This is a genomic window from Flavobacterium sp. BFFFF1 (genome assembly GCF_002256285.1).
GTDB lineage: Bacteria > Bacteroidota > Bacteroidia > Flavobacteriales > Flavobacteriaceae > Flavobacterium.
This window is the reverse complement of record NZ_NKJE01000007.1, coordinates 57,672-115,143: the sequence shown is the minus strand read 5'-3', so window position 1 is coordinate 115,143 and position 57,472 is coordinate 57,672. Positions and strand designations below refer to the sequence as shown.

The following is a 57,472-nucleotide window of genomic DNA, read 5'->3' as shown; positions in this document are numbered from 1 at the left end:
TTGTCAACAGGAAGAATAAAATTCAGTGCGGAGAAAATGCCTTTCTTCATTTCTCCCGTATATCCGGTACCGCCAATTAATGCAATCTTCTTTGTGAAATCCAGTATGGCGAAGTTATGTTGTCTTGTGCCATCTACAGCAGGATCTGCCATAAAGCCCGGCGCGCAGATGACGTGCCAGTCTGGAGTAAAGTTTTCAAGTTCGGAAGCTTCCGGCCTTAAGAACATGTTGTAGCAGAATAAATTTGACCATGCCGTTTCAGTAACCACGCGTACATTTAGCCTGTAGTTCTCATCGGCACACACGTAGCTGTCACGGACAAAAACTTCTTTTCCGGACAGATAAGCGGTTACCTTGTTATATAATTTATCGAAATTTTCTGAAGAAAAAGGAATGTTCACTTTCCCCCACCAAACCTGGTCTTTCGTAATGCTGTCTTCAACGATAAAGCGGTCCTGAGGAGATCTTCCGGTAAACTCGCCGGTATTGACTGCTAAGGCTCCTGTTGAGGCTTCACGGCCCTGCCCGGACTGTATCGTAATATCGTGTAATTCATCCGGAGTGAGCTGATATTGGACGTTCGCATTGTGTATGTTTAAATTGTCAAGCGAAATCGATTTCGTAACCAAAGCGTTATTTGCCATAAATTTTAAAGTTGAGTTGTAATTTTAAAAGAGCAAAAGTAAAAAATTTAAAATTACAACGTTGTAGTAAATTCAAAATTTATGATTTTTTGCGGATTATTTCAATAAATAACCAAAACCAACCCATGATTAACAGTAATCCTCCAAAAGGGGTGAGTATTCCAACCAGCCGAACCTGGATGTCAGCAACCGACAGCAGGGAAATGGTATATAATGATCCTGAAAACAGGACAATGCCCCAAAGAACCAAATTATAAACGATTTTTTTCGATCGCTCTGATACCAAATCAAATTTGCCCAGAAATAAGAGAAACAACGCGTTATACATCTGATAGCGTACACCCGTTTCGAATGCAGCCAGCAAATCTACTGTCAGGACTTTCTTCAACGCGTGCGCCCCGAACGCCCCGAAAACAATTGCTAAAAAACCAAGTAAGGCGCCGGTGGCTGTTATCTTTTTATCCATGACTAAAATTTTCCATAAAAGTAAGCTGCATTGGTTTACGAAAAAACAACACGGCATACTTTTTTATAAATATAACAAATAGCTACATTTGCGCCATAATTTGAACAAATGAGAAATATTCTGATCATAGGCGCGGGACGCTCCGCCTCATCGCTGATACAATACCTGCTCGCCAAATCCGCCTCGGAAAACCTGCACCTGACGATCGGTGATTTGTCAGTTGAGCTGGCCCAGCGTAAAACAAATAACCATCCGAACGCTACGGCGATCTCGTTTGATATTTTCGATGAAGCGCAGCGCAAATCCGAAATACAGAAAGCCGATGTGGTCATTTCCATGCTTCCCGCACACCTTCATTTTGAAGTGGCAAAGGACTGCGTAACGTTCAAAAAACATATGGTCACCGCCTCCTATATCAGCGATGCGATGCAAAGCCTTGACGCTGCCGCCAAAGAAAACGGCCTCATTTTCATGAATGAAATTGGACTTGATCCCGGGATAGACCACATGAGCGCGATGAAGGTAATCGATGAAATCCGCGACAAAGGCGGAAAGATGATTTTGTTCGAGTCGTTTTGTGGCGGGCTCGTAGCACCGGAGTCTGATGACAATCTTTGGAATTATAAATTCACCTGGGCACCGCGAAACGTGGTCCTTGCAGGACAAGGCGGTGCGGCAAAATTCATCCAGGAAGGGACTTACAAATACATACCGTACCACAAATTATTCCGTCGAACCGAATTCCTTGAAGTAGAAGGCTACGGCCGTTTCGAAGGCTATGCGAACCGCGATTCGCTGAAATACCGCAGCATCTACGGACTCGACGATATCCTGACACTGTATCGTGGCACCATCCGACGTGTGGGTTATTCGCGTGCCTGGAATATGTTCGTGCAGCTCGGCATGACCGATGATACGTATATGATTGATAATTCTGAAACGATCAGCTACCGTGAGTTCATCAACCTGTTTCTGCCATATCATCCAACGGATTCAGTAGAGATCAAAACACGCATGCAGCTTGGCATTGAGCAGGATGACATTATGTGGGACAAATTGCTTGAACTGGACATCTTTAACCCGAACAAGATTGTGGGGCTTCAACACGCAACGCCTGCTCAGATCCTGGAAAAGATCCTGAACGATAGCTGGACACTAAAACCGGATGACAAAGACATGATTGTGATGTACCATAAATTCGGGTATGAACTGAACGGCGAGCAAAAGCAGATCGACTCCAAAATGGTTTGTATCGGCGATGATCAGACGTACACTGCAATGGCAAAAACCGTCGGGCTTCCGGTTGCTATGGCGACATTGCAGATCCTGAATGGAAATATTACAACGCCGGGTGTTCAACTGCCGATTCGCAAGGAAGTGTATGAGCCTATCTTAACGGAACTCGAAGAATACGGCGTGGTGTTTAATGAAAAGCATGTGCCTTATTTCGGGTACAATCCGGATAAACTGAGTTAGCACCAAAATTAGGATGCAATAAAAGAAACCGCCTTTTTGGGGCGGTTTTTTATTTTTTAGTCCGATGCTTAGTTGCAATAAGGCACTTCAAATCTTCCGTTGATGTGGTTGTCATAAAATAAAGCAGGCGCCAAAACCCTCCCTACAACCGTGTCACCTACAGAAATAATCTCTACCGTTATCTGTCCTGCGGCACTCACAAAATCATCAGATTCCAAATCTTTAAAGAGAATAGAAGTATTCGTTGTATGTGTACCTATGGCGCGCGGAGCAAAGATGATCACCGGATATTCGAATGTCTCAGGCTCCAAACCACAACCTACTGAGGTCGCTGTGAGATAAATGTAAACACCCTCAACGCCATTAGAAAGTATGTTACTTGCTTTTCCGCCATCGGGATTCACAGTAAATGTTCTGCCGAAAACCGTTCCCGTTACAGGATTATTTGAAAGTGTCTCTTCCTCAGTGGTGTCTTCGTCAGAAACACAGGAAAAATTCAGGAGTAATAACATAGCCGAAATCCCGTACAACAATTTTTTCATTCTTTTTCTTCTTAATTTTTCTTCTGAAAATATTTTCAGGCGGCAAATATAATATTTTTTTAACGTGCTGTACATCAAATGAGTATTTACTTCCTGTAGCATTTAAGACTTTCATTTTAAAATTAAAATCTTATTTTTGATTTCAAATTCATTACCATGAAAATAAATTCGTTACAAATCGAAATAGACGGAATCGATAAGGAAATCCTGCGCGAACTGATGGCCGATGCGCGCAAGCCCATACTTCAGATCGCCAATAAAATCGGAATCTCCGGCGCGGCAATCCATCAGCGTTTAAGGAAACTCGAACAATCGGGCGTAATCTCCGGGTCGAAATTTACGGTAAGTAACAAGGTACTCGGCTACAGCACGATGGCATTTGTCGGGATTTATCTGGACAAGGCCGCCCGCAATCCGGAAGCAGTAAAGGAACTTCGTAAAATCCCTGAAGTACTGGAATGCCATTATACCACAGGAAACTGGTCAATCCTTATAAAAATTATTTGTCGTGACAACGAGCATTTGATGAATTTACTAAACACTAAAATCCAGGCCATTGAAGGGGTGTCGAGGACAGAAACGTTTATTTCGCTGGACCAGCAGATAGAACGGCAGATTCAGCTGTAACATAAAAACAAAAGAATCCGCGACTTTCGAAGCGGATTTCTTTGTTTATACAAAGCCAATATCAATTGGCCTGGAACGCTAAAGCAAATTCCTTTGCAAAATCTTCCAGCTTTACTTTTCCCTGCGGTTTTTCATTCCTTTCGAGATAGTCCGTCTGGAGCAGGCCTTCGCGGAATGATTTTCCCATCTGCGTGAATCCTTCGGCAAACGTTTCATGCAGTCCCGCCTGTTTTGCACCTTCAAGAGCCTGTTCGTCGGTAAAGTTAACCCATGGCAGGTCAGGTTTGCCAATCGCGTTGCCTATTACTGCAGCTACTTCTGCGAAAGTGCGGATATCACTCGAAATGTACTTCACATTTTGTCCTTTGAAATCGAGGTCCAGGAGTACTTTTGCGGCCACATCGGCGATGTCGGCAGGGTGCGTTAGGATGATTTCAGCACTGCTGTCGCCCATGTTAGAGCCAATGATTCCTGCATGCTTGATCATGTCAGTGGTGGTGTAAAGATTCGTGTAGAAATAAGATGGGCGTAACGCCACTACATTCAGTCCGCCAATGGCTTCGAGTTTTCTTTCAAGATTACCAACTTCGTCGATTGGACCTGCGCTGTGTCCCACATGAGCACCGATGCTGCTGAGTTGTACAATATTGTTAATGCCGCTCGTTTTTACTGCTCTGAGAAAGGCGTCGGCGACCTCTCTTTGATAAGCAGGCCAATCCGTTACTGTGAAATTGGGTGGGACCATCAGGTAGACGGCGTCGGCACCGGTAAAGACGTGCGCCAGAAATTCGGCGTCCAATACGCTGCCGATCGCTGCTGTAGCACCTAGGTTTTCGATGTCGGATTGACGGTCTGCATTGCTGCTGATGATGGTTACGTCATGCCCGGCGGCGACTAATTGTTGTGCTAATGGCTTGCTGATGTTCCCGATGGAACCGGTCAAAATGTATTTCATGATGTTTATTTTTAAATATGATTTGTCAAAGGTATTTTTATACTTACTTTTGTACAAGTACCTACCAAAAAGTATGTGATGAGAAATATAAAGGAAGCCTCGACAAATAATGAAAACCGGAAAGCCATTATGGGTGTCTGTCCGGTGAGTTTTGCGTTGGATAAAGTGGGTGGAAGGTGGAAACCATTGATTTTATGGAACCTGCGGGATGGGCGATTGCGCTATAGCGAATTGCGTAAAGCGATTCCGCCGATCTCGGAGAAGATGCTTATACAACACCTGAAGCAGTTGGAAGCGGACAACCTCGTACAGCGTGTTGTGGTGGAGGTGATGCCGCCGCATGTCGAGTATTCGTTATCAGAATCCGGTGCGGAGTTGTTGCCGGCGCTGACGGTGCTCGCGGATTGGGGACTGAGGAATAGTGGGCAGTCGCAGTAGGCAGTCGCAGTCTAAGCAGGCTGCTTTGCCTTTGGAGACAGTTTAAAATAAAAAATCCGCGACTTACGAAGCGGATTTTGTTTTTATGGAGGCCAGCCTTACCTTCTGTTGCCTGTGTAAATCGAGATATAGTACAACAATGTCGCAATCGAGCCGACGGCAGCAACTACATACGTGCGTGCAGCCCATTTCAATGCATCTTTGGCACCATCGTGTTCCTGGCGGGTGAGCATTTGCTTGTTCTCAAGCCAGGCGAGTGCACGGTTGCTCGCGTCGTATTCTACTGGCAGCGTGATGACTGTGAATAAAGTTGTCAGTGCAAACGCCACAATTCCAACCAATAGTAATTCCGGAAACGTGCGGATCATCAGGATACCGGCAATCAGCACCCATTGGATCATGCCGGAGGCGACGCTCACCACCGGAACGAGTTTTGATCGCAATTGCAGCATTGAATAGGCGGTGGCGTGTTGTACGGCATGGCCGCATTCGTGCGCGGCAACGGCTGCGGAAGCGGCATTCCGCTGGTTATAGACCGCTTCACTCAGGTTGACGGTTTTGTCAGCTGGGTTGTAGTGGTCCGTGAGGCGGCCTTCGGTTGAGATAACCTTTACGTCATAAATGCCATGGTCTGCAAGCATTTGCTCGGCGATTTCGCGGCCAGACATATTGTTCTGCAGGTGCAGTTTGGAATAATGTTCGAATTTTCGCTTCAGCGTATTGCTGACCAACCAGCTGACGCCCATGATAAGGATCGCTAAAATTAGATATCCGGGTCCCATAGTTTTTAAGTTTAATTTGTTTTTTGCTGTAAATGCAAAATACAAGCCAGACTTAGATTATGTCAGTTTGGCAGGATTTGGGCGTGCCGGCTCCGCAAGCTACGCCGTCGGGCTCTCCGCGGTGCACGGCACCTTGCTGCGATCCCTCACGCGGCATCAGGTAAATTGATGCTGATCCTCCGAACTTCCTATCTCCCGAACTACCCTACTATATTGATGATTTTTCCCGGCACGATAATCACCTTGTTCGGTGTTCGCCCTTCGAGCTGTTTGTGGGTGCGTTCGTCGTTCATTACGATTTCCTCAATTTGTTCCTTTGATAAATCCAGCGGCAATTCGATCGTAAAGCGTGTTTTTCCGTTGAAGGATACCGGGTATTCCTTGCTGCTTTCCACGAGATGCTCGGGATTAAAGATCGGGAACGGGACGGTTGAGATGCTGCCGTCGTGGCCGAGGCGTTTCCACAGCTCCTCGGCGATATGCGGCGCATATGGCGAAATGATGATCGCCAACGGCTCGAGGATGACGCGTTCGTGGCAGTTCATCGAGCTAAGTTCGTTCACGCAGATCATGAATTGGCTCACGGAGGTATTGAATGAGAAATTCTCGATATCGTCCTGGACTTTTTTGATCGTTTTGTGTAATGTTTTCAACGCTTCTTTTGAGGCAGGATTTGCGTTTACGACCAATCCTTTGTCATCGAAATACAATCTCCACAATTTCTTCAGGAAACCGAATACACCGGTAATACCCGCAGTGTTCCACGGTTTTGATTGCTCTAAAGGTCCGAGGAACATTTCGTAGAGGCGGAGTGTATCGGCGCCGTATTCGTGGCAGATATCATCCGGATTTACTACATTATACCATCTTTTTGACATTTTTTCGACTTCCCTTCCCACAACAAACTTTCCATTTTCAAGAATAAACTCGGCATCACTAAATTGTGGTTGCCAGTCTCTTAGAACGTCTGTACTTATTTCATCTGAAGAATTTACCATATTAACATCTATATGCAATCCTTCCGTTTCATATTCGTTTTTGAGATTTTTGGAAACATATTTGTTGGTTCCTGAAATTCGGTAAATAATGGCACTCATCCCCAATATCATCCCCTGATTGATCAACTTCTTAAACGGCTCCTCCTGCGTCACGAAGCCACGGTCCTTTAAGAACTTGTTCCAGAAACGGGAATACAATAAGTGCCCGGTCGCGTGCTCGCTCCCGCCGATGTATAAATCGACATTCTGCCAGTAGGCTTCGTCTTCCTTGGAAACAAATTCGTTGTTGTTGTGCGCGTCCATATAGCGCAGCCAGTACCAGGAAGATCCTGCCCAGCCCGGCATCGTATTCAATTCTAAAGGGAAGACGGTTTCGTGGTCAATCAGCTGATTGCTGACGACTGAATGCTGAATGCTATCCCATGCCCATTCTTTTGAGTTTCCTAAAGGCGGTTGCCCGTCTTCAGTGGGTAAATATTTCTCAACTTCAGGAAGTCTGATGGGTAGGTGTTTCGCGTCAATCATCTGTGGCATGCCGTTTACGTAATACACTGGGAACGGCTCGCCCCAATATCTCTGGCGGGAAAATACGGCATCGCGCAGGCGGTAATTCGTTTTGCCTTTGCCCTGTCCGATCTCTTCCAGTGCTTCAATCGCCTTTTTGGTGGCTTCCTTGTAATTCAGGCCATCGAGGAAATCGGAGTTCGCGATTTTCACATTGTCTTTGGAGCCGTAGGCCTCTTCGGAGATATCGACATTGTCAAAAATATTCTTGATGTCAATACCGAAGTGTTTTGCAAACGCATAATCGCGCTCATCTCCACACGGTACCGCCATCACCGCGCCGGTTCCGTATCCTGCGAGCACATAGTCTCCGATCCAGACCGGGATGGGTTCTTTCGTAAACGGATGTTCCGCATAGGCACCGGTAAACACACCTGAAATCGTCTTGACATCAGCCATACGCTCGCGTTCTGAACGGCGTGCGGTGGCTTCTACATACGCCTCCACAGCGGCTTTTTGGTCCGGTGTGGTAATTTTAGGGACGAGTTCGTGTTCCGGGGCGAGGGTCATAAAAGTGACACCGAAGATGGTGTCGGGGCGCGTGGTAAAAACCTCTATTTTATAATCGTTTGTTTCATCGCCGGAAAGGATATAGTCTAGATTGTCTCTTTCGGATTCCGAATCCTTGAGCTTAAAAGTGACCAATGCCCCAACCGATTTCCCGATCCAGTTGCGTTGGCTTTCCTTCAACGCTTCGGTCCAGTCGATCTGGTCCAATCCCTGCAATAATCGTTCGGCATAAGCCGAAATGCGCATGCTCCATTGGGTCATCTTTTTGCGTATGACGGGATGGCCGCCGCGCTCGGACACACCGTTTACGATTTCGTCGTTTGCGAGGACGGTTCCTAATGCCGGGCACCAGTTTACTTCGGTTTCGGCGAGATAGGTTAATCTGTATCGGAGCAGGATTTGTTGCTGGGTAGCATCTGCGGAAGCGTTCCAGTCCTCGGCAGTAAAAGGCGTAATGTTGTCATCGCAGACGGCGTTTACCTTTGCATTGCCGTTCATTTCGAATTCCTGGATCAGCGTGCATATGCTTTCTGCTTTGTCGGTGTCTTTGTTGTACCAGGACTGAAACAACTGGATGAAGATCCATTGCGTCCATTTGTAATATTCAGGGGAGGAAGTACGCACCTCACGGCTCCAGTCGAACGAGAAGCCGATTTTATCGAGCTGTTCGCGGTAGCGTGCAATGTTCTCTTTCGTGGTTTTCTCGGGATGCTGTCCGGTCTGGATCGCGTATTGCTCTGCGGGAAGGCCGAAACTGTCGTAGCCCTGAGGGTGCAGTACGTTAAATCCTTTGTGGCGTTTGTATCTGGCATAAATATCGGATGCAATGTACCCAAGCGGATGCCCTACGTGGAGTCCGGCCCCGGAAGGATAAGGAAACATGTCGAGTACGTAATATTTGGGTTTATCGGACTTATTGTCGGCGGCGAAGGTTTGGTTTTCAGCCCAATATTGCTGCCAGTATTTTTCGATTTCGGTAGGGTTGTACTTCATTAGGAGTTTACAGTTTACGGTTTACAGTTGACAGTATGGAAGCACGTTTTAAATACCGTTTTGACACAACATGAGGCGCTGTAAACTGTAAACCGTATACCGTAAGCTGTCAACTAAAATCGGGCAAATTTACGCTTATTGTACGAAAGTCAAAACTTTGCGCGTTATAAACTGCGGTTAAAGAAATTCTTTATATTTTTACCGCATAATTAACCCACCTATGAGTTCGTCTTACGAAAAGTTTAAAAAGCGCAGGCTGATTACTTCTTATTTTTCCGTTGTACTGAGCATCTTTTTGGTGCTGTTCCTGTTGGGGATATTGGGTTTGTTTTTCCTAAATTCTAAAAAGCTTTCCGATAATTTCAAAGAAGAAATCCCGATGACGGTTTTCTTTAAGAATGGGGCCAATGACAGCGTAATGAAAGCTTTTGCGCAGGAGTTGAAAACGGCCAGGTTTGTCAAGAACAGCGTTTTTGTGCCGAAAGAAGAGGCAGCGAAACGCGAATCGGAAGATATGGGAGAGGATTTTATGGCGTTTATAGGCGAGAATCCATTTGAGAATTCGTTTGACATTCATTTAAACTCGGCATACATACGCAACGACAGCATCAAGAAAATAGAAGACCGGCTGAAGAAGAATGAGATGATTTCGACGGTTAATTATGATAAGGTACTCGTAAGCCTGGTCAATGACAATATTGAAGCAGCGAGTATGTGGATTTTATACGCAAGTATTTTTCTGTTGATTGTGGCGGTTTTGCTGATCAACAGTTCGATCCGCCTTTCGATTTATTCGAACCGTTTTATCATTAAAACGATGCAGATGGTTGGCGCAACCAAGTCGTTCATCCGCAAGCCTTTCATCTGGCGCAGCGTTTTGCTGGGTGGTATTGCGGCTGTGCTTGCTGTGGCAGCATTGGTGGCCTCACTGTTTGTGATAGACGAGAATTACCCGAAACTTAACATTGTCCAGGACCAGCTCATGACCGGGCTTGTGCTGCTTGGCGTCATTGTCTTAGGGATTTTCATTACGTGGTTCAGCACGTTTTTCGCAACACAGCGCTTCCTGAATTTGCGCACGGACGATTTGTATTAAAGTTCAGAAAAGATTTTAGATAATAGCATTGAGATAAAAATCAGATGAAAGATAACAAGGACAGAAAAGAACAAAGCCCACAAGGCGATTTCCTTTTCGATAAGGTAAATTACAAAATACTGCTGATTGGGATTGGCGTAATTGCGCTGGGATTCATCCTGATGAGCGGCGGCGGAAGCGACGATCCAAATGTTTTCAGTGAAGCAATTTTCGACTTTAGGAGGATCCGCCTGGCGCCGACGACCGTATTGATTGGGTTCGGCATCACGATTTATGCGATTCTTAAATCACCGAAGCCGGTAGACAAGTAGCCTCAAAAACAAACCAATAATACCCATCTTTTATGGATTATATTCAGGCCGTATTCCTGGCAGTCATTGAAGGGATCACCGAGTTCCTTCCGGTTTCGTCCACGGGGCACATGGTCATCTTTTCCTCTTTTATGGGTATCGAAAAAGATGAGTTCACCAAATTATTCGAAATTGTCATCCAGTTGGCCGCCATCCTTTCGGTGGTTGTCATTTACTGGCGTAAATTCTTTGACTTCAAGAGGCTGGGGTTTTATGTGAAGCTGATGATTGCGGTAATCCCCGCATTGGTCATTGGCGGACTTTTTAAAAAACATATCGAGAAAATGATGGAAACGCCCGTCGTGATTGCGATGATGCTGGTGATTGGCGGCGTGTTGCTGCTGTTTGTAGACAAGTGGTTCACGAATCCAAAAATTACAGACGAGACACAAATCACCAACAAAAAGGCGCTTACGATTGGGTTTTACCAGACGCTGGCCATCGTTTTTCCCGGAATGAGCCGCAGTGCCTCGACCATCATCGGTGGGATGGAGCAAAAACTGGACCGCAAGACTGCCGCGGAATTTTCATTTTTTCTCGCTGTACCTACGATGCTCGCTGCGACGGTAAAAAGTATTTTTGATGTTTATAAACATTCCCCCGAAGTACTGAACACCGGCAATATGGGGATTCTTGCAGTTGGAAATATTGTGGCCTTCATCGTTTCCTATGCATCCATTAAATTCCTGATCAGCTACCTGACCAAAAACGGATTCCGGATTTTTGGGTATTACAGGATCCTGATCGGCCTGATCATCCTTTCGATTTACTTTTTCGCACCAACCAACAAATAATGACTGCTGAAGATTTTCAGAATGGCCAGGTGCTGCTGATCGATAAGCCGTTGCATTGGTCATCGTTCCAGGCCGTGAATAAAATGAAATGGGCTTTAAAGAGCAAACTGGGACTTAAGAAAATTAAGATTGGTCACGCAGGGACACTTGACCCTCTGGCGACCGGATTGCTGATCGTCTGCACAGGAAAATTTACCAAAAGAATCAGCGAACTGCAGGGACAGGCTAAAGAATATACTGGTACTTTTTATATTGGTGCCACCACGCCGTCTTACGATCTTGAGACCGAAATTGATGCTACTTTTCCCATATCGCATATTGATGACGCATTGGTGGCTGAGACGACGACGCAGTTTATGGGTGAAATCGACCAAAAGCCGCCCGTTTTTTCTGCTATAAAAAAGGATGGAAAACGGCTTTATGAGCATGCGCGTGCCGGGGAAACAGTAGAAATTGCGTTCCGAAAAACCACGATCCACGAGTTTGAAATCACACGTATGGCACTGCCGGAAATTGATTTCAGGGTGGTGTGCAGTAAAGGCACCTACATTCGGTCTTTGGCTTACGATTTTGGCAAAGCACTTGGATCAGGAGCTCATTTGATCGCCTTACGACGCACTAAAATCGGGGATTACCACGTTAATGATGCCACACAAATAGCAGACTTTGAAAACACTTTCCAACTTTAGACTTTTTGCATGTATCGCATTTCTCCTGTCGGCTTCCTGCGGGTTAAGTGCGCAGGATATGGAGCCGGTGAAGCGGCAAACCAGAAATTATTTTGAGGTTGAATTGGCGGCACCGCTAAAGCAGAATGAAGCATTTGGTGACAATGATGACGAGAATTTTCTCCGTGCGAGCGGCGCTTACCTCCGCGCTGGTTTTGGGAGAAGGGTCACCGATTGGATGTTGTTGGGCCTTCATACAGGAATAGAATGGAAATCGGATCCCGGCCTGGTATCGGCACCTGTTTTTGGGAATGTTAAAGTTGCGCCGCGGGTGTCGCAGGACGATGAGTTGCGGCCTTTTGCCTCATTTGGATATGGAAAGGTTTTTGTGCTGAACCAAAACCGCTTTTCAGGGGATTTCCTGCGGGGCAACCTGGGACTTGATGTGGCCGTTCTCGATGATGAGGAAGGACATCAGAAAGGCATGTTTTCGGTTTTTATCGAGATCTCATACTATCATTTTAAACCTGTAGATTTTGAAAGCCTGTCCACGTTTAATATCGGTTTAGGCTACACGTTCTTATAGGTTTTCCATAAGCGCAGCGAGTTCCTGCTGAATCGCATTTCCTTTGTCTTTTGTGTACCACAATTGCAGTGCCGTCTTTCCGGCATCATCAAAGACACCATGTAATTTTTTATAGTGGGTAACCAGGTCTATGGCAGGTTCCGGCCGTGGCCCCCAGAGTGCTTTAACTTCAAAGGCTTCGTCGAGCACAATCAGTTTAGGGATGGATCTGGACCCGTTGGTCAGAAATAAGTCCATCAAACCCGCATTGTCGTCGCGGAGTACAATTTTCAGGTCGATATTTTCGGAAAATGACACCAGTTTATGCATCACCGGCAACGCTTGGGCCGCATCACCACACCAACCTTCTGAGAGCACCAGCCAGGTGTGTTTTTTATGGAGCGATTGAAAAACTGCTGCCTGCGCGTCGCCGATGACAATGGTTTTGTCGAGCCGGTTCATCCGGGCTTCGTTCATTTTGCTGTAATGTGTAAGGTCTTCTGATTGCTTGTGGCCAGTCGATTTTCCGTCTGCCAGAAGATTAGAAACATACGCCCGGTATTCGCCATAACTGAAGGCGTTTGAAAAACTGTGTTCAAAGATATCTTTCATGCGTCAAAATTAATTTTTTTTTGGAGCATATTCCGGCTGTGCGCGACTATCTTTTATTTTTTAAGAAAGAAATAAAAGGATAAGCGCCTCTCCCGAAGCTTCGGGATGGGCTGGCGTTTTGCAGTCTTTTGGAAATCCTGTAGCCTGTTGAAATTTCCAAATCCCCAAATTTCCAAATCATAAGAATATGTCTATATTTGCACAACTCAACGAAATACTACATGAAATAAGCCCTGCTGCCCAGGCGGCATTGAACAAGCGGAGCCACTTCTATGTGTGTTTTAAAACATATTCAACGAATGAAATTTAAAAGAATCCTTCTGAAATTAAGCGGTGAAGCCTTAATGGGAGAGCGTCAGTACGGCATAGATCCGGCAAGATTAGCGGAATACGCCGAAGACATCAAAACCATCCACGATGCGGGCGTCGAGATCGCAATTGTTATCGGAGGGGGCAATATTTTCAGGGGTGTAGCCGGTGCCAGCAACGGTATGGACCGCGTGCAGGGCGATTATATGGGAATGCTGGCCACTGTTATCAACGGTATGGCTTTACAAGGCGCGCTGGAAGACAAAGGCATGCTGACCCGTTTGCAGACGGCGTTAAAGATTGAAGCAATCGCAGAGCCGTATATCAAAAGAAGGGCGGTACGCCATCTTGAAAAAGGCAGAATCGTAATCTTTGGAGCCGGTACCGGAAATCCGTATTTTACGACTGATACTGCTGCCGTTTTACGCGGTGTTGAAATCCACGCCGATGTCATCCTTAAAGGCACGCGTGTCGATGGGATTTATACCGCAGACCCTGAAAAGAATCCGGATGCGACAAAGTTTGATTACATCTCGTTTGAAGACGTGTTGAAAAAAGGGCTGAATGTGATGGATACGACGGCATTCACGTTAAGCCAGGAAAATAAACTTCCCATTGTTGTGTTTGACATGAACACAAGAGGCAATCTTTTAAAGATTTGCCAGGGCGAAAACATTGGAACAGAAGTAAACGTATAACATCAGATAATAAAAACGCTGAAAATCTAAAGAAATGAACGAAGAGATTGACTTTATTTTAGACAGTACTAAGGAATCCATGTCGGGTTCTATTGCGCACCTTGAAAAGGAATTCCTGAACATCCGTGCAGGGAAGGCCAGTCCTGCCATGCTTGGCGGTGTATTTGTTGACTATTATGGCTCTGCAACGCCATTGTCCCAGGTTGCCAACGTCAATGTGCCTGACGCAAGGACCATTACGATCCAACCATGGGAACGCAATATGCTGCAACCGATTGAAAAGGCGATTATGGTGGCAAATATCGGTTTTAACCCAATGAATAATGGGGATTTGATCATTATTTCTGTACCGCCGTTGACGGAAGAACGCCGCCGCGATTTGGTGAAACAAGCTAAAGTGGAAGCAGAGGATGCTAAAATCAGCATCAGGAATGCCAGAAAGGACGCCAATACCGATATTAAAAAACTTGAAAAGGAAGGTACTTCGGAGGACGTTTGCAAAACAGCGGAAGAAGAAGTCCAAAACCTGACGAATGCCTACATCAAAAAGGTAGACGAGCACCTCGCCACAAAAGAGGCTGAAATCATGAAAGTCTAAAATCATAAAAAATTGATAAAATCCGCTCCGTTTAAATACGGGGCGGATTTTTTATTTGGTAGAATCGTAACTTGCACTACTTTCAATTCTATAAGATGAGGACAGCCGCCTGGCTCTTGTTGTTTTTTTCGCTCTGTTCTTCGGCGCAGCATCACGTGAACGGCGTGGTAAAGGACGCAGTTACGGGCGAGCCTTTACCTTTTGCCACGGTTGTCGATGGTTACGGGACGAATCAGATTGCAGATATTGATGGAAAGTTCAGTTTTGACAGTGCGATGACCGTTGAAGCATTGACCGTCTCTTACATCGGTTACCAAAAAAAGGAGTTGAAGGTAAAAAACTCAAAATTCATCACAATCCTGCTGACCCCCGAAGTAAAAAACCTTGAAACTGTTGTCCTTCCAAAGAAAGAGGATCCAGCATATGAAATTATCCGGAAGGCCATCTCGTTAAAAAAGCAAAATGACCCTCAAAGAAAATTGCAGACTTTTCAATTTAAAGCGTACAACAAGCTGATTGTTACAGCGAATCCCGATTCGATTGACGGCAGCATTGATTCTGTCTTTATAAAAAAAAGTGATGGTTCACAGGTTGCAAAGGCCGATTCATCGGCGTTCCGTTTCAAGAAATTAATCAGTTCGCAGCATCTTTTTCAGATGGAGAAAGTGTCTGATTTTCAATTTAAGGAACGAAAACTTAAGGAGACGGTGCGCGGGATCAGAATGTCAGGATTTGACAAACCAATATATGAAGTGGTTTCGTTTAATCTACAGTCATTTTCTGTTTATGACAGCAAGTATGAACTTTTTGAAACCAAATACAGCAGTCCGATTTCCAACGATGCTTTTTCAGATTATTATTATCATTTGCTGGATACAGTGCAAGTAGGCGGGCGCGAAACCTATGTCGTTTATTTTTTTCCGAAACGGAAATACCGCAAAACAGGATTGCAGGGCCTGCTTTATATCGACACGCAGCACTATGCCGTCGCCAAAGCCGTCATGCGACTGAAGACCGTGCTTGACGTTACGGCGACACATTCGTTTGAGTATATTCCGGAGCAGGGCATCTGGTTTCCTACAGAGAAAGAATTCAAGATTGTTAAAGGCAAAAACGATGAGGATATCAAAATCCTCGGGGAGACCTTTAAATTTGATGCCGACGATAAAAACCCCCGCCCCAAGAAGCAATCTTCAGATTTTACCTACCTGCTCTCCAGGTCCTGGTATTTTAATCGGGAATACAACCAGCCATTGATTATCAGGAAATCGTCTATTGCGATGGAAGTGAAAGATGACGCCATTCGCAGGGATGAGTCCTTTTGGAACACGTTCCGCAAAGACAGCCTTGATTCACGAAGCAGAAAAACATATGTCGGCCTGGATAGCCTTGCTAAAAAGGAGCAAGTCGAGAAGAAGCTCAGGATTGGCCGGAAGTTGATCAATGGGTATATTCCAATTGGTCCGGTCGACCTGGATTTGCGCTATTTGCTTAGCTACAATAACTATGAGGGTTTTCGTCTGGGTGCGGGAGGGATTACAAACGAGCGTTTTTCTGAAAAATACCGTATTGAGGGTTATACTGCTTATGGAACAAAAGACGGTAACTTTAAATACAATCTGGGCGGTGCGGTACGGGTCGGGAAGTTCTCGAATTCATGGATTGGCGGTGGATATACCGATGATCTCAGGGAGATTGCAAGTACCTCATTTGCCATTGACAAGCGTGTTTTCAAATTGTATGACCCACGCCCCATCAACTTAAGTACTTTTTATACGCACCAGACCTGGCGCGGATTTATTGAAACCAAAATCATCCCGAAAACGGAAAGCATCTGGCAATTGTCAAGAAGTGTAGTGGAACCGAAGTTTGATTACGTATATCGCGTCGATGGCAAGGATTACGCGGCGTATAATATGACCACTGCGATGGTTTCGCTGCAGTGGAATCCCTTTAGCGATTATATGCAGACACCCACAGGTAGAATCGAGATCGAAAAACGCTATCCAAAGTTTACGTTTCAGTTTACCAAATCGCTGCCTGGAGTTTTAGACAATGATTTTAATTTCGGGAAAATCGATTTCCGGACAGAATACCAGAAAAAGTACCTTTCCGGGCAAAAGACCGCGGTTTTTGTCGAAGCCGGTTATGCATTTGGCGACATCCCATTGACACATTTGTATAACACCTCTCCGAACAGCCTTACCAAGGATAAAGTGCTCCAGCGGCTAACATTGGCGGGTAAAAACAGCTTCGAGACGATGTATTTTAATGAGTTTTTCTCCAGCCAATATGTTTTTTTTCAGCTGAAACACGGATTCAAGCGCGTGATGTTGTTTAAAAAGGTAAAGCCCTCATTGGTACTGGTATCCCGAATGGCCTGGGGAAATCTGGAACGTCCGGAGCAGCATCTCGGAATTGCTTATAAAACGCTTGACAGGGGATATTTTGAATCAGGGATCGAGCTGAATCAAATATTTAAAGGTTTTGGACTGTCCGGATTTTATCGTTATGGTCCCAACCAGTTGCCACGATTTGAAGACAACATTTCTATAAAACTCAGTTTTATTCTGGATTTAGGGATTTAGTGGGTCGATACGATTTTCAATCCGACGATCGATGCGATCAACGTGGTGATGAAGAAGATGCGCCAGAATTCTGCGGGTTCCCGGAATAGCAAAATCCCCACCAAAACAGTCCCAACGGCGCCAATTCCAGTCCAAACTGCATACGCCGTTCCAATGGGCAATGACTGAGATGCCTTGTATAAGAGCAGCATACTGATAGCGAGGCACGCCAGGAAGCCTACAAGCCATGCATGGGAGGTCATTCCGGTTGTTTCTTTAGCTTTGCCTAAGCAGGTAGCAAAACCTACCTCAAACAGGCCGCCTATGATCAGTAAAATCCAAGCCATGGCTACGGTTTAATGATTAACACAGAAGGAATGTTACTCAGCCACGTACTTTGGGAGTTTACCAGTTTCTTCCAGCTTTCTAGGCTGATGATCATGATGTCCTGTTTTTCGAGAAAGTCTTTTTTCATGACACGATCTTCCTGCATCGAAACAAAGTTTGGCTTTCCTTTCTCGATTTCATCGATTTTACCGTAGATTTCCTTGTTGTCGCGGATGGCATTGTTCGGATCCATCAACGTGATTTTTGTATCGTTGTTTACGATAAGCCGTTGGGCATAATCGAGAAGGAATGCATCTTCCGCTGTGAAGATCGGCATGAAGGCGCTTTGGAGCTTTTCAAGATTTTTGTCTACCAAGACCCCAACCGGCATCTTGCTTTTCGCAATGATCTGCCTCGTACGTTCATCAAATGGCGAATTCTCAAAAAGGCCTTCTTTTCCTGTAAATTTATCCAAAAGCCGGTCAGGGTTGATGATTCGGGTTGTGTACCCCAATACTTTTCCCAACAGCGTGCCTTCAAAAATAGAATGACCGAGGCCGACGAGCAACAGATCGTATTCGCCTTGGTTTGCAATTTCTACAATGTCGCTGTCGATGTCATTCGACGCTTTGAATAGTGTAAGTATCTTTTGTCCGAGTTCGTTAGATTCATGGATTATGGGTGCAAAGCTTTTCTTTTCCTGTTCCTCAAGATTGAAAGTGTGCAGCTCGTTGCTGAGCGTCAGATGCATCGCGGTCACGATAGTATCATCGCCGGTTTTCCTGACGAAACTGTTTGCAAGACGAAGCAATGCTTTGCCGCGTTCTGAATTCCCAAAAGAGATCAGTACTTTGTATTTCGAGTCTGACTTGACTTCTTCGGGAATAATCTCGTCTTTGGTTTTAAAGATGTAGTTGATCAGATCCAGGGCGGGACCCGTCATGAATGTGGTAACCAGGGCCATGATGACGAGCATTGCAAAAATCCGGTCGTCCAGCACCCCAAGGTCCTTGCCTATATTAAGCACAATGAGTTCCATCAACCCGCGGGTGTTCATCAACGCCCCGATGGTAAGGCTGTCGCGCCAGCTCTGGCCTACAAACTTTGCAGCAATAGCACTTCCAAGAAACTTTCCGGCTACCGCCACTACGATAATGATGCCGGTAATTTTCCACATTTCCGGGCTGTCAATCAGGCCGATTTTTGTCCGTAATCCGGTAAAAACGAAAAACAGCGGAAGCAGGACAATCACTGACAAATCTTCTACCTTGTCAATGATAATGCTCCTGAACTTTGTGTTATCAGGCATGATGGCACCCGCCATGAAAGCGCCAAAAAGCGCGTGGATTCCGATAATTTCCGTTGTGTAAGCCGAAATAATGAGCGTCAGGAAAAAAATCGCAACCACCGGTTTGCTGAGGCTTTGGCGTGAATTTTTCAGCTCGCCAACTTTCGCTAAAAATGGCCTGACGACATTCAGCATCAGGAATACATAAGCGATAGCAAGGCCAATGACGTACAGTGAACTCACAATCGAACCAGCTTTTACAATGGCAATAACGGTAGCAAGGATACACCAGGCGGTGATGTCATCGGCTGCGGCACAGGTAATGACAATAGTGCCGAGCTTTGTCCGATGGATACCGCGTTCCTGTACAATACGCGCCAGCACCGGAAATGCAGTGATGCTCATTGAAATCCCAATAAATAAGGCAAACGAAAGGAACTCTACGCCCGGAGGGGCAAATTGTTTGTAGATGAAATACCCAAGGCCGGTACCCAGTGCAAATGGGAAGATGATGCTGGCATGGCTGATGACTACCGCATCGTTAGCCTTATTTTTTAAAGCCTTAAGGTCAAGTTCCATACCGATTACGAACATGAAGAAAATCAATCCGAGCTGGCTGAATAGTTTCAGGTTGCCCAATGACTCTGCAGGGAAAAGTGTATTCGAAAATTCAGGGAAATACAAACCGAGCAATGACGGCCCCAGCACGATTCCCGCCACCATTTCACCGACGACAGACTGTTGCCCGATTTTCCGGAAAAACCAGCCAAATACGCGCGCCACTAAAATGATCGAAAGGATTTGCAACAACAATATCGCCAAAGATTCCTGCAGGTTGTGGGTCATCGAACCCAGAAATTCATTCCATTGGCCCTTTCCCGTTTTCACAACAATACTGCGTCCGGCTTCAAGCTGTTTGCCTTGTGTAATAATCCAATAGATGAGCGCGGAAAAACCGGAAATGGTAAAGATGTAAAAAAGTGAGTTTTTCAAATTCCTCATAGTCTGGTTGGGTTTGGGCAGTAGAAAATTTAATTGCTTTCGGCTCAGCGTTGCCGCATTGAGTTCCGCAAATATGCGAAACCAAATATATAAATTATATCCGTTTTTGTGTATTTAATGCAAATTTAAAATCCGGCGATATTGTGAGGTAATTTTTCGCTTTTTACAAATGGAATTTATTGGTTTTATGTACCTTTGCAACCATTTTTAAGGCTATGAAAAAGCGAATTAATCCGGGATTTTGGGAGGCCGTTGCCCGCGTTATATTAAAGAACAGGAATTTTATTCTCGGCATTATTGCCGTGATTACTATTTTTCTGGGATGGCAGTGTAAAAATCTTGCGATGACTTATACGGAGGCAAATCTGCTTCCAAAGAAACATATTGTGAATCAACAGTATGCCGATTTTCTGAATAAGTTTGGAGAGGAAGGAAACCTCGTGGTTATTGGGGTTAAAGACAAAACTTTTTTTACGCCAAACGCCTATTCGGCGTGGAACGAGCTGATGAATAGCCTTAAAAAAAGCGCCGATGTGGAATTGGTGGTGTCTTTAAATGACTTAAAAAAGCTTCACAAGGACACCGTCGCGGCAAAATTTGAAATGGTACCGTTGATTGACCAAAAGCGTACCGCCGATCCCGCTTACCTTGCGGAAATCAGGGATGAGCTGTTCAACCGACTGCCGTTTTACGAAGGCTTGTTGTTTAACAAGCAATCCGGCAGCATACGGTCGGCAATTTACCTGAAGAAAAGCATTGTCAATACTGCGGAACGGAAAACCTTCATCATCGACAGCCTCCTTCCGAAAATAGAGCGGTTTGAAACGGCCACAAAAATAGACCTGCGTGTTTCCGGAATGCCTTATATCCGTACGATTAACGCTGAAAACATGAAGGGTGAAATCGGGCTGTTTATCGGCGCTGCTTTGCTGACCGTTTCATTGATATTTTTCTTTTTCTTCCGGTCTTTCCGCGCGACATTCATCTCAATCTGTATTTTGCTTTTCGGCGTCATCTGGTCATTTGGGACATTGGGACTGTTTCATTATAAAATCACCATCCTGACCGCCATTGTACCGCCGCTGATTATCGTTATCGGCATCACGAACTGCATCTTCCTAATCAACAAATACCAGCAGGAAATCAAGATTCATAATAATCAGGCGAAGGCCCTGCAACGGGTGATTTCTAAAATCGGTGTGTCTACGTTGATGACGAATATGACCACCGCGATTGGTTTTGCGACGTTCATGATTACCGGGAACGATTTGCTTTTTGAATTTGGACTCGTGACTTCAATTAATGTAATTTCTGTGTATTTGCTGACGTTGATGGTGGTTCCGATTATGTACAGCTTCATGTCGGTGCCTAAGGAAAAGCACTTGTACCACCTCAGTAAAAATTATATTTCGTCGCTGCTGGATTGGGTGGAACGGGTCGTACGCACAAAACGTACCGTGATTTACAGCATTTATGGATTGCTTTTGGTTTTTAGTGTTATCGGGGTATCGCAGATGAAAGTGTCAGGAAGCTTGATTGGCGAAATGCCGAAATCAGCTTCGTTTTTCAAAGATATTTTGTTTTTTGAAAAGGAATTTAACGGCGTAATGCCGCTGGAGATTATGATTCATCAGAAAAGAGGCAAAGCAGTGAACCCAAAGACGCTGGAGAAAGTGGAAGAATTACAGCAGACCATTGCCGGGATTCCCGAACTTTCCAAGCCGGTTTCCGTGGTAAATTTTGCCAAATACCTGAACCAGACTTATTACAACGGAAATCCTGACTATTACCAATTGCCGAATAGAAATGAACAGGCGTTTGTACTAACGTATGCGAAAAGCATGATGAAAGGCAAAGGGAAAGGCGACAACCTAATGAAAAGTTATGTGGATTCGACGGCACATTACATTCGGATAACGACTTTTATGAAAGATATAGGTACCGATAAGATGGCGCTGATAGAGAAAAAATTGCAAAAGAAGGTCGCTGAGGTTTTCCCAAAAGATAACTTTGAAGTGACATTGACCGGAAAGGCGTTGGTATTCCAGAAAGGAACGGCTTACCTGGTCGAAAACCTGATTGAATCGCTGATTTTTGCAATCATTACCATTGCGTTGCTGATGGCGTATTTGTTCCGTTCTGTGAAAATGGTTTTCGCTTCGGTGATTACGAATGTCTTGCCGTTGTGCATCACGTCGGGATTGATGGGCTATTTCGGGATTCCGTTAAAGCCGTCGACAATTTTGGTATTCAGTATTGCATTTGGGATTTCGGTGGATAATGCGATCCAGTTTATGGCGAAGTACAGGCATGATTTGATGCAAAATAACGGCAGGATCAAGAAATCGGTGTTTAGTGCCATCCGCGAAACGGGGATCAGTACGTTTTATACTTCGGTGGTATTGATTTTTGGGTTTGCGATTTTTACGCTGTCGAGCTTCAGTGGAACGATTGCGTTGGGTGGATTAATTTCGGTCACTTTGTTGTTCGCGATGTTTGCCAATTTACTGGTGCTACCGGCGTTGGTGCTGACGTTTGAGAAGAAACGTGCCAAAAAGGAAGTGGATTAAATTGTGTCGGAACCCTAGCCCGGATGGTAGCGGAAATCCTTTTTTGTTTTGTCAAAGTGCCCTTTGACTGCGCTCAGGGTGACAAAAACAAAAAGATTGCAGCGGACAGCGGGATCATGCTCCTCAAAAAAATAAAAATTTATATTTGCGCTTCGATTGAATTAAAATACGACGAAAATGAAACACACTAAGATTAAGGAATTGCTGGCGGCAACGCAGCCGATGAAAGATATTAACGCGAAAGGATGGGTGCGGACATTCAGGAATAACCAGTTTATTGCTTTGAATGACGGCTCGACGATCCATAATATCCAGTGTGTGGTCGATTTTGAAAACACACCGGAATCAGAGCTGAAACGCATCACAACAGGTGCTGCGGTTTCTGTGATTGGGGATTTGGTAGAAAGCCAGGGCGCGGGACAGAAATTTGAGATCCAGGCGCGTGCGTTTGAAATTTTAGGGGATTCGGATGCGGAGAAATTCCCGATGCAGCCGAAGAAGCACTCATTGGAGTTCTTGCGTGAAAATGCGCATTTGCGGGTACGGACGAATGCTTTTGGTGCCATTATGCGTGTACGTTCAGTATTGTCTTATGCAGTACATAAATATTTTCAGGACAAAGGATTTGTTTATGTAAACACGCCAATTATTACGGGTGCCGATGCAGAAGGCGCGGGCGAGATGTTCCAGGTAACATCTTTGCCATTGGATAATCCGCCGAGAAACGATGACAAGACCATCAATTATAATGAAGATTTTTTTGGAAAACACACCAACCTAACGGTTTCAGGACAGTTGGAAGGGGAAACTTTTGCGATGGCTTTGGGACAGATTTATACATTTGGACCAACATTCAGGGCTGAAAATTCAAATACCTCGCGTCACCTTGCGGAATTCTGGATGATAGAGCCGGAAGTGGCATTTAACGATCTGAATGACAACATGGACCTGGCGGAAGACTTTATACAATATGTCGTGAAGTACGCTGTTGAGCATTGTCAGGACGATTTGAAATTCCTTGAAGGCAGGCTGCTGGAAGAAGAAAAATCAAAGCCACAGGCAGAGCGCAGTGAAATGGCTTTGCTGGAAAAACTGGATTTTGTGCTGAACCACAGTTTCAAGCGCGTTTCCTATACGGAAGCGATTGACATATTAAAAGATTCCACGCCGAATAAAAAGAAAAAATTCCAGTTCCTGATTGAAGAATGGGGCGCTGATTTGCAGAGTGAGCACGAACGTTTTCTTGTCGAGAAACACTTCAAGTGTCCGGTAATTTTATACGATTACCCTGCGAATATCAAGGCATTTTACATGCGCTTAAATGAAGATGGTAAGACGGTACGTGCCATGGACATCCTTTTTCCCGGAATCGGCGAAATTGTCGGGGGTTCACAGCGGGAAGAGCGCTATGACGTTCTCGTTGAAAAAATGCGCACGCTGGGCATTGACGAAGAAGAATTATGGTGGTATCTTGATACCAGGAGGTTCGGGAGTGCCGTGCACTCTGGTTTCGGCTTAGGGTTTGAAAGGTTGGTGCTTTTCGTAACCGGGATGACAAATATACGTGATGTGATTCCTTTCCCGAGAACGCCGCAGAACGCAGAGTTTTAAAATAAAATATTTGTACTGAATTCCAGATTTCATCCCATTTAGTGGTGGAATTTGGAATTTGTTTTTTGTATTTTTTGTAAATTTGAACGTCACGAAAGTCAAATGAATATATGATTAAGCAGTTCCTGAATCTCAAACTTTCCCAGAAATTATCACCGCAGCAAATTCAGGTGATGAAGCTGATTCAATTGCCAACCCAGGCTTTTGAGCAACGCCTGTTGGAGGAACTCAATGACAATCCCGCACTCGAATCCGGAAAGGAAGAGCCTGAAATCCCCGCAGACGAATATGAAGCAGACGAATACGAGGATTTTGATGATAGCGAGACAGACACCATGCAGGAAGACATCAACATTGATGAATACCTGAATGATGATACCCCGGATTATAAGACACAAGCCAATAATTACAGCGATGACGATGAAGAGCGCGAGTCGCCTTTAGCCGAACCGATCAGTTTTCACCAGGATCTCATCAACCAGCTGAATACTTTTATCTTAAATGATGAAGAGCGCGAGATTGCCGAGTTTCTTGTAGGCAGTATTGACGACACCGGATACATTCGCAGAAGCATCCCCGACATGGTCGATGACATGGCTTTTACGCAGGGGATTTACACCGATGAAAAAACCGTGGAGCGCATCCTGCACATTATCCACCAACTGGAACCGGCAGGTGTGGGGGCGAGGGATTTGCAGGAATGCCTGTTATTGCAGCTGAAACAGAAGACACCAATGCAGGACGTCGCTCTGGCAATTGACATCTTAGAACAGCAATTTGACGCATTCAGCCATAAATACTATGATAAGCTGATGCAGAAATTTGGTGTTTCATCGGCCGATTTAAAAAATGCGATTCATGTCATTGAAAAGCTGAATCCGAAACCAGGCGGCTCTTACACTGCTGGGAATCGGGTGACGGAAAATATTGTTCCTGATTTTGCGATCAGGATTTTGGATGGTGAATTGCAGCTGACTTTAAACGGACGAAATGCACCGTCATTGCACGTTTCGAAAGATTACCAGGAAATGATGCAGACCTATAAGGATTCACGTGATAAATCAAGTTCCCAACGCGACGCAGTGCAGTTTATCAAGCATAAACTTGATTCGGCGAAATGGTTTATCGATGCCATCCGCCAAAGACAGGAGACTTTATTGGTAACGATGAATGCCATTATGCATTACCAGCAGGAATATTTCCTGGAAGGTGACGAAGCGAAACTCAAACCGATGATTTTAAAAGATATCGCTGATTTGGTAGGATTGGATATTTCAACGATTTCTAGGGTGGCAAACAGCAAATATGTAGAGACGCCTTATGGGACAAAATTGATTAAGGAGTTTTTCTCAGAAGGGTTTACGAACGATCAGGGCGAAGAAGTGTCGACGATTGAAATCCGGAAAGTACTGCGGGAGATTATTGAGGAAGAAGACAAGGATAAACCATTAAACGACGACCAGCTGGCAGATATTCTCAAAGAAAAAGGATTTCCTATCGCAAGGCGAACCATAGCAAAATACCGCGAGCAATTGGACATCCCTGTAGCGCGGATGCGCAGGAAAATATAGTTATGGGAAAAACGATAAACATCTTCTCGTATCTTTTTCATCCGTTGTTTGTCTCGATCTATGCGGTATTGGTATTTTTCTTTTTCGGCAACAGCTATTTTACTTACACGGAAATCTACCTCATTATTATCCAGATCGTCATTATCACGATTTTTATCCCAATCACGTTTTATTATCTGTTGCTGTCTATAGGTAAGGTCGATTCGATCATGCTTGCCGATAAAGCACAGCGAAAGTTGCCTTTATTGATTCATGCCGTGTTGCTTTTTATATTGATCCATAAAAGCATCACTTTCGAAAGCTGCCCGCAGCTGTATTTCTTCTTTTTTGGGAGCCTGATCAGCACTTTATTGGCGTTGATCATGGTGTTCGCAGGATATAAAGTCAGCCTGCACATGATTGGAATTACCGCATTGACGGTATTTACGATGGCGCTCAGTCTTCATTTTCAAATCCGACTGATGATTCCGATTCTGGTGTTGGTATTGTGCAACGGATTTGTGGCGTCATCTCGGTTGCAGATGAAAGCACATACGATGTGGGAGTTGGTCCTGGGGACGGCAATTGGCGTGTTGCCACAGCTTGGATTGCTTTACTTGTGGTTATAATATATAAAACATCAGGCCGAAATTCAGGGTTTTCGTATCGATTTTTTCACCGTTCACTGCTGCCGATTTAAAAAGCGGTGTCAATCCGTAATAGGCATGAAAATTCCATGTGTTAAACCCCAATGCTACATAGGGACCAAACTGGAATTGGTTAAAATCACTGTTACTCGAAACCACAATCGTTTGATCACCTACAAATTTGGTTTTGTCCAGCAGCAAATACCGGATCTTGAAGCCCGTGTAAACACGGTAAAACTTGTGGCTTTCGAAAGTCGAATTGCGCCAGCGGAACTCAATTGGAAGTTCCAGAAACAACTGCTCAAGTTTGTTTTTTGAATAACCGACATTCTCCAGAATCTCATAGTTGTAGTCCCCATTGTTCTCGGTAACGCGTAAGTTATTGTGGTATTTATTATAAGAAACTCCTAGGCCGGCAGCAATCGCGTACGTCCGTTTTTTATTGATTGGCATATCACGCAGAAAACCCAGGCTAAGACCAGTGGAGAATCCATTTAATGAAAATTTTGCCGGCTTATGCTGCAACAGGTTATAGGTTACAGAAAAATAAAACTGGTCTTCCCTGTAAAGACTATCCACCTTTGTGAAAAATGTAGTATCCCGTACCATTACTGGCGGTATTTCCTGCGAAAAAGCAGAAGCCGCAACAAGAAGAACCAAGATTTTTAAAAGGCGCATGCGTGAAATTTGATGCCCCTAAATTACTAAAAATTCTGTTATGGATCGTGCCCAATTTTGTCGGTTCAAGTTCCTGCTTTAGGCTTTGAAACCGCAGGTCTCCTGAGCCGAAGTTCTTTGTCAAAACAAGTCATGACCTACAATCTAAGCACATCGATTGAAGCCTGTAAGAAAATATCCATATCTTCGGAGCGAATTTTTTAAGGATTTGAATTTCAACGACATTTATAACGAACACCACCGCAGGGTGTATAACTTCTGCCTGAATTACCTCCAAAGTCTCGAAGATGCTGAAGAAGTGACACAGGATGTCTTTGTGCGTGTACACCTAAAAATCGATACGTTCAATAACCAGTCACAATTGTCAACGTGGATTTACCGCATTTGTGTAAATTGTTGCATTGATTTTGTCAAAGCAAAAAAACGTAAAAAGCGTTTTGGTTTCCTGACGTCTCTGTTTTATGACGACAGCAACGAAATCAAACATCATATTGGCGACTTCAACCATCCTGGCGTTGTTTTGGAACAGAAAGAGGCGGTAGCGGCTTTGTTTCTGAAGATTGAGGGATTGCCTGCAAACCAAAAGACTGCATTGTTATTAAGTAAAATAGAACAGAAATCTCAAAAGGAAATTGCAGAGATTATGGCAGTTTCTGAAAAGGCAGTGGAGTCGTTGTTGTTTCGCGCAAAGGACAACCTGCAAAAAAAAATGAAGCAATCCGAATGAAAAAGCCATCTACATCGTCAAATAGAGAAAGTAACATACAAATGGATGAGTTATTTAAGCCGCTTGAATCGATTCAACAGGTAAACGCGCCTTACTTTCTTAGGGACAAAATAAATGCGCGTATTGCCGCTACTGTAGGTGAAAATGTTTCGGTAAAAGCAGCTTCTTTCGCTTTTGCGGCACTTACAGTCCTTTGTTTACTCACGTTTTACACCAGTCAAACTGCGGTAGATGCCGCCAGTAACAATACGGGAATTGACCTGATGCCCAACAACAATATTTACGGACAGCCATGAAAAGAACAACAATTGTAACGATTTTTTGTGTGACGTTGGTTGCGCTGAACTTGTTTTTGATAATCTCTGGGTTGATGCACAAAGAAGGCCGTCGGCAAAGGCCGGAAGCGAAACGGGATATCATCATCAGGGAATTGCATCTGGATCAAAAACAGATTTCCCGCTATGATGAAATGATCGACTGGCACCGAAGCGAAATCCGACGTACAGATGAAAGGATAATGGATCTGAAAAGGCAGCTTTATCTGTCGCTGGATCAAGTGACCCCAAATCAAAAATCAAACGATTCCATAATGAATCTGATAGGTAAGGTGCAGGTTGAAGTGGAGCAGATTCATTACGATCATTTTCGGGATATCAAAAGGTTGTGCAGAAAAGACCAGCTCCCGGCCTATTCCCGGATGGCCGCACACATTGCTGATATTTTTTCAGGCCCGAAACCTCCACAGCGTTAGATTTAATGAGAATAGAAATCAATCTTTGATTTTTTCTTTTGTGCTGTGGCGGCATGCCCAGTCAAGCAAAACAACAAGATGTTGTAAAAACTCTTCTCCTTTTTGGGTAATGGTGTATTCTACTTTGGGCGGAATTTGGGGATATATTTTGCGGTCAACCAACCCAAATGCTTCCAGGTCGCGCACCGTTACAGTCAGCATTTTTTGGGATATGCCGTCAATTAGATTTTTTAGTTCATTGAAGCGCAGCGTCTTTTCCGCGCCCAACGCCATCATCACAAAAATTGACCATTTATCGCCCACTTTATGAAGTACATCCTTTACGGGGCATAAAGTAATACTGCAGTCCCGTGGGTTTGTCATCATTTCTTTAATTTTTTTTTGGGTGTCAACCTTAGACGGGACGCTAATTGTTTCCATTTGGTAACTGGGTTTCCGGCAGGTGCCTTCTTGTGGGTAATTTTTTTTATGCAGTAATTTGCAGTACACAAAAGTAACTAAAAAACTTTTATTAACCGTAAGGGTTTTAATCTTTTGAAATTTGTATAACCAATTTATCCATTTAAAATGAAAAAAGTAATTCTGATTACCGGAACAAACAGTGGTTTCGGATGGCTCCACACCCACACATTATCTGAAGCGGGTTTTACCGTATATGCTACCATGCGCGATGTCGCGGGAAAAAATAAAGACAAAGCCGTTGAATTGTCAAAACTGAAAAACGTCCGAGTGGTCGAGGTTGACCTGGGCAGCGAAAATTCAGTCAATGCCGTGGTCGGCCAGATCATCGCCGAGCAAGGGCAGCTCGATGTGCTAATTAACAACGCAGGCAACTTTATGGGAGGTATTGCAGAGACATTCAACCAGAAAGACATTGACACCCTTTTTGACATCCATTTCAATGCCACCTGGCGTACGATTAAGGCGGTGTTGCCGCAAATGCGCAAACAACAACAAGGCCTTATTGTGAATACCTCAAGTGTACTCGGCAGATTTTCTGCACCTTTTATGACATTCTATAATGCTGCGAAATTTGCGGTCGAAGGCCTCAGCGAAGGGTTGCACTATGAAGTACGTCCGCTCGGAGTGGATGTGGCCATCGTACAGCCTGGTGCTTTTCCGACAGAGATATTCGGAAAGTCCACATACGGATCTGACAGTGAGATTGCAGTACAATACGGGAAATTGGCGGATTTCCCTGAACAGATCGGCGCAGGAATGGGCCAATTGTTTGAAAACCTGCAGCCCAATCCACAGGATGTTGCCGACGCGGTCTTACACCTTATCAATACACCGAGTGGAAAACGCCCTTTGCGAACCGTAGTTGACGTGGCCACCGGCCAATTTGCTGCGGATGCCAATGCGCAGGTTTTTGAAGGGTATAAGAATTTTGTAAGTGCATTTGGACTTCAGGAATTATTAAACTAATCCGATTTGTGGCTTGCTGCCCTAAGCTGATTGTAACATAAATAGGAAATTCCATAAATGATTGCAACACTGCCGCTTTACCTTTATCCTGCTGCCGAAACGAAGATGACGGGTAGTCAGGCCGCTAATGTGGCTGTAAGGAGATGTGTGCTTTCCACCCGTTCGTGCACATTATTCAATCCACGTCGGCGCTTTATGCGCATCGATCAGCAACACGGCGGATCGGCAGTGAAAATTTCAAAAGCCCCATAAGGGGCTTTTTTTCATAGTAAACAATTTGCTTTAGATTGCGTACACGAGCACGCCATAAATTTTAAAGTGGTATTTTTTGCTTATCTTAAGGGAAACTTAAGTTGTCAACCAAAATATGTATTAATTTTGACCGTTGGTTGTATATTACACACTAAAAACATTGCTATGAAGCTAGTTATCTCTTTCCTCTTAATCGCATTGCTTCCAATCCAGTGGGAGCCGGATTTTGAAAATGCGAAAAAAACTGCAAAGGAAAAACACCAACTTATTTTATTGAATTTTTCGGGCTCTGACTGGTGCGGACCCTGTATCATGATGCGGAAGGAATACCTTGAAAGTGACGCTTTCACGAAAGTGGCAGATGGTAATCTTGTACTCGTCAATGCAGATTTCCCGAGGAAAAAAAAGAATATTCCCGCTCCGGACGTGGTGAAACGAAACGAAGCATTGGCTGAAAAGTACAATAAAAAAGGAATTTTTCCATTGACCTTGCTGCTGAATGCAGACGGTAAAGTCTTAAAAACCTGGGAAGGCAAACCGGAAGCAAGCCTGGAGACATGGACTTCAGAAATAAAATCCATTTGCGAATCGAATAAATAAGCATGCAAAAGTTTTCCGAATCATTAAAGTTGATGGGAAACAACTTCACCCTGACAGTTGTTGCTAAGGATGAGCCTGTTGCAAAATCGGGAATAAATCTCGCAATAGCAGAAATCAGGCGGATTGAGCAACTGTTGACGACCTTCAGGGATGATAGCCAGACGGCACTGATTAATGAAAATGCCGGATTAAGGCCCGTCATTGTCGACGATGAAGTTTTTGGGTTGATCGAACGCAGTATAGCGATTTCGGGAATTACCCAGGGTGCTTTCGACATTACGTATGGCAGCATCGACAAGAGCCTTTGGAATTTTGATAAGACGATGGACAAACTACCATCGCCTGAAGAAGCCCAAAAAATGGTACACCTGATTGATTATCGCAATATTATTCTGGACAAGGAAAACAGCACGGTGTTTCTAAAGGAAAAAGGCATGCGCATTGGTTTTGGGGGAATTGGGAAAGGCTACGGTGCCGAGATGGCAAAAGACAAACTCAGGCGTGCCGGCTTTCAAAGCGGTATCATCAACGCCAGCGGCGATTTGACCGCCTGGGGTGCTCAGCCTGACGGAAGTCCGTGGGGAATTGGAATTGCAAATCCCGAGCATCCTGAAAAGCCGTTTTCCTATTTGTCGATTTCTGAAAAAGCAGTCGCTACTTCAGGGAATTATGAGAAATACGTAATGATTGGGGGCAGGAAATATTCGCATACGATTGATCCAAAAACAGGATTGCCAATCACCGGAATCAAAAGTGTGACCGTCATAGCAGGAAATGCGGAATTTGCAGACGCCATGGCTACACCGATTGCAGTTATGGGAATCCACGCAGGATTGTATATGATTGACCAGATTCCAGGGATTGAATGCATTGTAATTGATGACAACAACAAAATTTATACTTCAAAAAATATAAAACTCACATGAAAACAAAAATGTTCTTAGCCCTGGCTGGGCTAGTATCCTGCCTGACTTCGTGCGAATCAGTGAAAGAATACCAGAAATCTAAAATTAATGATTCAGAAATGACCCTTTCCAATCGCAAAGTCGAAAAAACCGAGCTTAGTTTCCAGTCCTATCGCGAAGGAGCTTCGGGTGCCAATTCAGGGAAAAGCGGCGGAGGCTGTGGTTGCAATTAATTTCCTTAAAAGATGAAAAAGACAATCATTACAGGTTTCGCATTATTGGCGATCATGCGGATGTCCGCACAAACGACTCCAACAGACTCGACCGCGTATAAAAGCTCCAAATTGAAAATTGAAGAAGTGAACCTCGTTTCCAGTTATTATAAGCAGGATGGAAACAATGCTGCGGTCACCGGAGGTATCGGCTCTGAAGAACTCACCGACATTTCCAATACCATCGATGTCAAGATGATACGATATGGAAAAAACGGCAACAAGCAGACGTTTGACGTGGAAGTAGGGGTAGACCACTATACCTCGGCATCGTCAGACCGCATCGACCTGCAGGCCAATTCTTCCGCATCTTCTTCAGACAACCGCTTCTATCCTTCCTTAACCTATTCTCAGGAAAATGAGGAGAAAGGCACCACGTTTGGCGCTGGCGTGTCTTCTTCCACCGAATTCGATTACCAGTCTTTTGGAGGGAATGTTTTTTACTCAAAGAAAACCAAAGACCGTAACGGCGAATTTACCGCCAAAGCCCAGGCATACCTTGACCAACTGAAACTGATTACGCCAACTGAATTGCGTGTTGGGGGTGCTGGCAACAGGAATTATGGCACTGATTCCCGAAATACCTTTGCGCTCTCGATGAACTACTCTCAAATCATTAACCGCAATTTCCAGGTGATGTTCATGGCTGATGTGATTACACAGCAGGGATACCTTGGCCTGCCATTTCACCGGGTGTATTTCCAGGACGGCAGCGTCCACCAAGAGGCATTGCCTGATACAAGGCTTAAGATTCCCGTTGCTGTGCGAGGCAGCTATTTTCTTGGGGATAACGTGATCGTACGGGCGTACTACAGGTACTATTCCGACGATTGGAACCTGACGGCCCATACCGCCGAATTGGAAATCCCTGTAAAATTATCGCAGTCGTTCTCCCTGAGCCCATTTTACAGGTATTACACACAGAAAGGCACGAAGTATTTCAAAGCTTATGGCGAACATACTGCGTCCGAGGAATTTTACACGAGCAACTACGACTTGTCGACGTTTAACAGCAACTTCATTGGAATGGGCCTGAAGTATACCCCGCCAAAAGGTTTGCTGGGATTGAAACACTTCAACACAATTGAGTTCCGTTACGGACATTATGATAGAACAACCAACATGGTGTCTGATATCTTCAGTATTAACATCAAGTACAAGTAAAGCGGTTTAATCGTTTGGTAAAAAAAAGTTGCTCAGAGATGGGCAACTTTTTTTTGTGGAATTTCGCGATTGTAAAAGTATCCTGATCATCTGCCGGGCTTGCCAATAGGCGTCATAAATGTTCGACAAGGCAGTTTGATTTCCCAAATAAGTCTTAATTAATGAGGCATTGTAAACTAGCCGACATTTTAGTGCCAGGAACCCCATTAGTTTTGTCGGAAATAACAATAAAAAGGGGCCGGGAGCATCCCTGGCGGCAACACAAAATGAAATTCCAAAATAAGATGAAAAAACTAATGGTTTTATTGGTCATGTTAAGTGCCAGTGCCTTCGCACAAAAAAGCAAAACACAACCGGCATCCAACCTCGAAACGATAACCCTTGGCGGAGGATGTTATTGGTGTGTCGAAGCGGTTTATGAGAACCTGGAAGGGGTCAAATCTGTCGTGTCGGGTTTCTCCGGGGGCAATGTGTCCAATCCGGACTACGAAACCGTTTCGTCGGGCAGTACCGGCGCGGCCGAATCGGTCCAGATTACTTACGACAAGACCGTTGTAAGCCTTGACGAGATTTTTAAGGTATTCTTTACGGTGCACGACCCCACGACCTTAAACCGCCAGGGCGCCGATGCAGGAACCCAGTACCGCTCGGTCATATTTTACAAAAATGAAGCGCAGAAGAATGCAGCGCAAAACATTATCGCCGCGCTTACAAAGGCAAAGGTTTACAGCAGCCCGATAGTGACCACATTAGAGCCTTTCGTAAAGTTTTATAAAGCGGAAGCGTATCATCAGGATTATTACAAAAACAATAAAAACCAGCCGTATTGCAAAATGGTAATCCAGCCGAAAATCGAAAAATTCGAAAAATTATTCAAGGACCGGCTAAAGAAAAAAAATAGTAATTAATTAAAATCAAAACCATGAAAAACACTTTTTTAGTACTGTTGATGGTCGTGTCAGCGGCCATCACAAATGCCCAGAAATCAGAAGTATTTAAAGGCAAATCCGGTGCGATAAACGGCTATGATGCTGTCGCGTATTTCACTGATAACAAAGCCGTAAAAGGCAACCCAAAACTGGTATACCGTTGGAAAGATGCCGACTGGACTTTTGCAAATGAGGCAAACAGGAAGCTGTTTCAGGAAAATCCGGAAAAGTACGCTCCTCAATATGGCGGTTATTGCGCCTATGGGGCCTCGGAAGGACACAAAGCGCCTACAGATCCGGAGGCGTTTACGCTTGTAGACGGGAAATTATACCTGAATTACAACCAGCAGGTCATGGCGATGTGGAGAACAGAAGAACAGGCGTTGATCCGGAAAGCGGATGCCAATTGGGAAGCCATCAAAGCAGCGAAAGAATAAGAAGGGGTTTGTAGGCTGTGTTATTCCATAGTGGCGGTATTTAATCTTGGCGCCACCCTACAGGTCCGGATGTACACTGTATCTTTTGCTCCGTTGCGCGCCGCAAAAGGATACCGCTCCCCCCGAAGCCTCGGGGCCTGGCGCAGTCCCGTCCACAATGGGTGGTGACCATCTTTTTTGCGTCCGCCATAGCGCTGTTCCGAAAATTTGCGCTCCGAAGACCTTCATTTTCAGTCAAAAGGCCCGAATTGGCGTTCCGAAGCAGCTGCGTGCCCTTCCGAAGCAAGGGATTTTAATGCCGTAGACTCCGATTTTGATTCCGCAGCCATCAATTGGCATGCGGAAACATCGCCTTCTTTGTCTGTAGCCTTAAAATGGCAGGCGGAAGACCTTTCCTGGCGTACGGAAGCATTGTTCAGGGCATTATTTTGGCGTCGGAGTTCCTTGTTGCAGGTTCTTCCCGGAATATGCCGGTTTATGACAGGCGCGAATTTCGGTCGCATGAAAGGGATGGTGGTGTTCAGGAAAAAATGAGACGCTGGAAACGGAAGGATCATCGGGATTATCGATAGCGATTAACAATCCTATTGTCAGCGATAGTACCTATTATGAAGCAAATCCCCCAGAGTTTCAATTTCGTCGCGTCGCGCCAGTAACTTAAGCCACGCTGGCGGGATCTCATCAATCGGATTTGCTAAAGCAGTCAGACCTCCGTCTATTAATATAAAAAAATTAAATTGAAATGAAATGAGCCCGATATATTTATCGAGCTCATTATTTATCAGAACTTTAGTAGAAGATTGTCTAAACCCTTGCATCTAGGCAGCTTTGGACAGCGCTACATCATATTCTGAAGATGTTTCAATTTTTAATCAGTTTTTTAGAAATTATTTCGCCTTGCTCTGTTTCAATGGAAACGATATAGATTCCTCTTGAAAAATTAGAAACATTTAGTTGATATGAAGTACCATCCGTAATTTGGTTCAGTACTTCCTTCCCATCTATAGACACTATGGACAATCTCTTGATTGTATCGCTCGTTGAGGATATGGTAACCATGTTGTTTGACGGATTTGGATACATCGTTATTACGTTCCTGGCAGCTTCATTTATACCCTCTTCAGCAGTGCTTTCGTCATGCAATTCCCGGCTATAATTCTCATTCTTGCGAGGTTGCTCAATTACTTCAACCATAGCCGCCGATTTGTTTACCAGTTGATTTCCTTCACAGGTTTCTAAAATGGCCAAAAATGCTGAACCTTTTTTAATATGGGTATTTGGCTTTAAAGCAATCGTCACCCCTGATTTTAAAGTCGTAGTAACCCCGGAGTTCAACGTATAATTGGTTTCCGTAGTCACACTGTTATTGGCATTATAGACAGTATTTGTACCGCTCTCTACGGCGTTTAGCACTATGTTTTCCTGACAGCAAAGCTGATTAATTGTAACTGAAACCGTTTTTGTACAGCCGGATTTAGTAGTAACTGTAGCTGTCAAAGTGCCCGGGAGCGTCGTCCAGTTTACCTGTACGTTTGGTAGGTTATTGCCCAGTATACCACCAACACCTCCTCCAGTTATAGACCAAACCACACTGTCACCATCCGAGATATTAATATAGTTATTGGTACTATTATTTTCGCTGCTGGTGCAGGCTAGCGTGCTTCCGGTTATGGTATAGACAGGGTTGTTGATAATGATCTGCTTTTGTGCGATGACCGTCCCAGACGAATTTTTAAGGCTTACCGTAAAAGTGTATTGCGGATTGGTTCCCACAGTAAATGTATGGGTTGGATTTGACGCAGTTGAGGTATTGTTACTTCCTGAAGCGGGGTCTCCGAAATCCCAGGAGAATGAAGATCCATAGTAGTCCGGGAAGAATTTATACGTATTGCATCCCGTTATGTATGAAGAAATGGAAGTGTTATTGTTAGTGTAAGCTGTAGATTGCTGCGCGTCGATATTATTTGGCAGTGCAAAGCCTATTGCTGCACCCGGATTGGTTACTTTTGGACCAAAATAATAGTAGTTACAGTTGTTATAATTGGTTTGTGTGCACAGGTTGTTCGGATTATGGATGACTTTTAAATACTCCGAATATGGTCCTGAAATGTATATCTTGCCATCAGGGCCCAATTGCATCTGGCTCATCACACCAGGATAGCTTTCCTGAACAACCATTACTTTTGTCTGGCCTGGATTCATTGCATTGACGTTAATTTGACTAACGTTTCTTTGTGCTTCAGTAAAATAAAGCAAATTGGAATCTGGGCTAAAGCTGGCACCTTCATTTAAACCGCCGGTTATGTTGTAAGTTACCACTTTGGCATCACTAACCACTCCTGTTACTTTGTTAAAATCCATTATGTAAGCGTTGGCTGAATAACCTGCATTAAACATGAAAAGCTTATTCCCGTTTGGTGCAGCCTTTATTGTAAGGAGATTGTTACTGTAATTCAGTGGGGATTCAAAATGACTTTGATAGGTAATTGTGCCGCCATTTCCAAACAGGAATACGACAACATAGGGTTTTCCGTTAACTCCCCGTAGACACGTAATGATCCAATACGCCTCGTCGGTTAGGCTTGCCCTTCTTTTTACTGCGGTAATACCTTCTCCATTGTAGAGTGCGCCCTGCTGTACTTCAAAAAAAGAACTGACACTGGCATCCATGATAGGCTGCCTAATGGAATTCATCACTGCCGCCCCCGAGTTTACCTGGATTTCACTAAACCTGAAACCATGAGAATTATCAAACGTTTGTGAGGGTGTTTTAATGGTATTGGAAAAGAGATAGTACTTATTGGGATTGTTCGGTTTAGGGACAATCATCGTTGATCCACTGCGTCCACCCCAACTATCGTTTGCGATTGTAGTGCCGCCTGTATTTATGGCAGTGTAATTGCTATTAAATACATCAGTTTTGTTGGTGTAAAATAGCAAATTCCCACTATTGTCATTTTGGACTGAACTATTATAATACATAGGAATGTTTAAAGGGTAGAATTGATCAAAAACAGGTATTCCTGAACTAAAGCTTAATCGGTTGCTGCCAGCCACAATCCAGGTTCCCTGAGAGTTTACAATGCCTTGGCAAGCTGTTACGAAAACTTTTCGAGTACTTGTTGAGGTAACACCATCACTCAATCGGGTCACGGTGAGCGTAACGGTATAAGGCGAATTGACGGCACTTGGATAAGTATGGGCAGCCGATGGAGTCGCAGCTGTATTCCCAGGGTTTCCCGGATCTCCGAAATCCCAGCTATAACCATGGATATTGGTATCATTATAAGGGGAGCTGAAAGTTATTGGGTTATTTACGCAGACCTGGTAAGCCGTAGCGGTTATAGCGGAGGAAACTAAATTGCCTGAGCAGGCACCCACGTCAACCAGGTTATCTACAGAAACGAGCATAGGCCTGAAACTATTTATCACTGCATTCATTCTTATCCCCTGTCCTGGCGTAAAGCCAGTCTTACATGGGTCGTAAGCATAGCCCATAAAATTAGTCAGATCATCATTGTCAGGATTTTCAGGACAACTATTGACAATGGCATTGCAGTTGGCAATCGGATTATTGGACTGAGGGGTGTCACAGACTTTGTCTCCTTCATCGCCACAAGTCGCTCCCGAGCCCAGACAGCCCTGGTGAAAAGTATGGAACAAATTCAGGTAATGGCCCACCTCATGCACCAATGTCTTTCCCTGGTTGTAATTGGTTAGGCAGTTGGTGCAATTTGATGCGCCTCCTACTACGTTATATTTAATCACGACACCATCCAAAACCGAACTTGTTAAAGGTACAGGGGAATAACCCAGTATGCCCGTAGACACATTGTTCTCCTGGATATCCTTGACAATCCAGATCCTTAAAAACTTTTCAGCAGAGATCTGATAATGGACTGAGTTTCCAATTAAGGCCTGCTGGCTGGCCGTACTGATATTGTGGACTGCAATCGAAGGTTTGTAAACCCTGACAATTCCAGAATTAGGCACCGGCAGCGATGTTCCTGCAGCGAGCGGCAAGCTCGTGTTATTGCCCACTTTAGTAGCTACGCAGAATTGAATGTTTAATGGGGCAAAATAGGAATTCAGTGTTGCCAGCTGCGCATTGATTTGTGAATCAGGGATGTTCGAAACATCGGTACTCCCGGGGCTTACAACATAAAATACCACCGGTATGGTAATCATTTGTGGCCCGGATCTCCTCTGCTTCAGCTTGTCGGTCTCTTTTTTATATTGTTTTTCCAATTCCTCAAGCTGGTAGAGGATGCCAGGATTTTCCTTGATGCTTTTTTCAAAGAGCTTATCGCTGGCACAAGGCGCAACATTGGCAATGCGGGACTGCGAATAGCCAGTCACCGTCAGCAAAGTTGCAAACAGGCAAATAAGTATTTTTTTCATAAGTTAAACTTTATATAATTCGAATTATTGTTTTTGCACCAGCTCGTTTAACTTCTTTTCCTGGGCCTCCAGTTTTTTGTTCAATTCGATAATATATAAAGTCAATTCCTCTATTTTTTCTTGTTGTATTTTTGCCATTTGCGAAAGCGAAATGCCATCCTCCTTGACCTCTGCAGCAGAAGGTACATTTGGCAGGTGGCCATTTTCCTTGATGTAGTTTTCAACTTCAGCCAGGGATTTTAATTTATAGTCATTTTTAAATACATAGTCAGCCCAGTTGGCGACAGCATTTACCCTAACCTCTTCGGTAAGTATCCCGCCTTTAACAAACAGGCTGTAGGAGCTGACATTTACCCCGCCGGCGGATACAGGAATAATTCCAAATGGGTTAGCGGTATCGCCACCGATACAAACCGTACCTTGTAAAAGGGAATTTCCTTTTACAGTAAATTTCCTGTCACCAATGATGGGGTCGTTTGAAAAACCGCCGATAATAACTTTTGTATTTGGTTTTCCCATTTGCAGGTAAGCACCATTGGTGTCTCCGTAATCCTTAACCTTAAAGAACTCCCCGAAGCCGGTGGCATCATATAGTGCAAGCTCTGTGCCTGCGCCTTCAAACAAGAGGACGCTAAACCTGTCCCTGCCCACCCGGTCTGCTAAGCCAAGTCCTACCAACTTGGCAGCATAGGGGCTTGTCATAGACATGTCATAAACGTTGAACAAACGCCTGTTGGGATAAAGTGGATTGGTTTTTCCCCCAGATAAAAAGATGCTTGCGTCAATTCCCGCATCCCAAGTAGGATAAGTCTGATTGCTTAGTTCATGTCCCGGGAAAATTGCTTTAGTTGCTTTTACATTACCAACTACTTCCAGTTTTTGAGTAGGGGCATTCGTCCCGATTCCGACATTTGTATTTGATGTGGGCGAGTTGGGTAATACTGAACTGGCGCCCCCTGTAGCAGTATTGATTTGAGCCTGACCCAGCGTGGCTGTAAAAAATAGCAAAAAGATAAACTTAACATTTGTTTTCATAATAAGTAGTTTTAAAGGTTGTATTTGGTGAATTTAATATTATTTTGTGATAAAAAAAATTATTGTAGATAAGTTAACTATTGGATAATAGAGGTTTAATAAGAGTCGGGAGCCGATGGTTTGGGCTTTCGTGTGTTTTTTTGTTGATAACCATTTATATTTGCGCTTTAATATATTTGCGCTATGGATTGGAGAATAAAGGCAGCTTTGCAAAAGGTTTTAGCAACAACACAGTTGGGCGATAAATTAAACCACCTTCCGGTCACGTTCAATGCCAAATACCATGAAAATGTTTTTTTATACCAAAGTCATGAATGTCTTCGGAAATTTGACTATTGCAATATTGACTTGCGCAAGAATGCCACAGCGCTGGAAATTGGTACTGGCTATTCGGTAGTGTCAGCTGTTGTGTTGTCTTTATTGGGGTTTAAAAAAGTGGTTACTGTTGATCTTACTCCTGATTTGCGCTTCTCAACCTTCAAAAAACAAATCAAATACATAGACAACCAGAACTTTCTTAAGGCCATTGCCTCAAAAAGTATTTATACCGAGGCGGATTTGCAGTACAAGTTTTCGGTGATAAAAAAAATGGGCTCCTTTAATGACTTGTTTGATTATCTCAATATTAATTATATCGCGCCATATTCCTTTGATGCTATAGAAGAGATATGTGCAAAATTCGACTATATCGGCTCACAGGTTGTTCTGGAGCACGTAAGTCCTGATGTTTTGGGAGAAATGTTTAGGAGAACCAGAAAATGGTTGTCTAATGGATACGCTGTACATACTATAAACTTCATCGACCATTTTGCCAATCCAGGATTTTTTCAGGACAAAGGTATTTCAGAGTTTAACTTTTTGAGGTACTCAGACAATTATTGGAAATTTTGGTCGGGGAATTCCATCGCGTATACCAATAGGCTCTCTTATATTTTTTATATGGAACTGGCTAAAAAGAACAATCTCGAAATCATAGATTTTATAGGAGAGAACTACAGGCAAAGAGTTGAGTTGGATCAAAAGGTAATTCACGGAGATGTACTCAAAAAGTATGTTAATTTGATTAAAATTGAAGAACTTACAAGATATCAACGAGGAACCTTGATTTTAAAAGGATAAAAAAGGCCAAAACTTTTTTATGGAAATTGAATAAAAGCCTATTCCGACAAGACAGGCTTAGTTTTAATGATTGGACAAATTAATTCAATATAAGCTCACGTAAATCCCGAAGGTTGGAATAGTTCTCAGTTACTTTTTCAAGATAGCGGCTGCCGGCGGCTTCAGAATCATTTATGAAATTCATGTGAAAGGTTTCTGAAACGGAATAGAAAATAATCGCAGCTGCTTTGGCTTTAGCATATACGGGATCACTCTCTGTCTACCGGTGTCGCCAGTCAGCTTTCGCTTCAGATTGAAGTATTTAACGACCTCAAGATGCTCACAGGAAATTCGGGGTACATAAATCTCAAAAATTTTGGTACCCCGAATTGTACCCCGAAGGCATTGCGATTAATTGAATGATTTGGTATAGTGAGGAAATGAAAATTCCCGTGAACCATAATGTTTACGGGGATTTGAAGTAATTTAAATTGTAAATCGCAGAGAGGATGGGATTAACGGCGTTGATCCCTGAAGGCGGAGTCTGTCAAACAAAAATAAGCCACTTTGCAAACGGCTTCCATTTTTTTGCTGTCCAAGCCTTAGGAAAGACAAAAAAAGTCTTTCCACGTCTTGTCCAACAAAAAAAATGCGCTCCGTTCTGGAAGCGCATTTTTCTTTGCAGAGAGGATGGGATTCGAACCCACGATGCAGTTACCCACATACAAACTTTCCAGGCTTGCTCCTTCAACCACTCGGACACCTCTCTAAGTTTAAGGGTGCAAATAACCTAAAAAAAAATCAGTCTGCGAAATTTAAGTGTGGATTTTTTGTAAAGCGGGCGAAATCAATGGATCCGGAAGGCTGCGTTAGGCCCCGGGGCTTCGGGGGAAGCGGCATCCTTTTTATGCCGGCGCGAGCAAGGCATGAAAAGATACAGCGGACAGCCCGGCACGTTGCTGTCGGAATTTAAGGAGTCATAATGGGCTCCGCAACGGGCAACGCCCAGAAAACGATGGAATTTATTCGATTTCTCCGCGCAATGGCGTTTCGAAAATGGTTTTGAAGACATTGGGCGCCACGTTCTGCCCTAAGAGGTACATCAATTTTGTAATGGCCGCTTCGGTAGTGATGTCTTTGCCTGAAATAACGCCAATTTTTTTCATCGAAGTGCTGGTTTCATAATGCCCCATGCTGACGCTGCCTCCGGAACATTGGGTCACGTTGACGACGTAAAGTCCGCTCCTGATTGCCTTTTTCAGCAGGTTGATGAACCATTCGTCCGTCGTCGCATTTCCGGCGCCGTAGGTCTCGAGCACGATGCCTTTCAAGCCGGGACTGTTCAATATAGACGAAAGCACGGTTTCGCCGATGCCCGGAAACAATTTCACAACGGCAACCTGGTTGCTGAGTTCCTTATGTACAATCAGTTTTCTCGCAGTGGTTTTGGGCAAAAACAGCTCGGGATTGAATTTTAAATGCACGCCGGATTCTGCCAAAGGCGCGTAATTGGGCGACGCAAAGGCATTAAAATGTTCTGCATTGATCTTTGTGGTGCGGTTGCCTCGGTACAATTTGTATTCAAAATACAGGCCTACTTCTTTGATTACTGGCTTGCCATTTTGGTGCATGGACGCGATCTGGATGGCCGTAATCAGGTTTTCCTTGGCGTCTGTGCGGAGGTCCCCAATCGGGAGCTGTGAGCCTGTGAATACCACGGGTTTCGAGAGGTTTTCGAGCATGAAGCTCAATGCTGACGCGGAGTAAGACATGGTATCGGAACCATGCAGCACGACAAAGCCGTCGAATTTATCGTAATTGTCCTCGATAATGCCTGCAATTTTTACCCATTTTTCAGGATTCATATTTGATGAATCAATGGGTTGCTCGAATGAGATGGTTTCGATGTTGCAGTCGAGCTGTTTTAATTCGGGAATTTTCTGAAGTAATTTACTAAAGTTGAAAGCCTTGAGCGCACCGGTCTCAAAATCTTTCATCATCCCGATGGTACCTCCGGTATATATTAAAAGGATACCAGGTTTAGACTGCATTTTCGTATTTCGATTTATTTACGACAGGATTGGCATACATTGCCAGAAAACTCTGTACCTGCATCGGGTCATTCTCATCGATCCGCATTTCCAGCCTGCGCTCGAAAAGCATTTTCTCGTTTTCGGTGTAATGTGATTTATAGGTTTCGGTATTGTGGAGCAGGTCATAAGCGATATAGTTCGTTGGCCACAATTTATAGGACGCCAAAATGGAATCGTCTATCGCCTGCGCCAGCGCCTGAATTTGCTTGTTGGCGTTGTCCTGTTCTGCTTTGATGGCATCAATTTCTTGATCGAGCACATCTCCTAAATGGATGTGGATGCGTTTTTTCTGGCCCATGATTCCGCTTAGCAGCGTCATGAAATCCTCATTTTTTTCCTTAATGTAGATTTCGTTGTTCGCCTCGGCCATAAGTTGCGGCATTTTCAGTGCATCGGTAGGGTCGTATTCGTAAGAGATGGAAATCGGGACCACGCGCACCTTTTTAAAATAGTCCATCAGGTTGGCTTCGTCTGACCCCATCGCAAGCATCTTTAAAACGCCCGGATGCGTAGCGTCGTTGCCGTCTTTTGTCCTGCCTTCACGCTGTGCGATCCATACGGAACGGTTTTCGCGAAGGAGTAGTTGTGCAATATATTCGGCCATTAATTTTGAGCTTTGCAGCAATTCCCTGGGCGGGAGTCCGCGCAGCACAAGGAAATTCCTATTCAGCCTAGACAGCGTATGCAGAAACGATTTCTTTACCAGATTGTCTCCTATAGCCGATGCGGTCATTACCAATCCATGATCGAAAAGTGATGCGTTTATCAACGAAGTGTCGAGGATAATATCGCGGTGGTTTGAAATAAAAAGATAGGAAGTGTTGGGTTCCAGTTTTTCAAAACCCGAAGTGGTCAGGCCGTCCGAACTCTTGCGAAGGACCTGCTGTAATGACTGGTAAATGAAATTGCATTGAAAATCCCTTATGGAATAGGTCCTTTTCAGCTGTTCAATCCACACTTCATCAGCTACATCCGGAAAAGTAAAATTCATCAGCGCTTTCATCATTGGATGGGTAGCGACTTTTTGAAGTGCCTCATTGACTTCGGCATCATAAAAAGGGCGAATGGCATCAAACTTCTGCATGTTTCGGTTTTATTATAGCATAACAAAAGAACAAAAATTTATTGACATGCGTTGCCTCTTTATATTAAATCCCGAAAACAGCCCGCGAATTTTCCGTGGTAATCCGGGCAATCTCTGATTCGGGAAGCCCATAAATTTCGGACAGCTTCGAAACGACTTTGACAATGTAGCTGCTTTCGTTCCTTTTTCCGCGAAACGGTACCGGCGCGAGATAAGGCGAATCGGTTTCCAGTACGATGTTCTCCAGGTCAATTTGGTTTAGAAATTGATCAATTTTTCCATTTTTAAAGGTGGCGACGCCGCCGATTCCAAGTTTCATGTTCAGTGAAATGGCGTGCAATGCCTGCTCATAATTTCCGGCGAAGCAATGAAAAATGCCCCGCAGTTCGGGTGATTTCTCGGCGTCGAGGATTTCAAAGATTTCGTCAAAAGCTTCGCGACAATGGATATTGATGGGAAGTTTGTATTGTTTTGCAAGCTGGATCTGCCTGCGAAAGGCAATTTGTTGTTGCGGAAGCGTCGTTTTATCCCAATACAGGTCAATCCCGATTTCGCCAATCGCGGCAAACTTCCTTTTGGACAATTCGGTTTCCACGTGGCGCAGTTCGTCTTCATAATTTTCCTTGACATATGTCGGATGCAAACCCATCATCAGGAAAACCGATTCTGGATATTGCGCTTCCATGGCATACATTTTTTCCGTGTAGGACGAGTCGATGGAAGGGACGAAGATTCGTTTTACGCCGGCATCGAAGGCGCGCTGCATCATGGCGTCGCGGTCGTCGGCAAATTCTTCGCTGTAAATATGGGAATGGGTGTCTGTTATCAGCATAAATAATAAAAAGGCAAAGTTATGTTTTTGATGCCAAAAGGTGCGGTATTTTTGGCTATTTTTGAAGCTCATTTGCAATTATGAAAGACCTTCACGATGTCCTGAAACTGGAAAAATACCGGAAAATTAAATTCAGGATCACCAAAACACAGCATTTATTAATTAAGGCTAAAATAAACGGCGTCCAGGGGAATTTCATTCTGGACACAGGCGCTTCAAACAGCTGCGTAGGGTTTGAAAGTATTGAGTTTTTTTCGCTGAAAGCGAGGAAATCGAAGACAAAAGCGGCGGGCGCGGGCGCGGTGGGCATGCACACCCAGCTTTCAGTGAAAAACAGCATTGCGCTGGGGCGTTGGAAGACCGATGACCTTTCCATAGTGATTTTCGATTTGTCACATGTCAATGAGGCGCTCACGGAGCACAAGGCGAAGGCAGTTCACGGGATTATCGGTGCCGATATTTTGCTCGAAGGAAAGGCGATAATTGACTATTACAACCATTGCCTATACCTGAAGTAACGGTATGTGGGAATTACAGTACCATTAGGTTGCATCCGCGGATGTCTGAATGGTCAAAACGGCCGAGCACTTCAAAGGTGTTGTTGGCATATTTTTTCCCAAGGTCCTGCGTGGCGATAAACGAGCAGGAATTGATATTCGCCAGGTCGATCACATTAATGCCACCCGTTTTTCCATTTTCGACATAAGTCAATGCGTCTTCTGTGTCACGGACTAGGACCTGCATCCACTGTGGGCATTCAAAAATCCCATCGCCTAAAGAATACGCCTGCGACAGCAATTCCGTCATGCCGTATTCAGAGTGGATTGCAGATAAGCCAAAGCCGTCACACAGTACTTTGTGCAGTTCCTCACGGATCATTTCCTTGCGCCTGCCTTTCATGCCGCCGGTTTCCATGATAATCGTGTTGTTCAGGCTGAAAGATTGTTTTTCCAAAAGGTCCAGCAGGCCGTATGTTACGCCAATCAGAATTACATTCTGTCCGTCATGGTCAAGCGCCGTCAGCTTTTGGATCAGGTCTTCGTGGTTAAAAAGGTAGAAGCCGCTGTCCGCGTTATTGGTCATTTTGATTAAGTCCTCCACCATGTAAATCAGTGACGATCCTTCGCGTTCCAGATACGAAGGGAGCAGTGCGAGGATTGCATAGTCTTCGATATTCCCATAAAACTCGGTAAACGCGGCGCGATAACTTTGCTCATACCATGAGACATCGGTGACGAGGTGCCGGCTGGTGTTTGTGCCAGTTGTGCCGCTGCTGGTAAATGTTTGCTGGACCTCGTTAAGGTTTGATACCACCTGATGCGTTTTAAAGAACTGTATGGGCAGGAACGGAATCTGCGCCAATGATTTCACGCTTCCTTTATCGACCTGCAGCAAATCGCAGAATTCGCGATACACGGCATTGTTTTCATGCTGGTAACGGAAAACTTTTAAAGCGGTTTTGTCGAACTGCTTTTGGGAGGAGATGGTAAAGATGTCGGATGCGTTGAACAATGGATTTTTTTTGCAAAAGTAGGGAAAATAAAAAAAGCGCCCCGAAGAGCGCTTTTGAAATTATTTAAGAAATGGATTATTTAATCACCATTTTTCTTGTAGCCGTGTTACCACCTTCAGTGATTTTTACGATGTAAACACCACCTTTCAGGTTCGATACGTTTACTGCGTTCGTTGAAGTTTTGGTATTCAAAACCTGTTTTCCAAGTACGTCATACACTGTAACCGCTTTCTCGCCGTTAGCAGCCGTATTGATAAACAAAGTACCGTTGGTTACTGGATTTGGATATACTTTAAGGCCAGCGATCTGGTTGTCTTTGGTGCTAAGGTTTGAACCTGTAACCTCTTCCCAATTTTGCCCAACTCTTAAGGCATCGATTTGATAAGCACCTGTTTCTGCAGTACTATCTTGTCTCAAGAAAAATCGATTTATTGAAGCCAGGTCTGCCCCTGTGTGAGTATCTGTTAGATCCGCAACATTTTGACTGTCACCTACAACAGGGTTAATCCAAAGGCTAGCCATATCGTCAGATGCTGTTGCACTATCGCCAAACATGTAACCAACGACTACAAAATTTGTTTCACCGATGTTGAAAGCCTGCGTAGTCCAGGTAGTATTGGTGCCTGTTGCCGTTCTTACTTCCAAACCAAAATTATAAGTATCCTCAGTCCCGTCTACTTTTTTCGTCCACAAAGTTGCGCCAAAATTTGTTCCATTTCCGACGCCGGCAAAATAACCACCGTTTGGATCAAATTCAGGAAGTGCAGTTCCGGCAGGCAATGATGCAACATTCACTAGAAAAGAATAGTATATTGTTCCAGTTGTCACAGGAGTAGCGAAATTTACCGCAGTATCTAAGCCTCCTTCACTGAAAGAAATTGAATTCCCTGTTGATAATAATCCGGTGTAGTCAAGGTTTCCGGCTGAAACTAATATCTCATCGGTTGTGCCTGTTGCGATAAGGGACCATGGTGATTGTGCATTCAGGCTTTCACCAACAGTATAGTTGAATTGATCTGTGTAAGGCAACGCAACACCAGCAGCAGCAGGTGTACAAACTGGCGAAGTCACATTTAGTGTCAAGTTACAATCACCGCCAACAGCAGTAAAAGCAAGAGCAGTGCCTTCCGTAATTCCAGAGATAATGATGTCTCCTGACGCGTCAACACTTGGGTTTGCACCACTTATAGTACCAGAATCTGCGTTTAATGTGTAACTTTGAGTTCCGCCACCAGCGAAAGGAATAGTTACAGTATATGTGTCTGTACCAGCAGTAACAGCATCACAAACTTTTGTAGGTGTGCTTAAAGACAAAGGGCATACTGGCGGAGGTGTATTACCGAACCAGCCAGAATCGACATAAATTCCGTCAATTGTCAGCGTTGGAGGATTCGAGTATTGTCTTAAGTGGACATTTCCGACAGCTGCTTGACCTCCGCCGGAAGCACTAGCTTCCGGAGCTCCAGCACTAGCTTCGTCAGCAGGAACACCTGAAGTTTCTACCCATAGGCTAACTGTACCAGCAACAGCGACTTCATATTTCACAATAAGCAGATATGTTGTATTCAAATCGAAATCAGTAGCGCCGTAAGTTGCAGTAGAACTATTTGAAATTCCAAAGTTGATTTTACCAGCATTAGCAGATGGTTGTACAAATACCCTTGCAGCAAAATTTGATCCCGTTCCGTCACCTAAATGTGTGAAATAACCCGCTGACGCATTAGAAACGTTTACTAGGAAAGAATAATAAATTGTTCCGCTATTTACTGTGCCAAAAGATTTATTTACATCTTCTCCGTTTGCACTAATTACTGCAGCATTTCCTTCAGCAGAAGCAGTAATTCCAGTAAGACCAGTATAACCGGCATATGATAAACCATTCGCTGCTCCAACCGCGATTGGATTAGTCCCCGCGCCGCTATGTGCAGTCCATCCATTATCTGACAACAAGGCGTTGTCAGAATAATTTAAATTATCATTAAGCAACTGTCCAAAAGAAACCGTACTGAATGCTAACAATAACAATAAGTAAATTTTTTTCATTTTATGAATTTTAATTAAGTTTTTACCGCGCAAAGATAAACACAAATTTGTTTTGTTTGAAACAAACCGTGTAAAAGAATAGTTAATTTGTAACAAAAATTAAAAATCCTACAAATAATAATTACTTGACAATCAGTTTTCTGGTGGCGGTAGCATCGCCTTCCTTGATCTTAATGATGTACACGCCCGGAGAAAGCGTAGAGATGTTCAATTCCTTATTTGTAGTCGTTAATTGGAACACCCTTTTACCCAAAACGTCGAAAATAGAAATTTCCTTTTCCAACGTGGTTTTCGAAGTAATATAAATCTTGCCATTGCTCACCGGGTTCGGGTAGAAATTCAATCCTTCCGTAACGGCAGGCTGTTGCTTGTTTACTTCCTGCGCAGAAACTCCGGCAGAGAAGAGGAAGCACATGAGCAGTATCAGGTAAAAGTAATTTCTTTGCATTTGGGGAGTTTTATGGCTGTAAAAGTATAAAAATTTTGATTCACACCACGTTATGAATCAAAAATACAATAAAATTTTAACAATTATCGCAATAAAAAAAACACTTCCCCGAAGAGAAGTGTCTTATTAGTTTATTGCTTGAGCTTAAAACGCTGTCTGCGATTATTGCAACAAGTTCGTAGTGCCTACAGTAGCCCAGTTTCCGGTAGTCAATGAAGCACCTGTAGCTGTATTGCTTGTAGTAAAAGTTCCTGTTGGGAATGCCACGATCAAATCTACCGTTGCACCCACTGGAGTAGTTTGCGTCGTACCTGAAATTTTAGCGTTGGTCACTTTAATTCTTGAAGCCAATACCTGATCTGTGTTGGTTTGAGCATCCTGTATTTTCACAGCGGCACCGTGGTATGTGTTAGCACCTTCAGTATATTCACCGTATCCTTCGATTACCACATTGCTGAAATCTCCATTTCCTTGTTTTTTGAATTGGAATGCATCGATTTCAATTGTTCCGGCAACTTCTGGCGTAGTACCTGTAGCTCTTTTCAAAGTTACATTGGTTACTTTAGGGAAGAAAGTATTGTTGTTGTTAGATGCTTCGATTTCCATACCGAAGTTTCCTTTTACAGTTTGGTAAGCATACCAATTCGAATTGTTTTGGCCTTGCCATCCATCCTGCCAGTCAAAAGCATCATCAAAGTTTCCGTATGAAACCAGGTTTGTAGCACTTACAGTTCCACCGAAGAACTCATATCCATCATCAGCACCTTTGTAAGCTACCAGGTGATCCAATTGTGTTCCTGAACCTACAGAATAGAATGTGAATGCGTTGTTCTCTTTTGTTCCGTCAGCCAATTTAGCTCCGGCATATTCCACTCTCACATAGTTCAATGAACCACCGTTATGGGTAGTGTTTGTTCCACCATAAGTTTGGTTGTTTCCATCCTCAGAAGTAGCTGTTACAGCACCACCAACTGCTTTTATCGGCGCATCACCATACATGATGATACCACCCCATGATCCCGGAACTTGTGAAGCTTCTGTAAAAACGACTGGTTGTGAAGCCGTACCGTTAATGATAAGCTTTCCTCCATTCAAAACGACTAATGCGTTGTCACCTGTAGTTTTGTTTGCAGTGATTGTAGATCCTGCATCAAAAGTCACGGTTACTCCCGGATTGATTTTTACGATTCCTTTCAAAGTGTAATTACCGTATGCATACACGGTGTTTGCCGTAATGGTACCTGTGATTTCACCTACTACCGGTTCTGGTGCACTTTCATCATCGCTACTGCATCCAGTGAAAATTGATGCAATCAGAGCCAGGCTAAAAACTAATTTTTTCATGTTGTTTGTTATTTAAATTTTATGGGTCAAAGGTATTTCAGTGACCCAAACTGGTCGTTACGCCATTGTTATAATAAGGTTATCGTAAACCGATGAAATCATTAAGTGAATGTTAAGAGATGCCTATTTGCCTTACAAAAAAAGGCCATCCGAAGACAGCCTTAATTATAACTAAATCAACTAAATCCTAATTTTAGAAGGTGTAAGAAAATCCTAAAGAGAATCCCACGCCGCGCTTGTAATCCTGTAATATTCTTGACGTTTCTGTGAAATTTGTCTGGTTCGTATCGTCGCCAATTTCAAATCGGACATCAGGATTCAGGATGTTGTCTGCCGAGAATTTTAAATCAAAATGCTGGGACAGTTTGCTGGTCCAAACCAAATCCAGTTTGCTTACCGGCAACTCATATATATGGTCAAAAGGGATGGTTCCTACACTGAAAATCCTTTTCCCAAATACCGAATAAACTACAGAAACGGTATTGCTCCATTCCTTGGCCAGATTGAACTGGTATTTCAAATCTGAATTGATCAACCATTTTGAAGCGCCCTGTAGTTCTCTGGTCGGGTGTGTCTCCCTGGATTGAACCAAAGTACCATTACTGTTTATTACATTAGGATTGGTCTGTACTTCGGTTTGCATCAGCGAAGTATTGAAACCAAGTGACAGGTCTGAAAGGTTTTTATTGATCCTCCCAAGGTCCAGAAGGAATTCCAGTTCAGCACCATATAATGTTGCGTCTCCAGTGTTGAAGAACGTGGTAATGAATCCCCCGGCACTTGCCTGGAAGCTACGCTCGATAGCATTGTTGATGCTTTTTCCAAATACGCCTATGGCAAGCATTTCTTTATTGGTTGGAAAAAACTCATATTTGAAGTCAACGTTAAGGTTGTCACTGTTCACCAGGAAAGGATTACCACTTACAGAAGTTCCATCGGCATTGATGTAAGTAATGCCCAAAGTTTCGATCTGTACTGGCTTGGTGTATGTCAATCCTGAAGCCAGTCGAAGGTTCGCGCGATCAGAAAGGCTGTATTTTACATTTAAGGCAGGCAACACATAAAATTTGTCAAAAGGCTCTTTCTTGAAGGGATCGCCAAATGAACTGTTTTCCCTGTATTTTGTTTCCCGTGTAGCCATTTCAGCCCTGATTCCGCCATTCAGTTCCCATTTTTCGCCGAAGTGGTATAAAATATTAGCATACGCAGCATTCACTGATTCTGATAATTTGGTCTGGTACTGCCCATTTGATGATTCCCTGAAATTAAATACTTCTGCAGAAAGGTCACTTTGCAGTTTTGCGTCTATACTGTTAACAGGAACTGTGATTGCAGCGCCTGAACTGGTACTTACAAATCGATAGGATGTCTCCGCGTTCGAAACGTTTCCGTTATACCCAAAAGTAAGCGACTGGTTTTTCTCTTCGTCTTTTCCGAATTTTAAGTTGTACTCTGCCATGCCCGAGAAATAGAAATTACCGTTGATGTCCAGATACTGGCGAAGGAAATTATTCCCACCATAGGAAACAATGATATTATCGCCTTCTTTGGTACCCGAGAAAAACTTACGGTCCGGCTGTTGGTAAGAAGTCTTTGAGAAAGACAAGCCTCCTTTAATGCTTTGGTTTTTATCTTGTGTCAGAAAGTATTTTCCGGTAAGCTGTGCGGTAAGATAATCGGATTGGTCCAATTGGTTGGTCCGGATAAGGAAATTTGGATTTTCAACTTTATCTTCGCTAACACCCAGCTGGTCCTCTATCGAATTGCGGGTATTCCTCAGGTAAAATATGTTGGCGCCAAGGTCCAGCGCACCTACTTTGTAACTGGCGCCAATCAGTGCTGACGTGTTGGTTTCATATTGGTAGGATTTTTTGTTAAAATCATTAAAAAATCCGGCATCTCCATCAATCGTACCGTTTACAGTTCTGTCCAAACCGTCCCGCACCTTATAACTGTTGTCGAAGTTCAGGGAAAGAAGGTAAGAAAACTTGGCGTCGTTCTTAAGGTCAAACTTCTCGCCGTGCAATACGCCGATACTGGTGTTCAGCGGACTTTTTTTGGTATCGACGTCAAATCCGGTCTTGAATGCTGCCAATGACTGCTGTCCGGTAAGTGTTTTATTCGCGGGAACGGTTCCGAAAATCCCAGGTCTCATCCTGTCTTTTCCCGTTAAGCCCATGAAGCCTTTAAAGCCGCCTGCATCCGCGGAAATACTGAAATCGGACAGGTTGTTGTCGGTAGTATATCCGACGCCGATGCTTAATTTAGTAATGCTTTTGCCTCCTTTTGAGGTAGCAATATTGAAAGTACCTCCGGCAAAATCGCCATAGATATCGGTGTTGAAGGTTTTATATACGTCAATCGCGCCGACGATGTCTGTGGGGAACAAATCCAGTGGAATGATTTTGCGGAATGGGTTGTTTGATGGAACGGCAAGGCCATTCACGAGCAGGTTGTTGTATCGGTCCTCAAGCCCGCGTACAAAAAGACCACGCGATCCTACCTTTGTAATTCCGGTAATCTTGGTGAGCCCTTCTTCAACGTCGCTGACTCCTTTTCGGGAAAGTTCCTGCGCGCCAATACTTTGCTTGATGACCGTCGCATTTTTCTGTTCGAGCAACAACACCGATTCTTTTTCGCGGTTGATACTTTGTGTAAGCACAACGTCGTCCAGTTTTACACTTCCTGCACCGAGTGCCTGATCCAATACGATATTCTGATCTGCTTTTATGGTAATTGCGGTTTCTGCGGTTTCATAACCCACAAAACTCACCACCAAAGTATAATTTCCTTCAGGAAGGGTTAAGGTGTATTTTCCTTCCATGTCGGTACTGGTGCCCATCGTCGTTCCTTTTATGGTAACGCTGGCAAATGGCAACGGTTCGTTGTTGAGTTCTTTATCAGTAATGGTTCCGGATACGGTACCTTTGTTTTGAGCAAAGGCAGTAAGGCAAAAAAATAGGGTAATAATCAATGACTTGATTCTCATTTTCGGGTGTTTTAATTTTGATGCAAAGGAACTTCGGCTGTGTAAAATTCACGTTAATGGAGCGTTACGTTTAAGTGTTTTTAACATTATCAAAATGTTAAGACATTAAATTACAGTAAATGCACCTTATGGTTTTGTTTTATATTTACATTTACACTCACAAATCGAACAATTCGGCACATGAAAAAAAAGGATATCAAGATTTTATTGGTTGATGATGAGGCAGATATACTCGAGATTGTAGGGTACAATCTTTCACAGGAAGGATACCAGATCATCACCGCGAGCAATGGAAGGGAAGCCGTAGCCAAAGCCAAAAAAGAACTGCCGCACCTCATTATCATGGACGTGATGATGCCCGAAATGGATGGTATGGAAGCCACTGAGTTGATTCGGAAAATGCCCGAAACGAGCCAGACCATCATTACTTTCCTGACTGCCCGTAATGAAGAATACTCACAACTTGTCGGCCTGGAAGCCGGCGCAGACGATTATATCACCAAGCCAATCAAGCCAAAATTGCTTGTCAGCAAGGTAAAGGCGCTGCTGCGGAGGCTGAAAGACGATGATCACGGCAATTCTGAAACCCTTAATGTCGGCGGGATCGAAATCAACCGTGAAGAGTACAATATTATAAAGGACGGCGTTGAGATTGTTTTGCCCAGGAAAGAGTTTGAGCTTTTTTACCTGCTGGCTTCAAAACCGGGAAAGGTTTTTAAACGGGAAGAGATATTGGATAAGGTTTGGGGCAACGAGGTAATCGTTGGTGGCCGGACGATCGACGTCCATATCAGGAAACTTCGCGAGAAGATCGGAGATGATTTTTTCAAGACCATAAAAGGTGTCGGATATAAATTCGAAGTTTAACGCCGGAATTGTACCGGAAACTAACCAGGTTTGTAACTTTGGTACATTGCAACTTCGAAAATGAGCATCAGTTTCAAAAAGACTTATAAATTTGCCGTAAAATCGGCGCTGTATATTACGCTGTTTGCTACAGGTTTTGCAGCAATATTGGCGTATTTTTTCTTCGACCAGCAACGCAACGGCCTGATCAATTTTTGCCTGGTGTTTGCCATTTCCCTGTATGTATTTTCTTTTTTTGTCATCCAATACCGTGTGGAGGTTTTTATTTACCGGAGGGTGAAAAAAATCTATGATGACGTGTCTTTTCTTGAGTCGAGTACCTTCCGCAGGGAGTCCATCAGCACAGATATGGCCACCCTGACGCGGGAAGTGAAAAAGTTCGCCACGGATAAAAAAATGGAAATTGAAACCCTGAAAGTCCGCGAAGAATACCGCCGTGAGTTCCTCGGCAACGTGTCCCACGAGTTGAAGACGCCGCTTTTCACAGTACAAGGTTACCTTTCAACGTTGCTTGATGGTGCCATGGATGACAAAAGTATCCGTAAAAAGTACCTGCAGCGGGCTGAAAAAGGTGTGGAACGGCTCATTTTTATTGTACAGGATTTGGATATGATTACCAAACTGGAGTCGGGGACGCTAAACCTGACCATGTCTGAATTCAATGTCGTCGAAGTGGTGCAGAATGTATTCGACCTTCTCGAGATGAAAGCGGAAAAGAAGAACATTATTTTGTCGTTTGACAATAAATACGCCAAGCCGATCAAGGTAATGGGTGACCGCGAGAAAATTCAGCAGGTGCTGATGAACCTGATTGTCAATGCGATCAAGTACGGCAAGCAAAATGGCTCCGTCGAAGTGGGTATTGAAGATCTGGTGAATAATAAAGTAATCGTTCGCGTCAACGACAACGGCGAGGGCATCGAAAAACAGCATATTCCACGATTATTTGAACGTTTTTACCGTGTCGATAAAAGCGGAGCCCGAGCAGAAGGTGGATCAGGGCTTGGGCTTTCCATCGTAAAGCATATTATAGAAGCGCACGATGAGAAAATCTATATCGAGAGCCAGTTTGGTGTTGGTTCCGAATTCTCATTCACGCTCGAAAAGTCCAAATAACTGTTTCCAGCTTGTTTTGTTTTCAAATGGTTTAAGTCCTTTGTACAAATCTACCTCGAGTAAATTCTCAATCCTGAAATCTTCCTGTTTTGCATACGGAACCAATCCTTCCTTTTTCAGTTTTTTAGCGAGGTACTCCTGTTCATATTGTCCCGGCGTCGGAATAAAGAACGCCTTTTTGTTCAGGAATGAAAGGTCCATGATGGTCGTGTAACCCGATCTGCAAAGCACCAATGCGCTTTCATTAAACGTTTTTTCGAGCTCTTCAGAGTTCATAAAGTTGTAAAAAGTAATGTTGTCGTATTGGAGTACCTTTTGTTCGGTCTCGATTTTTCCTTTTACGAAAACCACTTTGCCGTCATAACGCAACGACTCTTCGAACAGCCGTTCTTCGAGCATGCTCCGTTGCGGCTCCGGACCAGACAGCATGACCATCAGGTCGTAACGCTGCGGAAGCGGCATTTTCTTTAATCGGCTTAACGCACCAATATACTTGATCTTAAAATCCGGATGATCGAGATGTCCCAGTTTTCCGCTCAGGTTTGGGTTTTTCTGAAAATCGGGAACCCAACATTCGTTGAATTTTTTTATTGTCGCCTGGTGCAGTTTGCTGGTCAGCCACGAAGTATTCCCGGTGAGAACATTCAGTTGGTGCGTCATAAACACACACGGAATTTTTTTGCTGAACACCCCAAGCCGGTTATCTGAAATGATGCCGTACAAATCATATTTTTTCACCCATTTTTTCACGATTTTCTTTTCGTTCAGAATGGCATCAATCATCGCGGGCATGTTTTTGAGCATTTTCCATTTGAAATGATTGCCATTTTTAGCATACTCAATTTCGTAAGAAGGCAACTCCAGGCACAGGATTTCAGGAAATTCTTTCTTAAGGATTGCCAGCGCGGCACCATCGGATGCAATGATCGGATTGAAATTGTTTTGCTGTAATGCTTTGATAATGGGAATACACCGTGTCGCGTGGCCAATGCCCCAATTCAGGGGCGCGACAAGGATATTTCGGGTGGTGGTTTCCAATGGTAAATGATTTTTGAAAAGCGCAAGGTAAAACGAATTGGGTTCTTGTATATTTCCTTAATTTTACCAAATAATTAAAGCAACGTTGTGGGAAGTAAAAATAAGTTAAAAAGATTTAAGGAAAATGAAACCTTCGGGAATGTTTTCCAGCCAACAAGGGAAGAAGTGGTAAGCGGGGCATTTCCGCTTAAAGGCAGATGGAACGCAGATTTTTTCAAAAATGAAAACCCGTTGATTCTGGAACTGGGTTGTGGCAAAGGAGAATATTCTGTAGGCCTTGCTGAAAAATATCCGGATCGGAATTTTGTAGGAATTGACATCAAAGGCGCACGGTTCTGGCGTGGTGCCAAGACGGCAGTTGAAGACGGCATGCACAACGTGGCTTTCGTGCGCACCCAGATTGAACTGATCGATCATGTTTTTGGCGAAAATGAAGTAGACGAGATCTGGATTACGTTTCCTGATCCTCAGATTAAGTACAAGCGGACGAAGCACCGCATGACCAATTCAGAATTCCTGCAGTTGTATAATAAGATCCTGAAACCGGACGGCATCATGAATTTAAAGACAGACAGTGAATTCATGCATGGATACACGCTTGGCGTGTTACATGGCGAAGGCCACGAGGTGTTGTATGCCAACCACAATGTGTACAACAATCATGGCGCTCCGGAGGAAGTTACTGGTATCCAGACGTTTTATGAAAAACAATATTTGGAAATTGACAAAGCAATTACGTATATTCGGTTTAAAATAAAATAAATGGGTTATTCGCTGCCGTTGTTCCTCGGATTCCTCACAGCCTCATTTGGTATCACACCGCCGGGGCTGATCAATATGACAGCGGCTAAAGTCAGTCTCAGCGAAGGCCGAACGCGAGCGATGATTTTTGCCTGTGGTGCGACGATAGTAGTGTTGGCACAGACGTTTATTGGCGTGATTTTCGCTGAATTTATTGACAAAAATCCGCAAATTGTCATTATGCTTCGAGAGGCTGGACTTGGGGTTTTTGCGTTGCTGACGGTATATTTTTTCTTTTTTGCAAAAAAGCCCAATGTAGACAAAGAAGAAGTAAGGCTCCACAGTAAACGAAGCCGTTTTTTTATGGGGATGCTGCTTTCGGCGCTCAATTTCTTCCCGATTCCTTTTTATGTTTTTATCAGTGTCACACTCGCATCGTA

Annotated in this window: 54 protein-coding genes and 1 tRNA gene (2 of these 55 only partly in view); 31 read left to right on the top strand and 24 right to left on the bottom strand. The window is 44.0% G+C overall.

The annotated features are described in order from the left end of the window. Positions 1-644, bottom strand: partial view of a phosphoenolpyruvate carboxykinase (ATP) gene (gene pckA, locus CFE23_RS06415; protein ID WP_291085764.1) — the 5' end (the start) only. The gene continues 958 nt to the left of window position 1, outside the view; 644 of the gene's 1,602 nt are visible here — the first part of the coding sequence; it begins with the start codon at positions 642-644; its stop codon lies beyond the left edge, outside the window. Between the two features lie 79 nt (positions 645-723). Beyond that, positions 724-1,110: a DUF423 domain-containing protein gene (locus tag CFE23_RS06410; protein ID WP_291085761.1), complete on the bottom strand. Its 387-nt coding sequence runs from the start codon at positions 1,108-1,110 to the stop codon at positions 724-726. Between the two features lie 108 nt (positions 1,111-1,218). On the opposite strand from CFE23_RS06410, the gene CFE23_RS06405 reads away from it, so the two are divergent. Then, positions 1,219-2,586, top strand: coding sequence for a saccharopine dehydrogenase C-terminal domain-containing protein (locus CFE23_RS06405; protein ID WP_291085758.1), 1,368 nt, complete (start codon positions 1,219-1,221; stop codon positions 2,584-2,586). 68 nt (positions 2,587-2,654) lie between these two features. Here the strand turns inward: CFE23_RS06405 and CFE23_RS06400 are convergent, their stop codons facing one another. After that, a complete protein-coding gene (locus tag CFE23_RS06400; protein ID WP_291085750.1) occupies positions 2,655-3,128 on the bottom strand; it encodes a hypothetical protein in 474 nt (157 codons plus the stop codon). A gap of 156 nt (positions 3,129-3,284) precedes the next feature. Between CFE23_RS06400 and CFE23_RS06395 the strand changes: the two genes are divergently transcribed. Next, entirely contained in the window at positions 3,285-3,755 is a 471-nt protein-coding gene (locus tag CFE23_RS06395; protein ID WP_291085747.1) for an Lrp/AsnC ligand binding domain-containing protein, read from the top strand. Between the two features lie 61 nt (positions 3,756-3,816). On the opposite strand, the gene CFE23_RS06390 is transcribed toward CFE23_RS06395, so the two are convergent. Next, positions 3,817-4,710 (bottom strand): NAD(P)H-binding protein, encoded by an 894-nt coding sequence (locus CFE23_RS06390; protein WP_291085745.1) that lies wholly within the window; start codon positions 4,708-4,710, stop codon positions 3,817-3,819. A gap of 78 nt (positions 4,711-4,788) precedes the next feature. Here CFE23_RS06390 and CFE23_RS06385 point away from each other — a divergent pair, with 78 nt between their 5' ends. After that, positions 4,789-5,148, top strand: coding sequence for a helix-turn-helix domain-containing protein (locus CFE23_RS06385; protein WP_291085743.1), 360 nt, complete (start codon positions 4,789-4,791; stop codon positions 5,146-5,148). A gap of 98 nt (positions 5,149-5,246) precedes the next feature. Here the strand turns inward: CFE23_RS06385 and CFE23_RS06380 are convergent, their stop codons facing one another. Next, on the bottom strand, positions 5,247-5,930 hold the full coding sequence (locus tag CFE23_RS06380; RefSeq protein WP_291085741.1) for a zinc metallopeptidase: 684 nt from the start codon (positions 5,928-5,930) through the stop codon (positions 5,247-5,249). A gap of 200 nt (positions 5,931-6,130) precedes the next feature. Beyond that, positions 6,131-8,995 carry a leucine--tRNA ligase gene (gene leuS, locus CFE23_RS06375; protein ID WP_291085738.1) on the bottom strand — a complete coding sequence of 955 codons (2,865 nt, stop codon included), beginning with the start codon at positions 8,993-8,995 and terminating at the stop codon, positions 6,131-6,133. A 220-nt stretch (positions 8,996-9,215) separates the two neighbouring features. On the opposite strand from leuS, the gene CFE23_RS06370 reads away from it, so the two are divergent. Genes CFE23_RS06370 through CFE23_RS06350 form a run of 5 tightly spaced genes read left to right on the top strand, consistent with a single transcriptional unit; the run spans position 9,216 to position 12,489 of the window. Further along, complete coding sequence (locus CFE23_RS06370; protein WP_291085736.1) at positions 9,216-10,091, top strand: permease-like cell division protein FtsX; 876 nt, start codon at positions 9,216-9,218, stop codon at positions 10,089-10,091. 44 nt (positions 10,092-10,135) lie between these two features. Next, positions 10,136-10,402, top strand: a complete 267-nt coding sequence (locus tag CFE23_RS06365) for a DUF3098 domain-containing protein (protein ID WP_291085733.1) — start codon at positions 10,136-10,138, stop codon at positions 10,400-10,402. 32 nt (positions 10,403-10,434) lie between these two features. After that, entirely contained in the window at positions 10,435-11,235 is an 801-nt protein-coding gene (locus CFE23_RS06360) for an undecaprenyl-diphosphate phosphatase (RefSeq protein WP_291085731.1), read from the top strand. Next, positions 11,235-11,924, top strand: a complete 690-nt coding sequence (gene truB / locus CFE23_RS06355; protein WP_291085728.1) for a tRNA pseudouridine(55) synthase TruB — start codon at positions 11,235-11,237, stop codon at positions 11,922-11,924. The genes CFE23_RS06360 and truB overlap by 1 nt, the downstream gene beginning before the upstream one ends. Further along, on the top strand, positions 11,902-12,489 hold the full coding sequence (locus tag CFE23_RS06350; protein WP_291085725.1) for a hypothetical protein: 588 nt from the start codon (positions 11,902-11,904) through the stop codon (positions 12,487-12,489). The genes truB and CFE23_RS06350 overlap by 23 nt, the downstream gene beginning before the upstream one ends. On the opposite strand, the gene CFE23_RS06345 is transcribed toward CFE23_RS06350, so the two are convergent. Continuing rightward, positions 12,484-13,080: a thioredoxin family protein gene (locus tag CFE23_RS06345; RefSeq protein ID WP_291085723.1), complete on the bottom strand. Its 597-nt coding sequence runs from the start codon at positions 13,078-13,080 to the stop codon at positions 12,484-12,486. The two genes, CFE23_RS06350 and CFE23_RS06345, sit on opposite strands and share 6 nt — an antisense overlap. A 299-nt stretch (positions 13,081-13,379) precedes the next feature. On the opposite strand from CFE23_RS06345, the gene pyrH reads away from it, so the two are divergent. From pyrH to CFE23_RS06330, 3 genes are all read left to right on the top strand, one after another. Then, complete coding sequence (gene pyrH / locus CFE23_RS06340; RefSeq protein ID WP_291085720.1) at positions 13,380-14,087, top strand: UMP kinase; 708 nt, start codon at positions 13,380-13,382, stop codon at positions 14,085-14,087. Between the two features lie 34 nt (positions 14,088-14,121). Then, on the top strand, positions 14,122-14,685 hold the full coding sequence (frr, locus tag CFE23_RS06335; protein WP_291085717.1) for a ribosome recycling factor: 564 nt from the start codon (positions 14,122-14,124) through the stop codon (positions 14,683-14,685). A gap of 95 nt (positions 14,686-14,780) precedes the next feature. Continuing rightward, on the top strand, positions 14,781-17,273 hold the full coding sequence (locus CFE23_RS06330; RefSeq protein ID WP_291085715.1) for a DUF5686 family protein: 2,493 nt from the start codon (positions 14,781-14,783) through the stop codon (positions 17,271-17,273). On the opposite strand, the gene CFE23_RS06325 is transcribed toward CFE23_RS06330, so the two are convergent. Next, positions 17,270-17,599 (bottom strand): multidrug efflux SMR transporter, encoded by a 330-nt coding sequence (locus tag CFE23_RS06325; protein WP_291085712.1) that lies wholly within the window; start codon positions 17,597-17,599, stop codon positions 17,270-17,272. The genes CFE23_RS06330 and CFE23_RS06325 overlap by 4 nt on opposite strands. A 2-nt stretch (positions 17,600-17,601) precedes the next feature. Then, a complete protein-coding gene (locus CFE23_RS06320) occupies positions 17,602-19,869 on the bottom strand; it encodes a cation:proton antiporter (RefSeq protein ID WP_291085709.1) in 2,268 nt (755 codons plus the stop codon). Between the two features lie 215 nt (positions 19,870-20,084). Between CFE23_RS06320 and CFE23_RS06315 the strand changes: the two genes are divergently transcribed. From CFE23_RS06315 to CFE23_RS06300, 4 genes are all read left to right on the top strand, one after another. Beyond that, positions 20,085-22,439, top strand: a complete 2,355-nt coding sequence (locus CFE23_RS06315; protein ID WP_291085706.1) for an MMPL family transporter — start codon at positions 20,085-20,087, stop codon at positions 22,437-22,439. A 177-nt stretch (positions 22,440-22,616) separates the two neighbouring features. After that, complete coding sequence (gene asnS, locus CFE23_RS06310) at positions 22,617-24,050, top strand: asparagine--tRNA ligase (RefSeq protein ID WP_291085703.1); 1,434 nt, start codon at positions 22,617-22,619, stop codon at positions 24,048-24,050. A 110-nt stretch (positions 24,051-24,160) separates the two neighbouring features. After that, complete coding sequence (gene rpoN, locus CFE23_RS06305; protein ID WP_291085700.1) at positions 24,161-25,621, top strand: RNA polymerase factor sigma-54; 1,461 nt, start codon at positions 24,161-24,163, stop codon at positions 25,619-25,621. A 2-nt stretch (positions 25,622-25,623) separates the two neighbouring features. Beyond that, positions 25,624-26,229 carry a hypothetical protein gene (locus tag CFE23_RS06300; RefSeq protein ID WP_291085697.1) on the top strand — a complete coding sequence of 202 codons (606 nt, stop codon included), beginning with the start codon at positions 25,624-25,626 and terminating at the stop codon, positions 26,227-26,229. Here the strand turns inward: CFE23_RS06300 and CFE23_RS06295 are convergent. Further along, positions 26,224-26,925, bottom strand: a complete 702-nt coding sequence (locus CFE23_RS06295) for a porin family protein (RefSeq protein WP_291085694.1) — start codon at positions 26,923-26,925, stop codon at positions 26,224-26,226. The two genes, CFE23_RS06300 and CFE23_RS06295, sit on opposite strands and share 6 nt — an antisense overlap. 157 nt (positions 26,926-27,082) lie before the next feature. Between CFE23_RS06295 and CFE23_RS06290 the strand changes: the two genes are divergently transcribed. The 3 genes from CFE23_RS06290 to CFE23_RS06280 are packed head-to-tail and all read left to right on the top strand — an operon-like array spanning position 27,083 to position 28,403. Next, the gene (locus CFE23_RS06290) at positions 27,083-27,652 is read left to right on the top strand and encodes an RNA polymerase sigma factor (protein ID WP_291085691.1); all 570 of its coding nucleotides are present in this window, start codon (positions 27,083-27,085) and stop codon (positions 27,650-27,652) included. Next, the gene (locus tag CFE23_RS06285) at positions 27,649-27,948 is read left to right on the top strand and encodes a hypothetical protein (RefSeq protein ID WP_291085689.1); all 300 of its coding nucleotides are present in this window, start codon (positions 27,649-27,651) and stop codon (positions 27,946-27,948) included. Before CFE23_RS06290 ends, CFE23_RS06285 begins: the two co-directional genes overlap by 4 nt. Next, positions 27,945-28,403 (top strand): hypothetical protein, encoded by a 459-nt coding sequence (locus CFE23_RS06280; RefSeq protein ID WP_291085686.1) that lies wholly within the window; start codon positions 27,945-27,947, stop codon positions 28,401-28,403. Before CFE23_RS06285 ends, CFE23_RS06280 begins: the two co-directional genes overlap by 4 nt. A gap of 18 nt (positions 28,404-28,421) precedes the next feature. On the opposite strand, the gene CFE23_RS06275 is transcribed toward CFE23_RS06280, so the two are convergent. Beyond that, on the bottom strand, positions 28,422-28,769 hold the full coding sequence (locus CFE23_RS06275) for a helix-turn-helix domain-containing protein (protein WP_291085683.1): 348 nt from the start codon (positions 28,767-28,769) through the stop codon (positions 28,422-28,424). Positions 28,770-28,970: 201 nt separating this feature from the next. Between CFE23_RS06275 and CFE23_RS06270 the strand changes: the two genes are divergently transcribed. From CFE23_RS06270 to CFE23_RS06240, 7 genes are all read left to right on the top strand, one after another. Further along, on the top strand, positions 28,971-29,831 hold the full coding sequence (locus CFE23_RS06270) for an SDR family oxidoreductase (protein WP_291085680.1): 861 nt from the start codon (positions 28,971-28,973) through the stop codon (positions 29,829-29,831). A gap of 417 nt (positions 29,832-30,248) precedes the next feature. Beyond that, on the top strand, positions 30,249-30,683 hold the full coding sequence (locus tag CFE23_RS06265; RefSeq protein WP_291085677.1) for a thioredoxin family protein: 435 nt from the start codon (positions 30,249-30,251) through the stop codon (positions 30,681-30,683). 2 nt (positions 30,684-30,685) lie between these two features. Then, entirely contained in the window at positions 30,686-31,609 is a 924-nt protein-coding gene (locus tag CFE23_RS06260) for an FAD:protein FMN transferase (protein ID WP_291085674.1), read from the top strand. After that, the gene (locus CFE23_RS06255; protein ID WP_291085671.1) at positions 31,606-31,821 is read left to right on the top strand and encodes a DUF4266 domain-containing protein; all 216 of its coding nucleotides are present in this window, start codon (positions 31,606-31,608) and stop codon (positions 31,819-31,821) included. The genes CFE23_RS06260 and CFE23_RS06255 overlap by 4 nt, the downstream gene beginning before the upstream one ends. A gap of 12 nt (positions 31,822-31,833) precedes the next feature. Next, on the top strand, positions 31,834-33,024 hold the full coding sequence (locus CFE23_RS06250; protein ID WP_291085668.1) for a DUF3570 domain-containing protein: 1,191 nt from the start codon (positions 31,834-31,836) through the stop codon (positions 33,022-33,024). Positions 33,025-33,308: 284 nt separating this feature from the next. Next, positions 33,309-33,932, top strand: coding sequence for a peptide-methionine (S)-S-oxide reductase MsrA (gene msrA / locus CFE23_RS06245; protein WP_291085665.1), 624 nt, complete (start codon positions 33,309-33,311; stop codon positions 33,930-33,932). Positions 33,933-33,946: 14 nt separating this feature from the next. Beyond that, positions 33,947-34,390, top strand: coding sequence for a YHS domain-containing (seleno)protein (locus tag CFE23_RS06240; RefSeq protein WP_291085662.1), 444 nt, complete (start codon positions 33,947-33,949; stop codon positions 34,388-34,390). A gap of 230 nt (positions 34,391-34,620) precedes the next feature. Here CFE23_RS06240 and CFE23_RS06235 read toward each other — a convergent pair whose 3' ends face one another. The 3 genes from CFE23_RS06235 to CFE23_RS06225 all read right to left on the bottom strand — a co-directional run bounded on the left by CFE23_RS06235 (position 34,621) and on the right by CFE23_RS06225 (position 39,826). Further along, positions 34,621-34,947 (bottom strand): hypothetical protein, encoded by a 327-nt coding sequence (locus tag CFE23_RS06235; RefSeq protein ID WP_291085659.1) that lies wholly within the window; start codon positions 34,945-34,947, stop codon positions 34,621-34,623. A gap of 304 nt (positions 34,948-35,251) precedes the next feature. After that, complete coding sequence (locus tag CFE23_RS06230) at positions 35,252-38,791, bottom strand: M43 family zinc metalloprotease (protein WP_291085656.1); 3,540 nt, start codon at positions 38,789-38,791, stop codon at positions 35,252-35,254. A 24-nt stretch (positions 38,792-38,815) separates the two neighbouring features. Then, positions 38,816-39,826: a hypothetical protein gene (locus CFE23_RS06225; RefSeq protein WP_291085653.1), complete on the bottom strand. Its 1,011-nt coding sequence runs from the start codon at positions 39,824-39,826 to the stop codon at positions 38,816-38,818. Positions 39,827-40,009: 183 nt separating this feature from the next. On the opposite strand from CFE23_RS06225, the gene CFE23_RS06220 reads away from it, so the two are divergent. Continuing rightward, entirely contained in the window at positions 40,010-40,945 is a 936-nt protein-coding gene (locus CFE23_RS06220; protein ID WP_291085650.1) for a hypothetical protein, read from the top strand. 661 nt (positions 40,946-41,606) lie between these two features. Here CFE23_RS06220 and CFE23_RS06215 read toward each other — a convergent pair. The 4 genes from CFE23_RS06215 to CFE23_RS06200 all read right to left on the bottom strand — a co-directional run bounded on the left by CFE23_RS06215 (position 41,607) and on the right by CFE23_RS06200 (position 44,933). Next, a tRNA-Ser gene (locus tag CFE23_RS06215) sits at positions 41,607-41,693 on the bottom strand. Positions 41,694-41,946: 253 nt separating this feature from the next. Next, positions 41,947-42,975 carry an asparaginase gene (locus CFE23_RS06210; RefSeq protein WP_291085647.1) on the bottom strand — a complete coding sequence of 343 codons (1,029 nt, stop codon included), beginning with the start codon at positions 42,973-42,975 and terminating at the stop codon, positions 41,947-41,949. Continuing rightward, entirely contained in the window at positions 42,965-44,101 is a 1,137-nt protein-coding gene (locus CFE23_RS06205) for a 1-acyl-sn-glycerol-3-phosphate acyltransferase (protein ID WP_291085644.1), read from the bottom strand. The genes CFE23_RS06210 and CFE23_RS06205 overlap by 11 nt, the downstream gene beginning before the upstream one ends. A gap of 64 nt (positions 44,102-44,165) precedes the next feature. After that, positions 44,166-44,933, bottom strand: a complete 768-nt coding sequence (locus CFE23_RS06200; protein ID WP_291085641.1) for a TatD family hydrolase — start codon at positions 44,931-44,933, stop codon at positions 44,166-44,168. 80 nt (positions 44,934-45,013) lie between these two features. Here CFE23_RS06200 and CFE23_RS06195 point away from each other — a divergent pair, with 80 nt between their 5' ends. Continuing rightward, positions 45,014-45,451, top strand: a complete 438-nt coding sequence (locus CFE23_RS06195; RefSeq protein WP_291085638.1) for a retropepsin-like aspartic protease — start codon at positions 45,014-45,016, stop codon at positions 45,449-45,451. A gap of 13 nt (positions 45,452-45,464) precedes the next feature. On the opposite strand, the gene CFE23_RS06190 is transcribed toward CFE23_RS06195, so the two are convergent. From CFE23_RS06190 to CFE23_RS06170, 5 genes are all read right to left on the bottom strand, one after another. After that, positions 45,465-46,445, bottom strand: coding sequence for an acyl transferase (locus CFE23_RS06190; RefSeq protein WP_291085635.1), 981 nt, complete (start codon positions 46,443-46,445; stop codon positions 45,465-45,467). Positions 46,446-46,521: 76 nt separating this feature from the next. Continuing rightward, complete coding sequence (locus tag CFE23_RS06185; protein WP_291085633.1) at positions 46,522-48,489, bottom strand: T9SS type A sorting domain-containing protein; 1,968 nt, start codon at positions 48,487-48,489, stop codon at positions 46,522-46,524. A 121-nt stretch (positions 48,490-48,610) separates the two neighbouring features. After that, a complete protein-coding gene (locus tag CFE23_RS06180; protein ID WP_291085629.1) occupies positions 48,611-48,937 on the bottom strand; it encodes a T9SS type A sorting domain-containing protein in 327 nt (108 codons plus the stop codon). Between the two features lie 162 nt (positions 48,938-49,099). Next, complete coding sequence (locus tag CFE23_RS06175) at positions 49,100-50,281, bottom strand: hypothetical protein (RefSeq protein WP_291085626.1); 1,182 nt, start codon at positions 50,279-50,281, stop codon at positions 49,100-49,102. 193 nt (positions 50,282-50,474) lie between these two features. Continuing rightward, positions 50,475-53,270 carry a TonB-dependent receptor gene (locus CFE23_RS06170; RefSeq protein ID WP_291085623.1) on the bottom strand — a complete coding sequence of 932 codons (2,796 nt, stop codon included), beginning with the start codon at positions 53,268-53,270 and terminating at the stop codon, positions 50,475-50,477. Positions 53,271-53,450: 180 nt separating this feature from the next. Between CFE23_RS06170 and CFE23_RS06165 the strand changes: the two genes are divergently transcribed. Together CFE23_RS06165 and CFE23_RS06160 are read left to right on the top strand one after the other, a co-directional pair. After that, positions 53,451-54,137 carry a response regulator transcription factor gene (locus tag CFE23_RS06165; protein WP_291085620.1) on the top strand — a complete coding sequence of 229 codons (687 nt, stop codon included), beginning with the start codon at positions 53,451-53,453 and terminating at the stop codon, positions 54,135-54,137. 60 nt (positions 54,138-54,197) lie between these two features. Continuing rightward, the gene (locus tag CFE23_RS06160) at positions 54,198-55,253 is read left to right on the top strand and encodes an ATP-binding protein (RefSeq protein ID WP_291085617.1); all 1,056 of its coding nucleotides are present in this window, start codon (positions 54,198-54,200) and stop codon (positions 55,251-55,253) included. On the opposite strand, the gene CFE23_RS06155 is transcribed toward CFE23_RS06160, so the two are convergent. After that, positions 55,227-56,291, bottom strand: coding sequence for a glycosyltransferase (locus CFE23_RS06155; protein WP_291085614.1), 1,065 nt, complete (start codon positions 56,289-56,291; stop codon positions 55,227-55,229). The genes CFE23_RS06160 and CFE23_RS06155 overlap by 27 nt on opposite strands. Before the next feature lie 87 nt (positions 56,292-56,378). Here CFE23_RS06155 and trmB point away from each other — a divergent pair, with 87 nt between their 5' ends. Further along, a complete protein-coding gene (gene trmB, locus CFE23_RS06150) occupies positions 56,379-57,053 on the top strand; it encodes a tRNA (guanosine(46)-N7)-methyltransferase TrmB (protein ID WP_291085611.1) in 675 nt (224 codons plus the stop codon). Then, positions 57,054-57,472: the 5' portion of a LysE family transporter gene (locus tag CFE23_RS06145; RefSeq protein WP_291085608.1), read on the top strand. 217 nt of this gene lie beyond the right edge of the window; only the first 419 of its 636 coding nucleotides appear in the window; the start codon lies at positions 57,054-57,056; its stop codon lies beyond the right edge, outside the window. It abuts the gene before it with no gap.

What these genes read in the sequence shown, in the direction of transcription:
- CFE23_RS06230 (WP_291085656.1), bottom strand. Translation starts at nt 38,791, where the DNA reads ATGAAAAAAATACTTATTTGCCTGTTTGCAACTTTGCTGACGGTGACT.
- CFE23_RS06270 (WP_291085680.1), top strand. Translation starts at nt 28,971, where the DNA reads ATGAAAAAAGTAATTCTGATTACCGGAACAAACAGTGGTTTCGGATGG.
- CFE23_RS06400 (WP_291085750.1), bottom strand. Translation starts at nt 3,128, where the DNA reads ATGAAAAAATTGTTGTACGGGATTTCGGCTATGTTATTACTCCTGAAT.
- CFE23_RS06360 (WP_291085731.1), top strand. Translation starts at nt 10,435, where the DNA reads ATGGATTATATTCAGGCCGTATTCCTGGCAGTCATTGAAGGGATCACC.
- msrA (WP_291085665.1), top strand. Translation starts at nt 33,309, where the DNA reads ATGAAAAAACTAATGGTTTTATTGGTCATGTTAAGTGCCAGTGCCTTC.
- CFE23_RS06345 (WP_291085723.1), bottom strand. Translation starts at nt 13,080, where the DNA reads ATGAAAGATATCTTTGAACACAGTTTTTCAAACGCCTTCAGTTATGGC.
- CFE23_RS06185 (WP_291085633.1), bottom strand. Translation starts at nt 48,489, where the DNA reads ATGAAAAAAATTTACTTATTGTTATTGTTAGCATTCAGTACGGTTTCT.
- CFE23_RS06255 (WP_291085671.1), top strand. Translation starts at nt 31,606, where the DNA reads ATGAAAACAAAAATGTTCTTAGCCCTGGCTGGGCTAGTATCCTGCCTG.
- CFE23_RS06300 (WP_291085697.1), top strand. Translation starts at nt 25,624, where the DNA reads ATGGGAAAAACGATAAACATCTTCTCGTATCTTTTTCATCCGTTGTTT.
- CFE23_RS06370 (WP_291085736.1), top strand. Translation starts at nt 9,216, where the DNA reads ATGAGTTCGTCTTACGAAAAGTTTAAAAAGCGCAGGCTGATTACTTCT.
- rpoN (WP_291085700.1), top strand. Translation starts at nt 24,161, where the DNA reads ATGATTAAGCAGTTCCTGAATCTCAAACTTTCCCAGAAATTATCACCG.
- CFE23_RS06285 (WP_291085689.1), top strand. Translation starts at nt 27,649, where the DNA reads ATGAAAAAGCCATCTACATCGTCAAATAGAGAAAGTAACATACAAATG.
- CFE23_RS06265 (WP_291085677.1), top strand. Translation starts at nt 30,249, where the DNA reads ATGAAGCTAGTTATCTCTTTCCTCTTAATCGCATTGCTTCCAATCCAG.
- CFE23_RS06365 (WP_291085733.1), top strand. Translation starts at nt 10,136, where the DNA reads ATGAAAGATAACAAGGACAGAAAAGAACAAAGCCCACAAGGCGATTTC.
- CFE23_RS06260 (WP_291085674.1), top strand. Translation starts at nt 30,686, where the DNA reads ATGCAAAAGTTTTCCGAATCATTAAAGTTGATGGGAAACAACTTCACC.
- CFE23_RS06200 (WP_291085641.1), bottom strand. Translation starts at nt 44,933, where the DNA reads ATGCTGATAACAGACACCCATTCCCATATTTACAGCGAAGAATTTGCC.
- CFE23_RS06320 (WP_291085709.1), bottom strand. Translation starts at nt 19,869, where the DNA reads ATGAGGAATTTGAAAAACTCACTTTTTTACATCTTTACCATTTCCGGT.
- CFE23_RS06410 (WP_291085761.1), bottom strand. Translation starts at nt 1,110, where the DNA reads ATGGATAAAAAGATAACAGCCACCGGCGCCTTACTTGGTTTTTTAGCA.
- leuS (WP_291085738.1), bottom strand. Translation starts at nt 8,995, where the DNA reads ATGAAGTACAACCCTACCGAAATCGAAAAATACTGGCAGCAATATTGG.
- CFE23_RS06170 (WP_291085623.1), bottom strand. Translation starts at nt 53,270, where the DNA reads ATGAGAATCAAGTCATTGATTATTACCCTATTTTTTTGCCTTACTGCC.
- CFE23_RS06195 (WP_291085638.1), top strand. Translation starts at nt 45,014, where the DNA reads ATGAAAGACCTTCACGATGTCCTGAAACTGGAAAAATACCGGAAAATT.
- CFE23_RS06180 (WP_291085629.1), bottom strand. Translation starts at nt 48,937, where the DNA reads ATGCAAAGAAATTACTTTTACCTGATACTGCTCATGTGCTTCCTCTTC.
- CFE23_RS06235 (WP_291085659.1), bottom strand. Translation starts at nt 34,947, where the DNA reads ATGATCCTTCCGTTTCCAGCGTCTCATTTTTTCCTGAACACCACCATC.
- CFE23_RS06240 (WP_291085662.1), top strand. Translation starts at nt 33,947, where the DNA reads ATGAAAAACACTTTTTTAGTACTGTTGATGGTCGTGTCAGCGGCCATC.
- CFE23_RS06390 (WP_291085745.1), bottom strand. Translation starts at nt 4,710, where the DNA reads ATGAAATACATTTTGACCGGTTCCATCGGGAACATCAGCAAGCCATTA.
- CFE23_RS06220 (WP_291085650.1), top strand. Translation starts at nt 40,010, where the DNA reads ATGGATTGGAGAATAAAGGCAGCTTTGCAAAAGGTTTTAGCAACAACA.
- CFE23_RS06325 (WP_291085712.1), bottom strand. Translation starts at nt 17,599, where the DNA reads ATGGCTTGGATTTTACTGATCATAGGCGGCCTGTTTGAGGTAGGTTTT.
- CFE23_RS06330 (WP_291085715.1), top strand. Translation starts at nt 14,781, where the DNA reads ATGAGGACAGCCGCCTGGCTCTTGTTGTTTTTTTCGCTCTGTTCTTCG.
- CFE23_RS06205 (WP_291085644.1), bottom strand. Translation starts at nt 44,101, where the DNA reads ATGCAGAAGTTTGATGCCATTCGCCCTTTTTATGATGCCGAAGTCAAT.
- CFE23_RS06405 (WP_291085758.1), top strand. Translation starts at nt 1,219, where the DNA reads ATGAGAAATATTCTGATCATAGGCGCGGGACGCTCCGCCTCATCGCTG.
- CFE23_RS06395 (WP_291085747.1), top strand. Translation starts at nt 3,285, where the DNA reads ATGAAAATAAATTCGTTACAAATCGAAATAGACGGAATCGATAAGGAA.
- truB (WP_291085728.1), top strand. Translation starts at nt 11,235, where the DNA reads ATGACTGCTGAAGATTTTCAGAATGGCCAGGTGCTGCTGATCGATAAG.
- CFE23_RS06275 (WP_291085683.1), bottom strand. Translation starts at nt 28,769, where the DNA reads ATGATGACAAACCCACGGGACTGCAGTATTACTTTATGCCCCGTAAAG.
- CFE23_RS06295 (WP_291085694.1), bottom strand. Translation starts at nt 26,925, where the DNA reads ATGCGCCTTTTAAAAATCTTGGTTCTTCTTGTTGCGGCTTCTGCTTTT.
- CFE23_RS06165 (WP_291085620.1), top strand. Translation starts at nt 53,451, where the DNA reads ATGAAAAAAAAGGATATCAAGATTTTATTGGTTGATGATGAGGCAGAT.
- CFE23_RS06225 (WP_291085653.1), bottom strand. Translation starts at nt 39,826, where the DNA reads ATGAAAACAAATGTTAAGTTTATCTTTTTGCTATTTTTTACAGCCACG.
- CFE23_RS06175 (WP_291085626.1), bottom strand. Translation starts at nt 50,281, where the DNA reads ATGAAAAAATTAGTTTTTAGCCTGGCTCTGATTGCATCAATTTTCACT.
- CFE23_RS06280 (WP_291085686.1), top strand. Translation starts at nt 27,945, where the DNA reads ATGAAAAGAACAACAATTGTAACGATTTTTTGTGTGACGTTGGTTGCG.
- CFE23_RS06380 (WP_291085741.1), bottom strand. Translation starts at nt 5,930, where the DNA reads ATGGGACCCGGATATCTAATTTTAGCGATCCTTATCATGGGCGTCAGC.
- CFE23_RS06160 (WP_291085617.1), top strand. Translation starts at nt 54,198, where the DNA reads ATGAGCATCAGTTTCAAAAAGACTTATAAATTTGCCGTAAAATCGGCG.
- CFE23_RS06385 (WP_291085743.1), top strand. Translation starts at nt 4,789, where the DNA reads ATGAGAAATATAAAGGAAGCCTCGACAAATAATGAAAACCGGAAAGCC.
- asnS (WP_291085703.1), top strand. Translation starts at nt 22,617, where the DNA reads ATGAAACACACTAAGATTAAGGAATTGCTGGCGGCAACGCAGCCGATG.
- CFE23_RS06315 (WP_291085706.1), top strand. Translation starts at nt 20,085, where the DNA reads ATGAAAAAGCGAATTAATCCGGGATTTTGGGAGGCCGTTGCCCGCGTT.
- CFE23_RS06250 (WP_291085668.1), top strand. Translation starts at nt 31,834, where the DNA reads ATGAAAAAGACAATCATTACAGGTTTCGCATTATTGGCGATCATGCGG.
- CFE23_RS06210 (WP_291085647.1), bottom strand. Translation starts at nt 42,975, where the DNA reads ATGCAGTCTAAACCTGGTATCCTTTTAATATATACCGGAGGTACCATC.
- pyrH (WP_291085720.1), top strand. Translation starts at nt 13,380, where the DNA reads ATGAAATTTAAAAGAATCCTTCTGAAATTAAGCGGTGAAGCCTTAATG.
- frr (WP_291085717.1), top strand. Translation starts at nt 14,122, where the DNA reads ATGAACGAAGAGATTGACTTTATTTTAGACAGTACTAAGGAATCCATG.